Below are 57671 nucleotides of genomic sequence, written 5' to 3'. Positions count from 1 at the left end.
CAACCACTTTCGCGGATGGACGTTGACCATGCGAAAAGGTAAAGCGCTTCCACGTCGAAGATGACGAAGAACATGGCTACCAGATAGAACTTGGCAGACAGGCGTAAGCGAGCGGAACCTACTGAATCAATACCTGATTCGAAAGGTGTGTTTTTGTGCCTTGCACGGGCGCGACCGCCCAGGAACCAGCCGCCGACTAACATCAGGCAGCACAGGCCAATGGCTACAATAAGAAAGATTGCGAATGCCCAGTGATGAGCGATGACTTCTGTGGATGTTGACATACTCATTGCTTACTCATCAAAAGTGATACCAACGACACTGCTCTTGCTGGCAGATGGGCATCACATCGATTCATGGGGAGGAACAAATAACCTTACACTAACTGTCAGAAATGAGACGTAGACAGCAAAATGATGGGGTTTTTTACTCCTTTCTATAACCTATTGTCAACTTTAACAAAGGTTTCTTCACATTAAATTACATCGAGCGATTCTCATTAACATTTGGTGCCCTTTAACCCTGGTGGGTGCATGACTTTCCGTCAAATGTATGTTGTTGAATCGTGTCCGTTTCGGAAGTAAAAAAAATAACCCTCCTATTTTGACAGGATTTGCCAACGATTCCTCCCCCCAAATAGGAGTATTTTCTTGATCTGCGACACGCTTTTGTTAATTCAACATGGAAAACGGCAACATATTTCCTGTTTTTTTAACATGAGAGGGATATGGGCGAAGTTAGAACGGAAAACGGACAAGTTTTAAGCAAAAGTATTCAGCTTATTGATAAATAAGAGAGTATCCTGAAAACCCTTGCGCCATAAGCGGGTATTATTGCGTAAAAAAAGCCACTGCATGTGAAAATCACACGAGTGGCTGTTTTTTACACTTACATTTTGTTACCAGAATATTGAGCTATCGATCACTCAAAATCCCCTTCGACGATCAGGGAGTCATCCCCCCCTTCGGAGGTAACGCGCTCGAATTGCCACGGGTTATGGTAGTTTTCCATCGCCTCGAACACCACTTTGGCCAACTCGTTATGGCTGGACGAATTGTGGCAGAGCAGATACTCCGTATCCGGCAGCGCAGGAAGACCGTCGGATTTCCCCAGAACGCGCAGATCGGGGCTCATCATCTCTACCGGACGGGCCGTTACGCCCAGACCGGCCTTCACGGCGGCACGAACCGCTGGCAGCGTGGAAGCCACATACGCCAGACGCCACGGAATGTTGGCCTCATTCAGCGCCGTGAGCACCATATCGCGGAACGGGCTCGGGTCATCCAGCAAGACCAGCGGAACCGGCTCCCCTTTTTGCAGCACGTACTCGGCTGCGCAATACCAGTGTGTAGGTGATGTGCGCAGCGTCAGGCAATCAAACTGCCCGGGACGATGCGTCGTCACCACAAGGTCGACTTTGTGCTCATTTAACATCTCAACCATAAAGGCATTACGTTTTACGCTAACGTCCAGCGCAAGCTTCGGATAAACCGAACTAATACGGTTGAGAAGAAACGGCAATATAGTATCCGCTGACTCATCAGATGCGCCTAACGTTAGCACCCCTTGAAGGTTGCTAAACATTAATGACATACATGCTTCATCATTAAAGCGAAGAATTTTCCTGGCATAACCCAGTAGCTGAATACCGTGTTCCGTTAAGAGCTTATTACGCCCGTGACGTGCAAAAAGCTCTTTACCAACCAGTTGCTCCAGCCGCTGCATTTGCTGGCTAACGGCGGACTGAGTTCGGCAAACGGCGGCAGCAGCTGCTGCAAAAGTGTTGAGATCGGCGACCGCAACAAACGTTCTCAGCAGATCGAGGTCGAGATTCATTATCGGACGATTTGCATTTATCATATCTATTCACTTTCAGGTTGCTCGTGCGGAGCTGCCCGGGTTGAAGCTGTGTGTAACAGTTAAGCAATTCCCTCTGAAGGTTTTCCCTCGCATCCCGGCCCGGCAGACTGCCTGACAGATAGTTATTGTGCTGCTTTATATCAACAGTCAGAAAGCACGTTTCATGACGTTATTTTTATTCTCTTAAACGTTCAGGATATTTAGATGTTCGCAGGTTTATGTAAATTACATTAAAGGTATAACACCTTTTCTGCCATCTTTATCGCAGCGCTGTCAACGTAGCAGGAGATGTGCGACACATTCCAGCCAGAGATAACTCCAACAATAACAATCAATTAATTCGAAAAGTCAGTGCCAGATATACAAAATTTTTGCATCTGTCCTCTGCTTTCCTGAAAGACATCTTAACCCAAATCCACTTTATTTATAAGTCTTATTGCAATATTGAGGATTAAAGAAGAATGTTAAGCTTCTAAACTAATTTTATTAAAATTAACTAAAGTTGCATTTTATAGGTTAATAATAAATAAATTTTAATTTAGATTAAGACCATTCATTAATGGCACTTAACATTAATTTCACATGAGTAACTTTTAGCCACATTATGCTTTTACAGGAACATGTATCAAGCATTCAGGTTTTACGAAAAGTCACGCAGGGTGATTGCTACCGTTGTCAGGTTCACCACTTATTTTTACCAGCACAATATACAGAATTCTGACAAATGAATAGCACATTTAACCTATCATCGTGCCATGCGCACAACTTTAAGACAGTAAAAAAGCTAACGCACAGCGAAAAAGATTTATCAAAATTTTGCTCCCGGCACAAAATCTTCTACTGCACACCCTTCAAAACGAAGCGAGGGGGGAGTACATTATTCCGTGCTGACTTCCACGGCAGGGAGCGGCAATAATAGCGAAAAGGTTAAAGGTTCATGTCCCCTATCGAAAAATCCAGCAAGCTAGATAACGTCTGTTATGACATCCGCGGCCCGGTTCTGAAAGAGGCAAAACGCCTTGAAGAGGAAGGCAACAAGGTTCTGAAACTCAACATTGGTAACCCTGCGCCATTTGGTTTTGAAGCGCCGGATGAAATTCTGGTTGATGTGATCCGCAACCTTCCAACTGCACAAGGCTATTGCGATTCAAAAGGACTTTACTCCGCACGTAAAGCCATCATGCAGCACTACCAGGCGCGCGGTATGCGTGATGTTACCGTTGAAGATATCTATATCGGCAATGGCGTTTCCGAACTGATCGTGCAGGCGATGCAGGCGCTGCTGAACAGCGGGGACGAAATGCTGGTGCCCGCGCCGGACTATCCGCTGTGGACGGCTGCCGTATCACTGTCGAGCGGGAAAGCCGTGCACTATCTGTGCGACGAGTCCTCCGACTGGTTCCCGGACCTCGATGATATTCGCGCAAAAATCACGCCCCGCACGCGCGGCATCGTGATCATTAACCCGAACAACCCGACGGGTGCAGTGTACTCAAAAGAGTTGCTGATGGAGATCGTCGAGCTCGCCCGCCAGCACAACCTGATCATCTTTGCCGACGAAATTTACGACAAGATCCTGTACGACGCGGCACAGCACCACTCAATCGCTGCGCTGGCACCGGATCTGCTGACCGTCACCTTTAACGGCCTGTCTAAAACCTACCGCGTGGCCGGTTTCCGTCAGGGCTGGATGGTACTGAACGGCCCGAAAAAGCACGCCAAAGGCTATATCGAAGGGCTGGAGATGCTGGCCTCGATGCGTTTATGCGCCAACGTGCCGGCGCAGCACGCAATCCAGACGGCGCTGGGTGGTTATCAGAGCATTAGCGAGTTCATCGTTCCCGGTGGTCGCCTGTATGAACAGCGCAACCGCGCGTGGGAGCTGATCAACGATATCCCGGGCGTCTCCTGCGTGAAGCCGAATGGCGCGCTGTATATGTTCCCGAAAATTGACGCGAAGCGCTTCAATATTCATGACGATCAGAAAATGGTGCTGGATTTCCTGCTTCAGGAAAAAGTGCTGCTGGTTCAGGGGACGGCGTTTAACTGGCCGTGGCCGGATCACGTGCGCATCGTGACGCTGCCGCGCGAAGATGACCTCGAAATGGCCATCAGCCGCTTCGGGCGCTTCCTCTCCGGATACCATCAGTAATCTTAAAATCAGGCTACTTCGGTAGCCTGATTTGCATCTTTCCTCCCCTCCCCGCACAATGAACGCCTGTCGCAGTGAAGACAAAAGGTAACCTATGAGTCAGAGTCATTTCTTCGCCCACCTCTCCCGCCTGAAACTCATCAACCGCTGGCCGCTGATGCGCAACGTGCGCACTGAGAACGTGTCAGAGCACAGTCTGCAGGTTGCCATGGTTGCTCATGCGCTCGCCGCCATTAAAAACCGCAAATTCAACGGCCAGGTTAATCCAGAGCGCATCGCCCTGCTGGCGATGTACCACGATGCGTCAGAAGTGCTGACCGGCGACCTGCCCACGCCGGTGAAATATTTCAACTCGCAAATTGCGCAGGAATATAAGGCCATCGAGAAAATTGCCCAGCAGAAGCTGATTGACATGGTGCCGGATGAGTTGCGCGACATTTTTGAGCCGCTCATCGATGAGCATCAGTACACGGAAGATGAAAAGTCGCTGGTCAAGCAGGCCGACGCGCTCTGCGCCTATCTGAAGTGTCTGGAAGAGCTGTCTGCGGGGAATAACGAATTTTTACTGGCAAAAACGCGTCTGGAAAAAACGCTGGAATCCCGCCGCAGCGAAGAGATGGACTATTTTATGCAGGTGTTTGTGCCGAGCTTCCATCTGTCGCTGGATGAGATTAGCCAGGATTCACCGTTGTAATCTGTTTGCCCAGCGGCGCTGCGCTTGCAGGGCCTTCGGGTAGTAGGCCGGGTAAGGCGCAGCCGCCGCCCGGCAAAATTATCAGAACGGGAACAGGACCGGTATCAATACCACGCACACCACCATCACCAGCACGGTGAACGGCACGCCCAGCTTCACGAAATCACTGAACTTATAATTCCCGGGCCCCAGCACCAGCGTATTCACCGGTGAAGAGACCGGCGTCATAAATGCCGCGGAGGCCGCCATTGCGACCATCATCGCAAAGGGATACGGCGACACGCCCATGGATTTGGCCATCGCCAGCGCAATCGGCGCCATCAGTACCGCCGTCGCGGTATTGGAGATAAACAGACCGATGGTGGCGCACATAATGAACAGACAGACCAGCATCATGTACGGCCCATACCCGCCGCCAACGTCCATTAAGCCTTTAACAATCAGATCCACCCCGCCGGTTTTTTGCAGCGCCAGGGCGAAGGGCATCATCCCGACGATCAGGATAATGCTCGGCCAGTGAATGGCTTTATAGGCGCTTTCGGCGTCAATGCAGCGGAATTTGCCCATCAACAGGCAGGCGATGATTGCCGCGACCGGATTGGGAATTTCATCGGTCAGCATCAGCGCCACCATCAGCACCAGACAAAAAATCGCGTGGGGCGCCTGGCTGTGCGCAGGCGACGCGTCGCTCTCCTCGACAGGCATGTTGAGCACCACAAAATCGCGCCCTTTTTGCCCAAGCTGGCTAATCAGCTTCCAGTTACCGACAACGAGGAAGATATCGCCCAGCAGGATCGGCTCATCCACCACCGCCCCTTCCATCGCTACGCCATCGCGCTTCAGCCCCACGACATTCAGGCCATAGCGGGTTCGGAACCCCATTTCCCGCACGGTTTTGCCCAGCAGTTCCGATTCCGGGATCAGCGATACTTCGGCCATGCCGACATCCAGCGCCTGATCCGAAAAATACTCCCCGCGCAGCACCATCGGTTCCAGCAGCTGTTCGCTGCAAAACTCGCGCAGATCCACGTCCGCGGTGGACATATCAATCAGCAGGACATCCCGCGCGCGGAATTCCGACACCCCGTTGACGTTGACAATCACCCGGCGAAAACGACGCCAGCGCTCAACGCCGATCACGTTCGCGCCATAGCGCTCACGCAGCTTCAGGTCGTCAAGACGCTGTCCCACCATCGGCGAGCCGGGGCGAATAGCCAGACGGCGCGCGCGCCCGGTAAGGCGGTACTCCTTAATCAGATCGCGGAAGGTGCGTCGCTTCCACCCTTCTTTATTTTTGTCCTGTTTTTCACCTTTCAGGGCAAACCGGGTCAGCAGCATGTAGACCACGCCCATCACCAGAATGACCAGCCCAAGCGGGGTGACGCTGAAAAAACTGAAGCCCTGGAATCCTTCCCGGATAAGCTCGCTGTTGACGACCAGGTTCGGCGGCGTTGCCACCAGCGTCATCATGCCGCTGATCAAACCGGCAAAACTCAGGGGCATCATCAGGCGCGACGGCGAGATCTGCATCCGCATGGAGACGCTCAGCACCACCGGGATAAAGATGGCGACCACGCCCGTTGAGCTCATAAACGCCCCCAGCCCGGCGACGGTCACCATCAGGTAGATCAGCATTTTGGTTTCGCTGCTGCCCGCCACCTTCACCAGCCACGACCCCATGATGGTCGCCACGCCGGTACGCACCAGCCCATCACCAATAATAAACAGGGCGGCAATCAGGATAACGTTGGGATCGCTAAACCCGGAAAACGCTTCCGGTAGCGTGAGCGTTCCACTCAGCACAAACGCGACGATGACAAACAAGGCGACGGCGTCCATGCGTACCTTGCCCGTTGCAAAAAGAAGGATGGCGATTAAAAGCAGGCTCAGGACCCAAATCAGTTCACCGTTCACAACATGTCCTTGTCAGTGGGAGATGAGAAATTGTGCCATAAAAAAGCCCCAGCAATGTGGGGCTATATCATGTGATTACATTTTTAGCGAGACGGTTACAACCCCGTCAGAGGCTTTCGAAACAGCCAGCGCCGTCAGGGAATCCAGCACAAAGTCTGCCTCCTCCAGCCGGGAGGATCCCGCCGGAACGTTAACGGCGATAACGTGGCTTCCGGCGTTCAGCCCGGCCAGTACGCCAGCGGCCGCGTCTTCCACCACCACGCACTCTTCAGGGGCGAGGCCCAGCAGTTCAGCGCCCAGTAAAAACGCGTCGGGCTCCGGTTTACCGCGCTTTACGCGCTCCGCCGTGATAAACACTTCTGGCGTCGGCAGACCTGCCGCCTTGTGACGGGCGTGGGCGACGGGAATGGAGCCTGAGGTAACGATAGCCCATGGGATCTGCGCCTCGTTCAGATGCTCAAGCAGCTCGCGCGCGCCCGGTAAGGCTGTGATGCCGTCCGTATCCGTGGCTTCAATATGTTCCAGGTATTTGAACTCCGCCTGAATTTCGTCCTCAGAGCGTCCGGCCAGGAAGTGCCGTAGCGAGGTGATGGCCTGTTTGCCATGGATAAAATTCAGCACGTCCTGATGGTCGATGCCATGTCTGTCAGCCCAATGGCACCAGGAACGCTCCACAACCGGCAGCGAATCCACCAGCGTACCGTCCAGATCAAACAGAAAACCTCTACACTGCACACGCACCTCCGTCAGGCATTAATGATTTGTTGAATTTCGTTGCTGCTTAAATGGTACTGACGCGGGCAGGCGTGCCACGCGCTCAGCATACGCTGATATTTTTCCCACATTGGGGTCTGCGCGTTGAAGCCGTGGGTGCCCGCGTCAAAGTGGGTATAGCGCCCTTCTGTATTCACCATAAAGCGAACATAGCTCAGATAACGCGCTTCCGTTGCGGCATCAAAGCCTAAGAAGGTCACGCGGCGCTCGTCGATGGACTGCTGATCTTTGAGATTCGTCCAGGACACGTGCAGGGCGTGATACATCTCCATAATGTCGATCACGATGCGACAGGTTTCTTCTTTCAGCTCGCCAAACTCGCGGTCCAGTTCACGCATTTGCAAACCAAAACCGCGTTCGACGATGGTTTGCAGGCGGCTGTAGCGCGCAGCGTTATCGGGATCAAGCATAGTCATCATCTTGTACTGGTTGGACAAAATCAGACGTTGAGCATGGGTCATTTCCATCTTTCGACTCCTGTAGCGCATTGCACTTTAAAAAAAAGACACGGTAACTGATTGTTACTGTGCCTTCTTTTCGTCGTCGTTTCGATGATCAATCACAAATCATCGAGAAATGTTTTATCCAGTTGCTTAAAAGCGCGCTTTAACGTGTCCGCCAGCGCCTGGTAGTCCGGCTTGCCTTCGACCGGGGCGAGCGCCTGTCCGGCCTCCTCCAGTTTTCCGCGCACTTCATAAAACCAGTGTAAAATAGAAGGGGGAAGCGGAGTGATGGAGCGTTTACCTAACCACCACAGACCCTGCATCGGCAGGCTTAAGGCGAAGAGCGCCGTCGCGACAGCAGGGCCAAGCTGCCCGCCCAACGCAATCTGCCAGCACAGCGTAAAGACAGCGACTGGCGGCATAAAGCGAATCGCATAGCGCGTGGCGCGGATGGTGCGATTCTCAATGAACATTGGCGCAAGGCGCTTTTCCATCGGCCACGTCTTTGCGTAATGCTGTCCCCGACGAAACAGACTAAAGAAATTTACGGACGGGTTCTCTGGTGTCGACATGGCTGTACCTCAACTTCACATATAAAAATTAAAATTTTCGTGCAAAACCACAACAAGCTATGACAACGTTCAAAATATTTTGTCATCTCTACCCCGTATCGGGTATCCTGTGCCAGCCTGATAGGGCCCTAGACGAGAATCATTAACTCGTCAAATTATTGCACATTATGCCATTGGCTGAAAATTGTGCAAAATGGCATAAAATCATAGTTATTTCTTCCATCATGCCACAATGTTCGTTTGGCATGATGTTAATCATAAATGTCTGAGTCCTCATGCGTTACGCTGTTAGACTCACTGACGTTTTTTTAGCCACGTATCAATAATAGGTACTTCCATGTCGAGTAAGTTAGTACTGGTTCTGAACTGCGGTAGCTCCTCACTGAAATTCGCCATCATCGATGCGCTCAACGGTGACGAATACCTCTCTGGTTTGGCCGAATGTTTCCATCTGCCTGAAGCACGTATCAAGTGGAAGATGGACGGCAGCAAACAAGAAGCGGCTTTAGGTGCAGGCGCCGCTCACAGTGAAGCGCTGAACTTTATCGTTAACACTATTCTGGCACAAAAACCAGAACTGTCTGCTCAGCTGACTGCGATTGGTCACCGTATCGTCCACGGCGGCGAAAAATACACCAGCTCCGTCGTGATCGACGAATCTGTGATCCAGGGCATCAAGGACTCTGCGTCCTTCGCACCGCTGCACAACCCGGCTCACCTGATCGGTATCGCTGAAGCGCTGAAATCCTTCCCGAATCTGAAAGACAAAAACGTGGCCGTATTCGACACCGCGTTCCATCAGACCATGCCGGAAGAGTCTTACCTCTATGCCCTGCCATACAGCCTGTACAAAGAACACGGCGTACGTCGCTACGGCGCGCACGGCACCAGCCACTTCTATGTAACTCAGGAAGCCGCAAAAGTTCTGAACAAGCCGGTTGAAGAACTGAACATCATCACCTGCCACCTGGGCAACGGTGGTTCTGTTTCTGCTATCCGCAACGGTAAATGTGTTGATACTTCCATGGGTCTGACCCCGCTGGAAGGTCTGGTGATGGGTACCCGTTCCGGTGACATCGACCCGGCGATCATCTTCCACCTGCACGACACCCTGGGCATGAGCGTTGACCAGATCAACAAAATGCTGACCAAAGAGTCTGGCCTGCTGGGTCTGACCGAAGTCACCAGCGACTGCCGTTACGTTGAAGACAACTACGCAGAGAAAGAAGACGCTAAACGTGCAATGGACGTTTACTGCCACCGTCTGGCGAAGTACATCGGCTCTTACACTGCGCTGATGGACGGTCGTCTGGACGCGGTTATCTTCACCGGTGGTATCGGTGAGAACGCGGCAATGGTTCGTGAACTGTCCCTGGGCAAACTGGGCGTTCTGGGCTTCGACGTTGATCACGAGCGTAACCTGGCTGCCCGCTTCGGCAAGTCTGGCTTCATCAACAAAGAAGGCACCCGCCCTGCTCTCGTTATCCCAACTAACGAAGAACTGGTCATTGCGCAAGACGCGCACCGCCTGACTGCCTGATTCCACACCGCCAGCAATGCTGGCGGTGCTGTTTTGTAACCCGCCCAATTGCGGCGGTAACGAAAGAGGATAAACCGTGTCCCGTACTATTATGCTGATCCCTACCGGAACCAGCGTCGGCCTGACCAGCGTCAGCCTTGGCGTTATCCGTGCTATGGAACGCAAAGGCGTTCGTCTGAGCGTCTTTAAGCCAATCGCCCAGCCACGTGCTGGTGGCGATGCGCCAGACCAGACCACCACCATCGTTCGCAAGAACTCCAATCTGCCAGCGGCTGAACCGCTGAAGATGAGCCACGTTGAGTCTCTGCTGTCCAGCAACCAGAAAGACGTGCTGATGGAAGAGATCATCGCTAACTACCATGCTAACGCGCAAGACGCGGAGGTGGTGCTGGTTGAAGGCCTGGTCCCGACGCGCAAACACCAGTTTGCCCAGTCTCTTAACTTTGAAATCGCGAAAACCCTGAACGCAGAGATCGTTTTCGTGATGTCTCAGGGCACCGACACCCCAGAGCAGCTGAACGAGCGTATCGAACTGACGCGCAGCAGCTTCGGCGGCGCGAAAAATACCAACATCACCGGCGTGATCGTGAACAAGCTGAACGCACCGGTGGATGAGCAGGGACGTACTCGCCCTGACCTGTCCGAGATTTTCGACGACTCTTCCAAAGCGAAAGTCATCAAAGTTGACCCGGCTAAGCTGCAGGAATCCAGCCCTCTGCCAGTACTGGGCGCGGTGCCATGGAGCTTCGATCTGATTGCAACCCGTGCAATCGATATGGCGCGTCACCTGAACGCTACCATCGTTAACGAAGGCGACATCAACACCCGCCGCGTGAAGTCCGTGACCTTCTGTGCGCGCAGCATTCCGCACATGCTGGAACACTTCCGCGCAGGTTCCCTGCTGGTAACCTCCGCAGACCGTCCTGACGTACTGGTTGCCGCCTGCCTGGCCGCGATGAACGGCGTGGAAATCGGTGCGATCCTGCTGACCGGTGCCTACGAGATGGACCCACGCGTCAGCAAGCTGTGCGAACGCGCGTTTGCGACCGGCCTGCCGGTCTTCATGGTGAATACCAACACCTGGCAGACCTCCCTGAGCCTGCAGAGCTTCAACCTGGAAGTGCCGGTTGATGACCACGAGCGTATCGAGAAAGTTCAGGAATACGTTGCGGGCTACATCAACGCAGACTGGATCGAATCCCTGACTGCAACCTCCGAGCGCAGCCGCCGCCTGTCTCCTCCAGCATTCCGTTATCAGCTGACCGAGCTGGCGCGTAAAGCGGGCAAACGCGTTGTTCTGCCAGAAGGCGACGAACCACGTACCGTTAAAGCGGCTGCTATCTGTGCAGAGCGCGGCATCGCGACCTGTGTGCTGCTGGGTAACCCGGATGAGATCACCCGCGTTGCGGCGTCTCAGGGCGTTGAGCTGGGCGCTGGCATCGAAATCGTTGACCCTGAAGTGGTTCGCGAGAGCTACGTTGCTCGTCTGGTTGAGCTGCGTAAGAGCAAGGGCATGACCGAAGCCGTTGCGCGCGAACAGCTGGAAGACAACGTGGTGCTGGGCACGCTGATGCTTGAGCAGGACGAAGTTGACGGTCTGGTTTCCGGTGCGGTTCACACCACGGCGAACACCATCCGTCCACCGCTGCAGCTGATCAAAACCGCGCCAGGCAGCTCTCTGGTTTCTTCCGTGTTCTTCATGCTGCTGCCTGAACAGGTTTACGTTTACGGCGACTGCGCGATCAACCCGGATCCAACCGCAGAGCAGCTGGCAGAAATCGCTATCCAGTCCGCGGACTCCGCGATTGCCTTCGGTATCGAACCGCGCGTAGCGATGCTCTCCTACTCCACCGGTACTTCTGGTGCAGGTAGCGACGTAGAGAAAGTGCGTGAAGCGACCCGTCTGGCGCAGGAAAAACGTCCTGACCTGATGATCGACGGCCCGCTGCAGTACGACGCCGCCGTAATGGCCGACGTTGCGAAATCCAAAGCGCCGAACTCGCCGGTTGCAGGTCGCGCTACCGTGTTCATCTTCCCGGATCTGAACACCGGTAACACCACCTATAAAGCGGTGCAGCGTTCAGCAGACCTGATCTCCATCGGGCCAATGCTGCAGGGCATGCGCAAACCTGTGAATGACCTGTCTCGTGGCGCGCTGGTTGACGATATCGTCTACACCATCGCGCTGACCGCGATCCAGTCTTCGCAGCAGCAGTAATGTTAAAAAGCCCGGTGGCGCCAGCGCTTACCGGGCAACAAAAAGGCGACCACTTAACGGGTCGCCTTTTTTATTTACAGCAGCTCTCGCGCCGCCGATACAATGTCATGTGCCGTCAGGCCATACTCCTTCTGCAGGAAATCCTGTGTCCCCACCTGGCCGTAACGCTCCTTGACGCCCACCCGCCGCATCGGTACCGGGCAGGTTTCCACCAGGACTTCCGCCACCGCCGATCCCAGGCCGTTGTGAATACTGTGGTTTTCACAGGTGACGATGCGACCGGTTTTCTCGGCGTAGTTTTTCACCAGCATCCGGTCGATGGGCTTCAGGGTAAACATGTCGATGACCGCCGCGCTGACCCCCTCCTGCTCAAGCTGGCGCGCCGCTTCCAGCGCTTCCGCCACCATGATGCCGTTGGCAATCAGGGTTATATCGGTTCCTTCGCGCAGCACGTTGCCTTTACCAATGGTGAAGGTTGACCCCGGCGCATACACGCTCGGCGCCTGCTTACGGATGGTGCGTACCCAGTAGAAGCCTTCGAGGTCGATAAGCTGGCGCAGCACGTCCTCAAACATCACCGCGTCGGTCACCTCCAGCACCACCGAATGCGCCAGACCGCGTACGATGCCCATATCCTCAAACGACATATGCGTTCCGCCGTTGTGGCAGGCCGTCACGCCCGCATCCGAGGCAATCACCTTCACGTTGTTGCGCTGATAGTCCAGGGACATAAACAGCTGGTCGAAGCAGCGACGGCTGGCAAACGCGGTGAAGGTATGAACGAACGGTATACGCCCGGTAAGCGACAGCCCCGCCGCGGTGCCGATGACGTTGGCCTCCATAATGCCGCAGTTAATCACGTGCTGCGGATAATCACGCGCCACGCCGTCCATCGCCATCGAGCTCATCAGATCCGCTTCCAGGGCGATAATCTCGCTTCCCGCCTCAATCTGCTTTGCCACAAAGCCCGCGTAGACCTTACGCATCTCAACGGCGTCTTTCTCTCCTGCCGGTGCAACCTTAATCATGTGAAGCCTCCAGTTGGCGAATCGTCTCGTTGAGGGCCGCTTTGCTCTCCGCGGTCAACCGCAGGTGGTGCGAGTTGCTGAGCTGTTCCAGGTACGGCACCCCCTGCCCTTTGATGCTGTCGAGGATGACGACTATCGGACGCGCGTCGGCAGCCGGGACCCGCGACGTCACCGCCAGCAGTCCCGGGATGTCGTCACCCTTCACCGTCGCCACGTCAAAGCCAAAGGCGCGGAATTTCCCCTCCAGGTCAAACGCGCTGATGATTTCGTCCAGCTCGCCGTCGAGCTGCTGTTTGTTCCAGTCCACGAACACCGTCAGGTTGTTAAGGCGATGATGAGCAATAAACTGGAAGGCTTCCCAGCACTGCCCCTCGTTCAGCTCGCCGTCACCGACAATGCAGAAGACCCGATTCGGTCGCCCCGCCAGCCTGTGTGAGAGCGCCATACCGCCAGCGATGGAGATCCCCTGCCCCAGCGAACCGGTGGTGGCGTCCACGCCGCGCGTTTTCAGACGGTCCGGGTGGCTTGGCAGGCGCGTGCCGTTCTGGTTCAGGGTGCTCAGCTCTTCCACCGGGAAGTAGCCCTTGATCGCCAGCGTGCTGTAGAGCGCCGGGCCCGCATGGCCTTTCGACAGAACAAAATAGTCTCGCTCCGGCCAGTCCGGATCCGCCGGGTCGATTTTCATTACCGCGCCGTACAGCACGGCCAGGGTTTCGACCACCGACATACTGCCGCCATAGTGTCCAAAGCCCAGCTGCGTCAGGGATTTCAGCGTCTCTAGACGGATCTGACGCGCGAGTTCGGTTATCTCTTTCTCATTCATGATTTGGCTCCGGTGTTTTCCTGCGCGTTACCGCCCGCAGGTTTGTTTTTCGCGAAGACGTTGTACGCCACCAGCAGCGCGAACAACGCCACAACCAGTCCGGTGATGGCAAGCGGCGACAGGAAGCGCGCCAGGTTGCCGAGGACAATTCCGACCGCGCCGAAGTCGGCGTCCGAGAAGGTAGTGTTGGCAAAGCCAATGGCGCCCAGCACCGGCAGCAGCAGAACCGGCAGGAAGGTGATCAGCAGGCCGTTAGCAAAGGCGCCAATCATTGCCCCGCGGCGTCCGCCGGTGGCGTTACCGAACACGCCCGCCGTTGCGCCGGTGAAGAAGTGCGGCACGACGCCCGGGAGGATCAGCACCCAGCTAAACTGACCGCAGATGAACAACCCTACAATCCCGCCGAGGAAGCTGAACAGGAAGCCAATCAGCACCGCGTTCGGCGCATACGGATACACCACCGGGCAGTCCAGCGCAGGACGCGCGTTCGGCACCAGTTTCTCCGAGAAGCCGGTAAAGGCCGGAACGATTTCCGCCAGAATCAGGCGCACGCCCTGCAGGATGATGAACACGCCCGCCGCGAAGGTGATCGCCATGATGATGGCGTAGACCAGATAGTTCTGACCGCCGCTGAAGGTGGCCTCGACATACTCACGTCCGGCGCTCACCGCCATGATCAGGTAGATAATCATCATGGTCAGAGAGATGGAGATCGAGCTGTCGCGCAGGAAGCTCAGGTTCTTCGGCAGGTTCATCTCTTCGGTTGAGCGGGAGCCTTTGCCAACCTTGCTGCCAATCCAGCCGGACAGCACGTAGCCCAGCGTGCCGAAGTGCCCGAAGGCAATCTCATCGTTGCCGGTAATGCGCTTCATGTAGCGCTGGGCAATCGCCGGGAAGAAGGCCATGATCAGGCCGAGGATCAGCGAGCCGGTAAAGACCAGACCCACGCCCTCAAAGCCCGCTACCGTCAGGATCACGCCAATCATGCACGCCATATAAAACGTGTGGTGCCCGGTCAGGAAGATGTACTTCAGGCGGGTAAAGCGCGCGACGATAATATTCGCCACCATGCCGAAGGCCATAATAAGCGCGGTCGCTGCACCGTATTTTTCCAGCGCAATTGACACAATCGCTTCATTGTTTGGAATAATGCCCTGAATCGTAAAGGCGTGCTCAAACATACCGCCCAAAGGATTTAATGACCCCACCAGCACCGTGGCACCGCCGCCCAGCACAATAAAGCCGAGAATGGTTTTAATCGTCCCTTTCACCACGTCCGAAAACGCTTTTTTCTGCGCAACCAGACCAATAAGCGCAATTAAGCCGACCAGCACCGAAGGGACTTTTAAAATATCAACAACGAAATTCAGCGTTTCAAGGATAAACATATCCACCTCGCCTTATCAGGGTTATTGTCTTTCGAACCAGGCGCGCAGCTGCGCTTCAAGTTCGTTGATGTCGATGATGTTGTTAATCACCACCAGCTGGCTTTCCGGCACGCTGGCGCTGGCCGCAATGTCTTTTGCCATCACGAACAGATCGGCTGCGCCCGGCGTGGCCGAGGAGAGATCGGAATGTTCAACCTCAGCCTCAATCTCCAGTTTTTTAAGCACCTTTTTAATATTCATTTCGACCATAAAACTGCTGCCCAGGCCGGAGCCGCAAATAGCCATGATTTTCATTGTTGTCCCCTTATATTGAGTAGAGCACGCCCCATCACGCTGTCGCGTAATGTTGTGAATAATCGGATTAAAGAATTAAATCAGAAGCGGTCAATAACCGTTTTAATTTCCTCCAGGGTATTCGCCTGATGCAGTTTCTCCATATCCTCGTCGCTGGAAAATAATTCTGCGAGTGCGGATATCATTTCGATATGGCTATGTTTATCCGGTGCCGCGAGCATAATAATGACATCGACAGGGTCAAACTCACCGGCACCAAACGAGACGCCCTGTTTTAGTTTTAATAAAGACAACCCCAGTCCTTTGGCGCCTTCCTCCGGCCGCGCGTGCGGCATCGCCAGCCCTGGTGCCAGCACATAATAGGGTCCTAACGTGTGGTGCTGCTGGATGATGGCCGTGACGTATTCAGGCTCAATCACCTGCAAATCCAGAAGCGGCTTCGCGCACAGCTCAAGCGCCTGCGGCCAGTTTTCCACGCTGTCCTGTAGCGTGATGGTTGTATCATATATCCATTTTTTGAGCATTTTTCACTCCCGCTACACGCTAAAGATGAGCAAACTTTATTCAACACATCGCTGAATGACTGCGATCGCGATCACAAAGATAGCGCTACCAACCGTTAACATGCAGAAATGTGATAGCGCTATCAAATTGCGATCACGGCGCTAAATCACAGCAAAAAAAGGGATTTAAGGCGTATACTGCCTGTCACGTGAAGCGAAGGAAATGAAGAACGCGTCTGGTCAGCAGGAAGGTGTATGTCTCTAACCCGAAAACGGCGCAGTACCGGTAAAGTGACACTCGCCGATGTCGCACAGCTTGCCGGTGTGGGCACGATGACCGTGTCCCGTGCACTCCGCACGCCCGAACAGGTTTCCGATAAACTACGAGAAAAAATTGAAGCTGCCGTGCAGGAACTGGGTTATATGCCTAATCTTGCCGCCAGCGCGCTGGCCTCGGCGTCGTCGTGGACGATAGCCATGGTGGTGCCAAATCTCTCCGAAGCCGGATGCTCGGAGATGTTCGCCGGGCTGCAGCAGGTGCTACAGCCTGCCGGGTATCAGATCATGCTGGCTGAATCCCAGCATCGCCTGGAGCAGGAGGAGAAATTGCTGGAGACGCTGCTGGCGTCGAATATTGCCGCCGCTATCCTGCTCAGCGTTGAACATACCGATACCGTTCGCCACTGGCTGAAAAACGCCTCTATTCCGGTGATGGAAATGGGTGCCATGCGCGCCGACCCGATTGATATGAATATCGGGATTGATAACGTAGCGGCCATGTATGAACTTACGGAAATGGTGATTAAGCGCGGCTACCAAAATATTGGCCTGCTTTGCGCCAACCAGGAGCAGTGGATTTTCCAGCAGCATCTGCAGGGCTGGTACAAAGCCATGCTTCGCCACCATATGTCGCCGAACCGTGTGATTAACGCGGCGATGCCGCCGAGCTTCTCGACCGGCGCGGCACAGCTGCCAGAATTCCTGCTGGCGTGGCCGGAGCTGGATGCGCTGGTATGCGTCTCTGACGAGCTGGCCTGCGGCGCGCTGTACGAGTGCCAGCGCAGGCGAATCAAGGTGCCGGACGATCTGGCGGTGGTAGGCTTTGGCGATAGCGACGTGAGCCGCGTCTGTCAGCCGCCGCTGACGACGATGGCGGTGCCGCATCGTAAGATTGGCGTTGAAGCCGGGAACGCGCTACTGGAGCGTCTGAATGACGGGGACTGGCGCGATCAAAAGCCCATCGCGTCCAGTCTGTGTCTGAGAGAGAGTTGCTGACGCTTACTCAGCTTCTTCCTCTTTCTCTGATTTGGTCGATTCGTTTTTGGCGTTGCGGGTCATCCACAGCGCCAGCGCTTTTAACGAATCCGGCGTGAACTCGTCGCAGCGCGCGGTGATCTCTTCCGGCGTCATCCAGCTGACTTCACTCACCTCTTCTTCCTGCAGAGCGAACGGGCCGTGGGAGACGCAGCTAAACAGCCCGCCCCAGACGCGGCAGTTTTCGTCTTCGAAATAGAACTGACCGTGCTCGGCAAACGGCACACCGGCGATGCCTAACTCTTCTTCTGCTTCGCGACGTGCGGAATCCAGCAGCACTTCATCTGCCTGAACAACACCGCCAGCGGTGGCATCCAGCATACCCGGGAGAAAATCTTTGGTGTCCGTGCGGCGCTGGACCAGAATTTTGCCCATACCGTCGTGCACAACGATGTATGTTGCGCGGTGGCGCAGACGCTCCGCACGCATTTGTTCGCGGCTGGCCTGCGCGATCACTTCATTCTCTTCGCTGACAATGTCAACCCACTCTGTACTTGCCAAATGACTCTGCTCCACCATCGGGAAACCTTCTCTTCTAAGCGCTCTTTCGGCGCGTTTGCAGTTGAGGTGTAACTTACGGATTAATCGCTACCTGCGCAATAACTTGCTGATCATTAAGTGCGATAACGCTCAGGGTATTTCCATCCAGCATGCCATAGCTCGCAGGATAACCGCCTTTCGGTATGCTGACCGAACCCGGATTGAAGTGATAAATCTCACCGCGTTTTTCAGCAACCGGAATATGAGTATGACCGTAAACCAGGACATCGCCAGCCGCGAGCGCCGGGAGATTATCCGGGCTAAAAAGATGCCCGTGCGTCAGGAACAGGCGGCGTTGTTCCAGCAGCACCTGTTGCCATGGCGCGGTAAGGGGAAAATGCAGCAGCATCTGGTCCACCTCGCTGTCGCAGTTGCCGCGAACGGCAATGATGCGCGAGGCGTACGGGTTGAGCTTTTCCGCGACCTGCGCCGGAGCGTAGCCCTCCGGCAGTGCGTTGCGCGGGCCGTGGTTGAGGACATCCCCCAGAATAATCAGCCACTGCGCGCCGCTTTGTGCAAACAGGGAAAGGACACGCTCGGTAGCGGGCAGCGATCCATGGATATCCGACGCAAACATCAGTTTCATCAGTCACTCCTCGGGAAAACAGACTGCCCCCATCATACCTGAAGCGTCAGGGCTTATCAGCCCGCGCGCTTAGCCGAGAGTGCCACATAGCGCTGCACGGAGGCGCGCTGCCACTGAAACGCGGCATAATCCACCAGCAGCTGCGGCACCTCATCGCCGTTGAGGATCAGGCGGTTTAGCATCAACGCCAGATCGGCGTCGGCGATGCACCACTCGCCGAACAGGTTCGGGTTGCCGTGTGCGAGGAGCGAGGTGGCGGTTTCAATCAGTTTTTGCGCGCTTTCACGGCCTTCTGGGCTGAGCGCTGGCTTTTTGACCCCGGCAAACACGACGTCCGTTGAGCGTTCCACGCGAATTGGCACCAGATCGCTACGCAGCCACGCCTGGATCTGCCGCGCCCGCGCGCGTTTTTGCAGGTCGTGAGGATAAATGCGCTCCCACTCAGGCGGCGCGAACCGATCTTCCAGATATTCATCAATCGCCGACGATTCGCTCAGTGCAAAACCGTCGATCTCCAGCACCGGCACGCGTCGGGTCAGGTCGTAGCCCTGCCACTGCGGTTTGAGATGTTCACCGCCGTCAAGATCGACGGTCTTCAGCGTAAAAGTGAGCCCTTTTTCGGCCAGCGCAACGTATACGCTCATGACATAGGGAGAAAAGAAATTCGCATCGGACCACAACGTGATTACGGGCTGGTTCATAACATCCTCATCGGCTGATCGGTTTTTTACTCAACATATAATCTCTTTGCCCCGCTGTCACTTGATGAAAACTCACGATTTACAACAACCACCTATACTCATTTGTCATGGCACCACTATTCGCATGGACAGGAGTTGAGAATGATCGACCTTTATTACGCCCCTACCCCAAACGGCCATAAGATCACCCTTTTTCTTGAAGAAGCCGAGCTGGATTACAGGATCATTCGCGTGGATATCAGCAAAGGCGATCAGTTCAGCCCTCTCTTTCTGGCTATCTCGCCGAATAATAAAATCCCGGCCATTATTGATAACCACCCGGCGGACGGAGGCAGGCCGCTGAGCCTGTTTGAGTCCGGTGAGATTTTGCTCTACCTGGCGGAGAAAACCGGCAAACTGCTGAGCGGCGAACTGCGCGAGCGTCACCATACCCTGCAATGGCTCTTCTGGCAGGCGAGCGGGCTGGGGCCCATGCTGGGGCAAAATCATCATTTTACCGCTTACGCCCCGCAGCCCATTCCCTACGCGATCGAACGCTATCAGGTTGAGACTCAACGGCTCTATGACGTTCTGAACCGTCGGCTGGAGAAAACGCCGTGGCTCGGGGGCGATCATTACAGTATTGCCGACATCGCCTGCTGGCCGTGGGTGAATACGCATGAAAAACACCGAATTGACCTGGCCGCTTACCCGGCGGTGAACAACTGGTTTGAGCGCATACGAACCCGCCCGGCCACCGAGCGAGCGATGCAAAAAATCCAGCAGATTTAACCCTCTATGAGGCTGGGTGCCCGCGAGCCTCTCATGTATGATGAGCAGGAAATACTGACACGGAGAAGACCTGCAATGTCACAGCCAGACGCTATTATTCGCATAAAAAATTTACGCTTGCGCACCTTCATCGGCATCAAAGAGGAAGAGATCGCCAACCGTCAGGATATTGTCATTAACGTGGTAATTCACTATCCCGCAGACAAAGCGCGGGCCAGCGAAGACATCAACGACGCGCTGAACTACCGCACAATAACCAAAAACATCATTCAGTACGTGGAGAATAACCGCTTCTCTCTGCTGGAAAAATTAACTCAGGATGTGCTCGATATCGCACGCGAACATCACTGGGTCACTTATGCTGAAGTTGAGATCGATAAACTTCACGCCCTGCGCTACGCCGATTCCGTCTCCATGACGCTAAGCTGGCGACGCCAGGCGTAATCCTGGAGGTTGTATGAAGATTTTGCTGACCGGCGGCACGGGCCTTATTGGTCGTCACCTCATTGCGCGTCTGCAGGCCTTGCATCACGACATTACCGTGGTCACGCGCAGCCCGGAGAAAGCGCGCCAGGTGCTCGGGGCGGGTATCGATATCTGGAAAAATCTGGCCGAGCAGCAAAATCTGGACGGCTTCGACGCCGTCATTAACCTCGCGGGGGAACCCATCGCCGATAAGCGCTGGACGGAAGAGCAAAAACAGCTGTTATGCAGCAGCCGGTGGAACATCACCGAAAAGCTGGTCGAGCTGATCCGCAATAGCCACACGCCGCCTTCGGTGCTGATTTCAGGTTCAGCCGTGGGCTATTACGGCGATCTCGGCGAGGTGGTGGTGACCGAGGAAGAGCCGCCGCATAACGAGTTTACCCATAAGCTCTGCGCCCAGTGGGAGCGTATCGCCTGCGCGGCGCAGAGCGATCGTACCCGCGTCTGCCTGCTGCGGACCGGCGTCGTGCTTGCGCCGAAGGGCGGCATTCTGGCGAAGATGCTTCCCCCTTTCCGGCTTGGACTCGGTGGGCCGATCGGTAATGGCCGTCAGTATCTGGCCTGGATCCATATCGACGATATGGTCAACGGTATTCTCTGGCTGCTGGATAACGATCTGCGCGGGCCGTTTAACATGGTTGCGCCGTATCCGGTGCGTAACGAACAGTTCGCCCACGCGCTGGGTCATGCCCTGCACCGCCCGGCGATATTGCGCGTGCCAGCCACGGTGATTCGCCTGATGATGGGTGAAGCGTCTGTGCTGGTATTAGGCGGGCAGCGGGCGCTGCCAAAACGGCTGGAAGCGGCCGGGTTTGCGTTTCGCTGGTATGAATTAGAAGAGGCTCTGGGGGATGTGGTGCGGTGAATATGTTACAGTGACAGGCCATGTTCCGAAGATATGGCGTAACAATGGCAACGATCACCACTCCCCGGCTTCACCTCACCCCTTTCGAACCCACTGACTGGGCCTTCTTCCGCTCGCTGCGTGAAGATCGCCGCATCATGCGCTACATGGCCGCCATCGCGCCGGAAAAAGAGACCCGCCGCGTGTTTGCCGCGCGCCTGATGGCGGAGCATGTCTTCGTGATCCGCTCTCTGGAGGATGATACGCCGCTGGGCGATATTGGCCTGCAAATCAGCCCTGAGAATCGTGAAGAGGCCGATATCGGCTACACGGTTGTGCCTGCCGCGCAGGGAAAAGGGATTGCCAGCGAGGCGCTGCGCGCGGTGTGCGAGTACGCGTTTAACCAGACCAGCGTGAAAGCGATTAACGCGTACGTGCTGGCGGATAACGGCGGTTCGGTGCGTGTGCTGGAGAAAGCCGGGTTTGTGCGCACGCAGGTGCTGGAAAAGGCGTATGAAATTGACGGCGTGCGCTATGACGACTGGGTGTATCGGCTGGAGTGCAGTGCGGCCTGATGCCCTCACCCCAACCCTCTCCCACAGGGAGAGGGAGAACACCCAGTCCGTAGGCCCGGTAAGCGAAGCGCCACCGGGCGATTGGGCTGCACTGCGGTCTGATGCCCTCACCCCGCCCCTCTCCCACAGGGAGAGGGGGAAAGGCAAAACCTACTTCAACGACCCTTTCAGGAACTGCTGCAGGCGCGGGCTTTGCGGGTTCGCCAGCACCTCGTCCGGGTGGCCCTGCTCTTCAATTTTCCCCTGATGCAGGAAGATAACGTGGTTCGAGACGTTACGGGCGAAGCCCATCTCGTGCGTCACCACCACCATCGTTTTGCCCTCTTCGGCCAGCTTCTGCATGATGCGCAGCACTTCGCCAACGAGTTCCGGGTCCAGCGCGGAGGTCGGTTCGTCGAACAGCAGCACCTCCGGTTCCATCGCCAGCGCGCGGGCGATGGAGACGCGCTGCTGCTGACCGCCGGAGAGATGCACCGGGTATTTCATCTGCTGGCGCTCGTCGATACCCACTTTCGCCAGGTATTTCACCGCACGCTCGCGGGCTTCCTGCTTGCTCAGGCCCAGCACCTGAATCGGCGCTTCCATCACGTTCTCCAGCACCGTCATGTGGCTCCAGAGGTTGAAGTGCTGGAACACCATCGTCAGGCGCGTACGCAGCAGTCGCAGCTGGTGTTTATCCGCGACCTTCAGCTGGCCGTCTTTGTCACGGACCAGGTTAATATTCTGCCCGCTCACCACAATCGAGCCTTCGCTCGGCTTTTCGAGGAAGTTAATGCAGCGCAGGAAGGTACTTTTACCCGAGCCGGATGAGCCGATAATACTGATCACGTCGCCCGCATTCGCCTGCAGCGACACCCCTTTCAGCACTTCATGTTCGCCGTAGCGTTTGTGCAAATCAATAACGTTTAATTTGTTCTCAGCCATCATCTTTCTCAGTGCGTCGAAGAAGGTTTTATATGCTGCAACCAGCGTTTTTCAGCCTTACGGAACAGGCTAATCAGAACATAAGAGATAATTAAATAGAGCACCGCCGCAATGCCAAACGCGGTAAACGGCTGATAGGTCGCGGAGTTAATATCGCGCGCGATTTTGAGCAGATCCGGCACCGTCGCGGTAAAGGCGAGCGCGGTGGAGTGCAGCATCAAAATCACTTCGTTACTGTACGCCGGTAACGCGATACGCAGTGCCGACGGCAGAATAATGCAGCGATAAAGTTTCACCGAGGAAAAGCCGTACGCGCGCGCCGCTTCAATCTCACCGTAAGGGACAGAGCGAATTGCCCCGGCGAAAATCTCGGTGGTGTAGGCGCAGGTGTTGAGCGTCAACGCCAGCACCGTACAGTTCAGGCCGCTGCGGAAGAACGCATTCAGCATCTCAGTGCCTTTTACGATCTCAAGCGTATACATTCCCGAATAGAACACCAGCAGCTGCACGTACAGCGGCGTACCGCGGAACACGTAGGTAAACAGCCAGATCGGGAACTGGATAAATTTATTGTTCGACACGCGGCCAATGGCAAGAAACACCGCCAGAATGCCGCCCATCACCACGGAGGAGATCAGCAGCCAGAGCGTAATCGCCACGCCGGTAAAGCGGTAGCCGTCCGTCCACAGCAGCGATTTCCAGTATTCCTGAATAATCTCAATCACAGGTCAGCCCTCTTCACACCCACGGAGTAGCGACGCTCGAGCAGAAGCAGCACACCATTGGAGGCGGTCGTAAAGACCAGATAAATCACGCCGCAGACCACCGCAAAGTAGAACGGCTCCCAGGTGCTCTTGCCCGCCAGCTGAGTCGCTTTCACGACGTCTTCCAGACCGAGCAGCGAGACCAGCGCTGTCGCTTTGAGGATAACCTGCCAGTTGTTGCCGATGCCCGGGAGCGCATAACGCATCATGGCCGGGAACATAATCCGACGAAACGTTTGTGAAGAGGTAAAACCAAATGCGGTTGCCGCCTCAATGTGGCCTTTCGGCACGGCCATGTAAGCGCCGCGGAAGGTTTCGGTGAAGTAGGCACCGTAGATAAAACCGAGGGTAATAATACCGGCCACCATCGGGTCGATATCAATTTGTCCCATGCCCATCGCGTCCGTCACGCTGTTCAACGCAATCTGCAGACCGTAAAAGATCAGCAGCATCAGCACCAGATCGGGAACGCCGCGAATAAGCGTGGTGTAGCCTTCAAAAATAAGCGCCAGCGGTTTGTTAGCCGAAAGCTTCGCCCCTGCGCCTGCCAGACCTATCAGCACCGCCAGCACCACGGAGCTGATAGCCAGCTCAAGGGTGACAAGCGCGCCCTGTAAAATAACGCCAGAAAATCCGTACAGCATACCGCGAGCCCTGTCGTATCGTGAGTGGTGGAACCGTGTCTTTTCCCCTCCCGCATCGGGAGGGGCCGCACGTTATTTGACGGGGCGATTAGCCGCCGTAAACATTAAAATCAAAGTACTTTTTCGCCAGCTTGTCATAGGTGCCGTCAGCGCGCATTTCAGCAAACGCTTTGTTCAGCGCCTCACGCAGCTCGTTGTCTTCTTTGCGAAGGCCCATGCCGGTGCCCACACCAAACAACTTCACGTCCTTAATGGACGGGCCGCCAAACTTGTAATCTTTACCCACCGGCGTTTTCAGGAAGCCTTCGCTTGCCGCGACTTCATCCTGGAATGCCGCATCAATTCGGCCTGCCGTCAGGTCAGCGTAGATATTTTCCTGGCCCTGATAGGAGACGATTTCAATCCCCTTCGGCGCCCAGTGTTCGTTGCCGTAGGTTTCCTGCGTGGTGCCCTGCAGCACGCCGACGCGTTTGCCTTTCAGGGACTCCAGCGTTGGCTGAATGTCAGAAGCTTTAGCCACCACCAGACGAGAATCGGCCGCGTAGAGTTTGTCGGTGAAGGCAATCTCCTGCTGGCGTTTTTCGGTGATGGAGAGCGAGGACATAATCACGTCGATTTTTTTCGCTTTCAGGGACGGGATCAGCGCATCCAGCGGGTTCTCAACGTAGGTACACTGTGCTTTGATGCGTTTGCACAGCTCATTGGCCAGATCGATGTCAAAACCGACCAGTTCACCCTTTGAATTCTTCGATTCGAACGGCGCATAGGTTGGATCGGTACCAATCCGAATTTTCTGCGGAATGGCTGCGAATGCCGCGGTGGCGCTGGAAAAGGCCAGCACCAGAGATAGTGACAACACGAGTTTTTTCATATTTGTCCTCAACAAACTGTCTTCATACGGGATTTTTACGACGACGGGGTGGTGCTAATGTGCCATTAATCCCCTCTTTCAGGCAAAGACTAATGCCCTTAAGGCGGGAATTTTTGCATTATAAATGCGTAAGTATGCACAAAGCGATCCAATACGGTGCAACAAATGCACCGCATTGGGTCAACCGCTCCCGCAACGCACCTTTGCGGTGCGTTAGCGTCAGGCATTATTCACCGTATACGTTGAAGTCGAAGTATTTCTTCGCCAGTTTGTCGTAAGTACCGTCTTTACGCAGCTCTGCAAAGGCTTTGTCGAAGGCGGCTTTCAGCTCGGTATCATCCTTACGCAGGCCAATACCGGTGCCGTCACCAAAGTATTTTTTGTCTTTTACCGACGGGCCCGCAAACGCATAGTCTTTACCCGCAGGCTGTTTCAGGAAGCCTTCGCTCGCGGCGACTTCATCCTGGAATGCCGCATCCAGACGGCCTGCGGCCAGGTCAGAGTAAATCAGATCCTGGTTCTGGTAAGCCACCACGTCTACGCCCTTCTCACGCCAGGTCGCGTTGGCATAACCTTCCTGCGTCGACCCCTGAAGCACGCCAACATGCTTGCCTTTCAGCGAGTCGATGGTTGGCTTAATCGGGGAGCCTTTCGGCGCAATCAGGCGAGAATCCGCGGCGTAGAGCTTGTCAGAGAAGGCAATCTCCTGCTGGCGTTTTTCGGTGATGGAAAGAGAAGAGATAATGGCGTCGATTTTCTTGGCTTTCAGCGACGGGATTAACGCGTCAAAGTCGCTGCCCACCCATGTGCATTTCACCGCAATGCGTTTGCACATTTCATTTCCCAGATCGATATCAAACCCCACGAAATCGCCTTTCGCATCCTTGGAAGAGAATGGCGCATAGGTTGCGTCTGTACCGATACGAACCGTCTGTGGAAGCGCTGCGTAGCTACCTGCTGCCGCACTTAACCCCACGAGCAAAGACAGAGCCAGAACCGTCTTCTTCATACATTTACCCTCAAGTACCGTGATTTTATTATGTATTGTGTTGTGTGTTGTGTTGCAGGCTTCATCTTGCAGGTCTTATGCCACATTGCCGTCTGGTCAAAACTTCGACGTTAAATATGTTAATAAAACGTTGCGATATTGCCTTAATGGTGAAAGATAGCAGGTCTGCCGAACGAACCGGAAAGAGAAAAAGGGAAAAAACGAATTAAATGTCGAGGATATGATCGCCGTTGCATAATTGCCCTGAAACAGGGCAACGTCTCTTTTCATGCACTCTGTTTGTGCACAGAATCAGGCCCCTTGCCAGCGGGTGAAGAGATCTTCAGGCAGGTCGATGTCAAACTGATCCAGCACGCGGTTAACGGTCTGATTAATCACGTCGTCCAGCGAGGTCGGGCGATGATAAAACGCCGGAACCGGCGGCATGATGATGGCCCCAAGCTCGGCGGCCTGGGTCATTAAACGCAGATGGCCGAGATGCAGCGGCGTTTCCCGCACGCAGAGCACCAGAGGACGACGCTCCTTCAGCACCACATCCGCCGCGCGCGTCACCAGGGTGTCGGTATAGCTGTTCACAATGCCGGAGAGCGTTTTAATCGAACAGGGCAGGATAACCATGCCGGCCGTTTTAAACGAGCCTGAGGAGATGCTGGCGGCAATATCACGGGCATCGTGAACCACGTCCGCCAGTGCCTGAACATCGCGCAGGGAGAGATCGGTTTCCAGAGAGAGGGTCTGCCGCGCCGCCTGGCTCATCACCAGATGGGTCTCGACTTCCGCCACGTTACGCAGAACCTGTAACAGACGTACGCCGTAAATCGCGCCGCTGGCGCCGCTGAGCCCAACAATGAGTCGTTTCATGATTTTCGCCCTTACTGATTTCAGGGCAGACTGTGCAGGATTTTGCGGGGAGTTGCAAGTGAGGGCATTCGCCCTCACCTGCCGGAGCATCAACCTTCGTTGTGCATCTCTAAGCTTTCAAGATCGTTCTGCATCTGAACGGCTTTCGCATCGTCGTTGCGCAGAGAATCAAGATAGTCGAGGTACTGCTGGTCAACGTCTTTGGTCACGTAAATACCGTTGAACACGGAGCATTCAAACTGCTGAATTTCCGGGTTCTCGGCACGCACCGCGTCGATGAGATCGTTTAGATCCTGGAAAATCAGGCCGTCGGCACCGATGATCTGGCGAATTTCATCCACTTCACGGCCGTGAGCGATCAGCTCGTTGGCGGTTGGCATATCGATGCCGTACACGTTCGGGAAGCGAATCTCTGGCGCAGCAGAGGCCAGGTAGACTTTCTTCGCACCCGCTTCGCGCGCCATCTCGATAATCTGCTCAGAGGTGGTGCCGCGAACGATGGAGTCATCCACCAGCAGAACGTTCTTGTCGCGGAATTCCGCGCGGTTGGCGTTCAGCTTGCGGCGCACGGACTTACGGCGCAGGTGCTGGCCCGGCATGATAAAGGTGCGGCCAACGTAGCGGTTCTTCACGAAGCCCTGACGGTATGGCTTGTCCAGAATGCGGGCGATCTCCAGCGCGATATCGCAGGAGGTTTCCGGGATAGGAATAACCACGTCGATGTCGAGATCGTCCCACTCGCGGGCAATCTTCTCGCCCAGCTTGGTGCCCATGTTGACGCGCGCGCTGTAGACGGAAATCTTGTCGATGAAGGAATCCGGGCGGGCAAAGTAAACGTATTCAAACAGGCACGGGTTGCTGACTGGGTTATCGGCACACTGGCGGGTAAACAGCTGGCCCTTCTCGGTGATATAGACCGCTTCGCCCGGCGCAACGTCACGCAGGAACTCAAAGCCTAGGGTATCCAGCGCCACGCTCTCAGAGGCAACCATATATTCGGTACGGCCATCGCCAAGGTCGCGCTTGCCGAGCACCAGGGGACGAATGCCGTTTGGATCGCGGAAGGCCACCATGCCGTGACCAATGATCATCGCCACGCAGGCGTACGCGCCGCGGATCTGGCGGTTTGTCGCGGCAATGGCAGCAAAGATGTTGTCTGCTTCCAGCGGGTAGTGACGGAAGTTATCCAGCTCGCTGGCGAACACATTGAGCAGGATTTCAGAATCAGAGGTGGTGTTAATGTGGCGACGTTTCTCTTCGAACAGCTTTTTACGCAGCTCATGCGCGTTGGTCAGGTTGCCGTTATGAGCAAGGGTGATGCCATACGGTGAGTTGACGTAGAAAGGCTGTGCCTCGGAGGCGCTGGAACTGCCAGCAGTAGGATAACGAACGTGACCGATCCCCATATTACCTTGCAGACGCTGCATATGGCGGGCTTCAAACACATCGTTTACCAGGCCATTCGCCTTGCGTAAACGGAAGCAGTTGTTTGCATCAATGGTGATGATACCCGCAGCATCCTGCCCACGGTGCTGAAGCACCGTTAACGCGTCATAAATCGACTGGTTTACCGGCATGAAACCGGCGATACCGACAATACCGCACATTCGTCTTTTCCTCGTTAAGCCACATCTCAGGGTTTATGCCCTGGGCAAAAAACTCGACGAGCTTTGCAGATAGTCAAAGAACCATCTGATGATGAAGCTGAACTCTGGAATGAGCTGCGATTTCTGCCAGTCTTCGCTTTTGGAGAACCCGGTGAAGGTATCCAGGAAGAACAGGATCGCGGCCACAATCAGCACGCCTCGTAACGCCCCGAAACAGATCCCGAGCACCCTGTCCGTTCCTGACAGACCGGTTTTCTCGACCAGCTGACCTATCACGTAATTCACGATAGCGCCGACAATCAGCGTTGCGATAAACAGCACCGCGATGGCAATTCCGTTTCGGACCAGTTCATCTTCAAAGCCCGTGAACCAGACAGACAGGTAAGTGTAGTAATGACTGGCAACAAAGAAAGCACAACCCCAGGTTACCAGCGATAACGCTTCACGAACAAAGCCACGGATCAGGCTAACCAGACAGGAAAAACCAATCACCGCAATGATGGCGTAATCAATCCAGACCATATGTGTCCCACGATTTAACGCCCTGTCATCCAGTTCGGGGCGAATTCTAACAGAAAAAGAAAACGTTTGCGTAGGGATTTCCTTCCCGCGCGTAAATAAAAAAGGCGCTGAAAAAATGTTCAACGCCACGGTCCATTTGACGTCTCTGTGGACGTCTGCTCCCCCTCACCCCGGCCCTCTCCCTCAAGGGAGAGGGAGCAAACCACTCCGAGGTTGGGTAAGATCTTATCAGTTCGCGCTGTAGCCCATCACCACACCGCTCAGGCCGGAGATCTGCTTCAGCTCGCCGAGCGAACCTTTAAGCTTATCTTTGGACGCTTCTGGCCCCACGAGGATACGGGTAATTTTACCCTGCACCGGCGTGGAAGGTGAAGTGTAAACACGATATCCCGCACTGCGCAGTTTGCTCACGACCTCGTTAACTTTGTCGGCGTTTTTCAGCGCGCCGAGCTGCACAACGTACGCTTTTCCGGTCGGTGCCGCGTCTTGTTTTGTCGGCGGTGGGGTTTCTGATGCGGCAGCCAGCTGCTCTGCGGCTTTATCTCGCTGCGGTTTCGGCTGCGGCTTCTCAACCGGCTTCGGTTTTTCAACGGGTTTAGGCTGCTCTACCGGCACCGGATCGATATCGCTGCTGCTCGCTGCCGCCAGACGAGACGGATCGAGCGACGGTGCGGCGGCATCGCCTGCACGCACCTCTTCCGCCGCGCCTTCCGGCGGCTGAGCAGGCAGCGCCTGCGTCGCCGCTGGCAGCATATCCGGCTCATCGCGGTCACCCGGTTTCGGCACCAGCGGAATAGCGGCAAACTCGTCCTGATAATGCTTTTTCTGCCCGTCGAGCAGACCCGGGAGAATAATCACCCCGAGCGCGACCAGCACAATGGTTCCTGTTAAACGGTTCTGAAACTTACTCGCCACCGGTTCTCCCCGCGTCCATCACTTCCATGACATGTGCCACCGTGTGGAATGAACCACACACCAGCACGGTATCTTCTGGTTTAGCATCCGCCATCGCGGCATGCCAGGCCTGAGCCACGCTACTATAGATTGCGCCTTTGCCGAGATGTTCCATCAGCTGCTCAGCCGTCGCGCCGCGCGGCCCCTCCAGTGGAGCACAATACCAGCTATCGACCACAGTCTCCATGCAGGCCAGCGTACCGCCGATATCTTTATCATGAAGCATACCGATAACCGCCAGCACGCGCCCGGTTTTTGGTAACGATTTGAGACGTCCCGCGAGATACGCCGCCGCATGCGGGTTATGCGCCACGTCCAGAATCAGGCGCGGTGACTCGCTGACAATCTGGAAACGCCCGGGCAGAATTGCGCTCTGAATGCCGTCACGAATTGCCTGCTCGCTGACCGCTAATCCGCTGGCGCGCAGTGCCGCCAGCGCGGTGGCTGCGTTCGGCTGCGGCACCTGCGGCAGCGGCAGGTTGTCCAGCGCGCCCTGGGCATCGCTGAAGCGCCAGCCGTTATCCTGAACCTCATACTGCCAGTCAACGCCGCGGCGCAGCAGACGCGCGCCCTTCTCGTTTGCCACGTCAGCAATGGTGTGCGGCATGTCCGGCTCGCCGACCACGGCGGGTTTATTCGCCCGGAAAATACCGGCCTTCTCGCGGCCAATGCTTTCACGATCCGGTCCCAGCCAGTCGATATGGTCCAGCGCGATGCTGGTGACCACCGCCACGTCCGCATCAACCATATTGGTCGCATCAAGACGTCCGCCGAGGCCAACCTCAAGGATCACCACATCCAGCTGCGCCTGTTTGAACAGCCACAGCGCCGACAGGGTGCCGTATTCAAAATAGGTTAATGAGATCTCACCGCGTGCGGCTTCAATTTTCGCGAACGACGCCGTATGCGCCGATTCCGGCAGCTCGCTGTTCTGCACGCGAACCCGCTCGGTGTAGCGGACCAGGTGTGGAGAGCTGTACACGCCAACTTTGTAACCTGCGGCCATCAGGACAGATTCCAGCGTGCGGCAGGTAGTGCCTTTACCGTTGGTGCCCGCGACGGTGAACACGAAAGGTGCCGGTTTGAGCACATCAAGACGCGCGGCGACCTGGCTTACGCGCTCAAGCCCCATATCGATGGTTTTACTGTGCAGGTTTTCCAGATAAGAAAGCCACGCGGCCAGGGGCGACGTGGCTTGGGGAATGCTTTTATTTTCCATAATGCCCGGTTGTCATTAACAGATTAGAAAGCAAAAGGGCAGCGCCAACCGGCCCTGCCCTTTTCAGTTATCAGGCCTCGGGTTCCTGATCCGGTACCACCACACCTTCGCGCGGCTCATCCGGGTTCGGCGCTGGCAGATTCATCAGCTTCGCCAGAATGCTCGCCAGCTTCAGGCGCATTTCCGGACGGCGGACGATCATATCGATAGCGCCTTTCTCAATGAGGAACTCACTGCGCTGGAAGCCCGGCGGCAGTTTTTCACGAACGGTTTGCTCGATAACGCGAGGACCCGCAAAGCCGATCAGCGCTTTTGGCTCAGCGATGTTCAGGTCGCCCAGCATCGCGAAGCTCGCGGAGACGCCGCCCATGGTTGGGTCGGTCAGCACGGAGATGTACGGAAGACCGCGCTCCTGCATTTTCGCCAGCGCAGCAGAGGTTTTCGCCATCTGCATCAGCGACATCAGCGCTTCCTGCATACGCGCGCCGCCGGAGGCAGAGAAGCAGATCAGCGGACAGTTGTCTTCCAGCGCCTGCTCAACGGCACGCACGAAGCGCGCACCGACCACGGAGCCCATTGAGCCGCCCATAAAGGAGAACTCAAAGGCAGCGGCGACAACCGGCATCTCATGCAGGGTGCCTTTCATGACGATCAGCGCGTCTTTCTCGCCGGTCTCTTTCTGTGCAGAGGCCAGACGATCTTTGTATTTTTTGGAATCGCGGAACTTCAGCACGTCTTTTGGCTCAAGTTCGCTACCCAGCTCTACCAGAGAGCCTTCGTCCAGCAGGCTATGCAGGCGGTTGCGCGCCGACATACGCATATGGTGGTCACACTTCGGACACACCTCAAGGTTGCGCTCCAGCTCTGCACGATACAGAACCTGACCGCAGCTATCACACTTCGTCCATACCCCTTCAGGAATGCTCGCTTTGCGCGTTGGGGTAATGTTGCTTTTAATTCGTTCAATCCAGCTCATTGATAACCTTTCTGCCTGAACCTGGTCGTATGCCAGTTTTGCTATAAGAGGCGAATAATGCCATTTTTGCCTCCAACAGACCATGAATGTTGCACATTAAAACATAACAGCCCGAAACTTTGGATAAAAAAGTGGTCGAACCGCCAGTGTGCATTTACTTCGCTTGTTTTGCCGCCGCACGTTTGTGGCGAATGATTTCGATAACGCCAGGCAGTACGGAAAGCACAATAATCGCTACAATCAGTAACTTAAGGTTTTCCTGCACCACCGGAAGATCGCCAAACAGATAGCCTGCGTAGGTAAACAGCAGTACCCACAGCAGCGCGCCAACCACGTTGTATGCCGCAAAATGACGATAGGACATATGCCCCATTCCCGCCACAAACGGTGCAAATGTGCGCACAATAGGCACAAAACGCGCAAGGATAATGGTTTTCCCGCCATGGCGTTCATAAAACGCATGGGTTTTGTCTAAATAGCTGCGACGGAAAATTTTCGAATCAGGATTGCTGAAAAGCCGCTCACCGAACACGCGTCCAATCGTATAGTTGACCGCATCACCGACAATGGCGGCAATCACCATCAGCACAACCATAAGATGCACGTTCAGATCGTTAGTGGGTAACGCCGATAGCGCCCCGGCAACGAACAGCAGTGAATCCCCTGGCAGGAATGGGGTAACGACCAGACCGGTTTCAAAAAACAGAATGAGGAACAGAATGGCGTAAACCCAGACGCCATACTGCGCGACCAGCTCCGCCAGGTGAACATCAATATGCAGAATGAAATCAATCAGAAAACGTATTACGTCCATATTGTCTAAGCCCTAATTGCACCTTTGTTTAGTCCGCTAAAAACAGCGGGCCCATTGGCGGTTTCGGCAGGTCAAATCGATCCGGATAGTCTACTGAGACCAGATACAATCCTTCCGCTTTCGCCGTGGCTGCCGCAAGCGTTCTGTCCTTCGCTGCCAGCAGGTCTGCAATCCAGCTCTCCGGCTGGTGTCCGGCACCCACTTCCATCAGGCTGCCCACAATATTCCGAACCATATGATGTACAAAGGCATTGGCTTTGATATCCACCACCACATACGCGCCAAAACGGCTGACTTTTATGTGCATGACGTTGCGCCACGGCGTGCGGGACTGACACTGCACCGCACGAAACGACGTAAAGTCATTTTCACCAATCAGACACTGCGCCGCGCGATGCATACGTTCTGCATCAAGCGGTTCATAAAAATGCGTGACGCCCTGGCTTAACACCGCCGGACGCAGGCGCTGGTTGTAGATGACATAACGGTAGCGACGCGCCGTGGCGCTGAAGCGCGCGTGAAAATCATCCGGCACAGCTTTTACCCAACGCACCGCAATGTCACCAGGCAAATTCGCATTTACACCCAGCGTCCAGGCGGCATCCTTACGCACGGCGGTGGTTTCAAAGTGCACCACCTGTCCCGTGCCGTGAACTCCCGCGTCCGTACGCCCCGCGCACAGGACGTTAATCGGCTCGTTTGCCACCTGAGAGAGCGCTTTCTCCAGCTTCTCCTGGACGCTGCGCACCTCGTTCTGACGCTGCCAGCCATAATATTTACTGCCGTCGTACTCAATTCCGAGGGCAATTCTATGGACCGGCTTTTGTTCCACGTCTGACATCAGTACAGGTACTCCTGCACCAGTTTTTCAGCGATTTTGACCGCCATCAGCGCGCCGCCGAAGCGAACGTTATCGGCAACGGACCAGAACTGAACCTGTTCCGGCATGCCGTAATCGTTACGCACGCAGCCAACGGAAAGATGCGCGCTGCCGGTGGCATCGCCAACCTGGGTCGGGAACTCGCTCTCTTCGGAGAGCACGATGTCTTCACCGCGGCCAAACGCGTCGCGCGCCTCTTCTGCCGCCAGCGGACGCAGGGCTTCAAAGCCAACCATCTGCGCGTGGCCGTAGAAGACTGGAGACTGCACGACGTTCGCGGAAATCATCAGACCATCGTCCTGCAGAATTTTACGCACTTCATCGACGATACGACGCTCTTCGCGTACAGACCCTTCGCGATCCGGCAGCAGCGGCAGCATATTGAACGCCAGCTGGCGGCCAAAGAAATCGTCTTCGTCAATCGGGATACCGTTCAGCAGCTTCGCGCTCTGCCCGGCCAGCGCGTCAACGGCCTTTTTGCCGTTCGCGGACGCGGACAGCAGGCTGGTGACGGTAATGCGCGACAGGCCGCCGTCGTCGATCAGCGGTTTCAGGGCGGTCAGCAGCTGGCTGGTGAGGCTGTTCGGGACCGAAATGACGTTACGGTTGCGGTAGTCAGCCAGCACAAACGGGTTCACGTCCGGCACCACCAGCGGCACATCCGGCTCCATTGAGAACAGACCGCTCAGGTCGATCACCAGGCAGCCAGCGTTAGTCGCCTCTTCAACGTACGCAGCCGTCGCTTCAGCGCCCGCGGCGAAAAACGCCAGCTGCGCCTGCGTCCAGTCGAACGCGGCCGCGTCCTGAACCATGACGGATTTACCGTTAAAACGCAGATGCTCACCTGCGCTGTCGGTACGGGCCAGCGCATAGATATCGCCCACCGGGAACTGACGCTCAGCAAGGGTTTCGAGCAGGGCTTCGCCCACGGCACCCGTGGCACCTAAAATGGCAATGTTCCAGCCTTCAGACATGGTGGTTTACTCCAGAAATAAAAAAGCGTCCCTGCCGGAGTATCCGACAGGGAGCATTAAGAAGACATTAATGCGCCGGGTGATGAACGGCGTTAAATCCCAGCTTATGCAGCAGCGTCGCCGCCGGGGCGTCGTCGCATATTACATACAGGGAAGACCACTCGCGGCGCTCAACGTAGTTCTTGCGCAGCTTATCAAACTCACCCGGGATCCCCGCCACTTTACGCAGCAGCGCATCATCGCGGCGCACATCATACACCAAATGCACCAGCCTTTTCAGCGTTGCCTGATCGAGCGGACCATGCAGGGTAATGCGGCCAAATTCAGGCGCGGGGAGTAAGGTATCCAGCGCCACCTGCTGCGGATGGCCAATAAAGGCGCTGTAGGCTTCGAAAACTTGCGTCGTGCCGCGCGCTTTCCCCTCGAGGGTGTAACCAGCGATATGCGCCGTGCCCACATCTACCTTGTTAAGCAGCTCAACGTTGAGATCCGGCTCCTGCTCCCAGACGTCCAGCACCACACTGAGGTCTTGTCCTTCGTTCAGGCATGTCAGCAGCGCGGCATTATCTACCACCGGACCACGGCAGGCATTTATCAGAATAGTGCCAGCCTTCAGACGACGGATCAGCGCCTCGTCAGCAAGATGCAGCGACTTATACGGCCCCTCTTTAAACAGCGGCGTGTGGAACGTCAGCACGTCACACTGTTCAACCAGCTCATCCAGCGAGCGGAAATCCCCGTCATCGCCGTTATCTTTACGCGGCGGATCGCACAGCAGCGTGCGGATCCCTAACGCTTCAAGGCGCTTTTGCAGGCGCCCGCCGACGTTACCCACGCCGACAATCCCCACGGTGCGGTCCTTCAGCGCAAACCCGTCGCGCTCGGCCAGCATCAGCAGGGAGGAGAAAACGTATTCCACAACGGCAATGGCGTTACAGCCCGGCGCGGCGGAAAAACCGATTCCGGCCTGCTTCAGCCATTTATCATCCACATGATCGGTCCCTGCCGTTGCGGTTCCGACAAACTTAATCGCTTTACCGGCGAGCAACGCCTCATTTACTTTAGTCACCGAGCGCACCATCAGCGCGTCTGCGTCATCCAGTTCGTTGACCGGGATCGGGCGACCAGGGACAGCCTTAACGTTACCCAGGCGGCTAAACAGCTCACGGGCGTAAGGCATATTTTCATCAACGAGGATTTTCACGTCTGAGTACCTGTTTGAGAGGAAGAAAACCTGCCAAGTGTGCCATAATCTCGCCGCCAGGCATATATGTATGCCTGGTTTACGCTGAGTTTTGACTTTAAGGATTTTTGACGATGCAGCCCATTTCAGGTACGCCGCCACGCCCTCCGGGTGAAGGCCCCGTCACGCCAAACGTTGCCGGTGAACAACCGCTATCCACGCAACAGCGCACCGTGCTGGAGCGACTGATCACGCGCCTGATTGCGCTGACTTCACAGCAAAACGCGGAAGTCTGGGCCGGGGTAAAGCATGATTTAGGCGTGAGGAACGACGCACCGCTGCAGTCGCGCCATTTCCCTGCGGCCGAGCAAAACCTGAACCAGCGTATTAATACCGCGCAGCAGAACCACACCACGCGCCAGATTGTCGCTCAGCTGACAGAGCTGCTGGGCCAGGGTAATAACCGGCAGGCGGTGAGCGATTTTATTCGCCAGCAGTATGGTCAGACCGCGCTGGGCCAGCTGACGCCCGACCAGCTCAAAACCGTGCTGACCCTGCTGCAGAACAACGAGCTGTCTATTCCGCAGCCTCAGGTGCGCCCGGCGACCGAGCGTCCGCTGCTGCCTGCCGAGCACAACACGCTCAAGCAGATGGTGACGAAGCTGGCTGCGGCCACCGGCGAACCGACGAAGCTTATCTGGCAATCCATGCTGGAGCTGTCCGGCGTGAAGGCGGGTGAGTTAATCCCGGCCAGACAGTTTACGCATCTGGTGACCTGGCTCCAGGCGCGCCAGACGCTCAGCACCCAGAATGCCCCTACCCTGCATACCGTCCAGGCGGCACTGAAGCAGCCGCTTGAGCCGCACGAGTTTGAAGTCATTCGGGATTACGCCCAGCAAAACTGGCAGGCCACGCCGCAAACGGTTCTGACCACCGCGCAGGTGCAGGATCTGCTCAATCAAATCTTCGTTCGCCGCGCCGAGCGCGAGGGCGGCGTGCCGGAGGTGAGAAACATTCAGCCGATCTACAGCCCGCTGTTTGCGCCAGTCGTGGAGACGTTCAGAACGCTCTCTGCGCGTCCGGGGTTGATGTTTATTGCGTTACTGATTGCGCTGGCGATTTTCTGGCTGGTTGCTTAACACTGCCGGGTGGCGGCTTCACCTTACCCGGCCTACGGCTAGTGCGATTGTAGGCCCGGTAAGCGAAGCGCCACCGGGCAAAAACTACGATCTGCGAAACGCCACCAGCGTCACCACGATCCCAACCACTGCAGAAACCGCACCGGCCAGAAAGACGGACGGATAACCAAACGAGGTGGCTAACACCCCGGCCAGCGGCCCGGTTACCCCGTATGAGATATCCTGAAAGGCCGCATAGCCGCCCAGCGCCGTACCGCGCACCTGTGGGGCCACGCGCTTCACCACTTCAACGCCCAGGGCCGGGAAGATCAGTGAACAGCCGCACCCGGTCAGCGCCGCACCAAGCAGCGCAACGGAGGCCACGGGTGCATTCCACAGCAGCAGCAGACCGATGGTTTCAATCACCAGCGACGCCACCGCTACCTTCACGCCGCCAAAGCGATCCGGCATCCAGCCGAAGAAAACGCGCATCAGCACAAACGCGCCGCCAAACGCGGTGAGCGTAAAACCGGCCATCGCCCAGCCACGGCTCATAAAATAGAGCGAGACGAAGGTACCAATCACCGCAAAACCCACGCCCTGCAGCGCCAGGCCAAGTCCCGGCTGCCAGATTTGGCCGACCACGCTCCACAGGGAAGGACGCTCGCCTTTGTGCGCGGGCACCTTACGCACCGAGCCGTTAAACGCCCACGCCAGCAGGGGTAAAACCATGGTGGTGGCAGCCAGCGCCGCAAATCCAAACTGGCTATTGATCAGCAGCCCAAGCGGTGCGCCTGCGGCCAGCGCGCCATAGATGGCCATACCGTTCCAGGACATCACCTTGCCGGAGCGTGCCGGCCCCACCAGACCCATTCCCCAGGTCAGGGTGCCGGTCAGCAGCTGGCTTTCACCAAAGCCCAGGATTAAGCGGCCCAGCACCAGCAGCGCAAACTTATACGCGGCGTCTACCGGCAGGAGAGAAGCCAGCAGCCATGCGCCGCCCGCCAGCCCACAGGCAAACATCCCCTGTAGCGCCGAGCGTTTTGCACCGTGCTGATCCGCCAGCCGTCCGGCGTAACCGCGGGTCAATACCGTGGCTAAAAACTGAATGCCCACGGCAATGCCGACCATGGTGTTGCCATAGCCCAGCTCCTGATGAACGAACAGCGGGATCACCGGCAGCGGCAGGCCGACGGTCATATAGGTCAGAAATACCGCGAAAGCGATACGGAACAGCGAGACGTTCGCTGAAGGGGTTGTTTCTGTTTGAGTTACTGCAGTCATGCTTTACTCCGAAATGAAGAGTAAGGCGGGGAAATGCCACGCCCCCTCTACCTGATTATCAGGATTAAGGTGCGTTGGTTGACGTTGAACGCTTACGCATTATCGCGAGGATAATGTTGAGGGGTGAAGTTTGCCTGTGAGATCAGCCGCTTGTCAATGCATAAAAAAAGGGAGCCTTATGGCTCCCTTCCGGAATCAAACGTAAAACTTATGCTTTCAGCTTACGCATAACCAGCGTGGCGTTGGTGCCACCGAAGCCGAAGCTGTTTGACATGACGGTGGTCAGCGTCGCTTCCGTTGGTTTGGTCACGATGTTCAGGCCAGCAGCCTGCTCGTCCATCTCATCGATGTTGATGCTTGGCGCGATAAAGCCGTTTTCCAGCATCAGCAGAGAGTAGATCGCTTCCTGCACGCCAGCCGCACCCAGAGAGTGACCGGTCATGGCTTTGGTCGCGGAGATTGCCGGGCTGTTGTCGCCGAAGACTTCACGGATCGCACCCAGCTCTTTCACGTCGCCTACCGGAGTAGAGGTACCGTGGGAGTTCAGGTAGTCGATTGGGGTGTCAACGCCGTGCATCGCCATCTTCATGCAGCGCACCGCGCCTTCGCCGGATGGCGCAACCATGTCGGCGCCGTCAGACGTTGCACCGTAGCCCACGATTTCAGCGTAGATGTGCGCGCCACGTGCCAGGGCATGCTCCAGCTCTTCAACCACAACCATACCGCCGCCGCCAGCGATAACGAAACCGTCACGGTGCGCATCATAGGTACGGGAGGCTTTATCCGGGGTTTCATTGTACTTGGTGGACAGTGCGCCCATCGCGTCGAATTCACAGGCCATTTCCCAGCCCAGCTCTTCGCCGCCGCCAGCAAATACGATGTCCTGTTTACCCAGCTGGATCTGCTCAACAGCATTACCGATGCAGTGCGCGGAAGTCGCACACGCGGAGCTGATGGAGTAGTTCACACCGTGGATTTTGAATGGGGTCGCCAGGCACGCGGAAACCGCAGAACCCATAGCTTTGGTGACCACGTACGGACCTACAGCTTTCAGACCACGCGGGCTACGCATTGCGTCAGCGCCGAATACCTGCGCTTTTGATGAGCCGCCGGAACCGGCGATCAGACCCACGCGCGGGTTGTTCTGATAAACCTCTTCACTCAGGCCGGAATCTTTGATCGCTTCCTGCATGGAGAGATAAGCATAAATAGAGGCATCGTTCATGAAACGAACCACTTTGCGGTCAATCAAACCGGTGGTGTCCAGTTTGACGTTACCCCATACGTGGCTACGCATACCTGAATCTTTAAACTCTTCAGAGAAAGTGATCCCGGAGCGTCCTTCACGCAGAGATGCCAGGACTTCCTGCTGGTTATTACCGATGCTGGAAACAATGCCCAGGCCAGTAATCACTGCACGTTTCATTCAATACCTCTGTAAGTCGCACTATAGTAAGTTTCGAGTCGCACAATAGCGTACACTTGTACGCCGAACAAGTCCGATCAGACATTTTCTGCGGAAATTTGCACCGATGGACTCACATCGTTAAGATCGTGCCACTGCCTGTCAGACGAGTAACTTACGTGAAACAAAACGCTATACAACCCGCCAACCTCGAATTCAACGCTGAGGGTACACCTGTTTCCCGAGATTTTGATGACGTCTATTTTTCTAATGATAACGGACTCGAAGAAACTCGCTATGTTTTCCTCGACGGAAACCAGCTCAGCACCCGCTTCCCGGAGCATCCGCGGAGCCTGTTTGTGGTCGCGGAAAGCGGATTCGGTACCGGGCTCAATTTTCTGACCCTTTGGCAGGCGTTTGACCAGTTTCACGCTGCCCACCCTGAGGCTACGCTACAAAGATTACATTTCATCAGTTTCGAAAAATTCCCGCTCACCGCGCACGATCTGCGGCTCGCTCATCAGCGCTGGCCAGAGCTAGCAGCCTGGGCGGAGCAGCTTCAGGCGCAGTGGCCACCCCACATTGGCGGCTGTCACCGTCTGATTCTGGACGGCGGACGCGTGACGCTGGATTTATGGCTTGGCGACATCAATGACCTGACCGATACGCTCGATGACTCGATGAATCAGACGGTGGACGCGTGGTTCCTTGACGGCTTTGCCCCCGCCAAAAACCCGGACATGTGGAGCCAGCATCTGTTTAGCGCGATGGCGCGGCTGGCGCGCCCGGGCGCAACGCTTGCCACCTTCACCTCGGCAGGCTTTGTCCGCCGCGGGCTGCAGGAGGCGGGCTTTACCATGCAGAAAACCAAAGGTTTTGGCCGCAAGCGCGACATGCTGGTCGGCAGAATGGAGCAGACGCTGGACATCCCCGCAAGTGCCCCCTGGTTTGCACGCAGCGCCAGCGCATCCCGTGAGGTGGCGATAGTCGGCGGGGGGATCGCCAGCGCTCTGCTGTCTCTCGCGCTTCTCCACCGCGGCTGGCAGGTCACGCTCTACTGTGCCGACGACGCGCCAGCAAGCGGCGCATCCGGCAACCGTCAGGGTGCGCTCTATCCGCTTTTAAGCGCGCACGACCCGGCCCTGTTCCGGTTTTTCCCGGCGGCGTTTACCTTCGCTCGTCGCCTGTATGACGCCCTGCCGGTGGCGTTCGAGCATGACTGGTGCGGCGTGACGCAGCTCGGCTGGGATGAAAAGAGCCAGCAAAAAATCACGCAGATGCTGTCGCTGGGCCTGCCTGACGAGATTGCACGCGCGGTAAGTGCGCAAGAGGTGGCAGACACCGCTGGCGCGGAAACCGGGTGTGGGGGCATTCAGTATCCGCTCGGCGGCTGGCTGTGCCCGGCTAAACTGACCGCGGCGGTCATTGCCCTGGCGCAGTCGCGCGGGCTGACGGCGCATTATGCCCACAAGGTTGAATCGTTGAGCCGGACAGAACGCTGGAATCTGCGTTTTGCTGATGGCAAAGAGGCGAGCCATGCCAGCGTTGTGCTGGCAAACGGACATAACATCAGCCAGTTTATCCAGACAGAGACGTTGCCGGTTTATCCGGTCGGCGGCCAGGTAAGCCATATTCCTTCCGCGCCCGAACTGAGCAAACTGCGTCAGGTGCTGTGCTATGACGGCTATCTGACGCCGCAAAATCCGTCTAACGGCCACCACTGCATCGGGGCCAGCTATCATCGTGGCGAAACGGATATGCGCTACAGCGAAGCGGATCAGGCCCAAAACCGCCAGCGCCTGATTGACTGTTTCCCGGATGCGGCGTGGGCGAAAGAGGTTGACGTCAGCGAGGGTGACGCGCGCTGCGGCGTGCGCTGCGCCACCCGCGACCATTTGCCGATGGCGGGAAATGTGCCGGACTACGACGCGACGCTTGAGGCCTATCAGGATCTTGCTGATAACCGGGATAACGCGGTAAGCGCGCCGGTTTATCCGGAGCTGTTTATGCTGGGTGGATTAGGGTCTCGCGGGCTCTGTTCCGCGCCGCTGCTGGCAGAAGTTTTAGCTGCGCAAATGAGCGGCGAGCCGATTCCGCTGGACAGGGTTACGCTTGCGGGGCTGAATCCGAATCGATTGTGGGTACGGAAACTGCTGAAGGGGAAGAAGGTTAAGTAGGGTGCGGTCTGGTGCCCTCACCCTAACCCTCTCCCACAGGGAGAGGGGATATTCACAGGCCCGGTAAGCGCAGCGCCACCGGGTGAAATACGATGACTTAGCGTTTAGCCTGCTGGAACAAAGTGTCCCACATGCCTAACACCAGAGACTGGTCGCGCGGCGAGAGCTCCCCGGCCAGAATGGCTTTTTCCAGGCTGCGAGTGACTTCAGCGTGAACGGCGTCGGCAGAGTGATCGTCCCCCGCTTCCAGCTCGGCTACCGCGAGCGTCAGGTGACCACGCAGATAACCGCTGGCGAACAGCTCATCATCACTGGCGTGTTCCACCATGTCATCAATTAACGCCAGAATGCGTGATTCAAATTCTGCGATCATCTTCTTTCCTCTGTTAAAGATCTTCCGGCCAAGGGAAGCATTCCGCCGTGATAACCGGCGTGTGGTAATAATTCTGTAAGGCCTCGATCAGGCGTGCCGGACGTTCCGGGATGCCTTTCTCAAGATATTCCATCACCTGCGCGTGAACGCGGCGCTGGAAGACGATACGGTCTGGCTCGAAGTCGCCTTCGAGGTTGTCACAGCTGACGTTGAACGGGAAACCCGCCGCGACGCAGAATAGCCATTCCAGCGCCTGCGGCTTCACTTCCACATCTTCAAACTGGCCCTGAGTGGCGGCATCACGTCCGTCCGGGCAGTACCAGTAACCGAAGTCCACCAGCTCGCGCCGTGCTTTACCCGCAATGCACCAGTGCGAAATCTCGTGCAAGCCGCTGGCATAAAAGCCGTGGGCAAAGACGATGCGGTTATACGGAACCTCCGCATCAGCAGGAAGATAGATCGGTTCGTCGTCGCCTTTAATCAGACGGGTATTAAAATCGTCGGCAAAACAGCCGTCGAAAATCTCAATCAGCTGTTCGTATTTATGCGTACTGTTCATTAGTGCATCCCCAACCAGGTGAGGATCTCCTGTCCATGGCTGTCATAAAGAAGTTTGGCGCTCATTACGGCCGAGACGATGACGATCATCGGGCGAATAAGTTTTTGTCCTTTGCTTAATACCAGACGCGAGCCCGCGCGCGCGCCCAGGAACTGCCCTGCCATCATCACAAATCCGGTTGCCCAGATAACCTTGCCGCCGATGATAAACAGCAGCAGGCCGCCGACGTTTGAGGTCGCGTTGAGCACTTTGGCATGGGCGGTGGATTTGGCGAGGTTAAACCCGGCCAGCGTCACGAACGCCAGCGCATAAAATGAACCCGCCCCCGGCCCGAAGAAACCGTCGTAAAAACCCACGCTGCCCCCGGCAATCAGGGCAAACGGCAGGCCGAACAGGCGACGCTGGCGATCTTCTTCACCGAGCTTTGGCATCAGCAGGAAGTAAAGCCCGATGCAGATGACCAGAATCGGCAGGATCTGGCGCAAAATATCGGACTGCACGTGCTGAACCAGCAGCGCGCCCGACGTGGAGCCGATAAAGGTCATCAGGATATTGAGCTTCTGATCGGCCAGGCTCACCACCTTGCGGCGGATAAAATAGAGCGACGCCGAGAGCGAACCGCCGCAGGCCTGCAGCTTGTTGGTGGCAAGCGCCTGCGCCGGGCTCATGCCCGCCGCCAGCAGCGCGGGCACGGTTAACAACCCGCCGCCGCCCGCGAGCGCGTCGATAAAACCGGCCAGCATGGCCACAAAGAACAACACCACCAGCAGCAGCGGCGACACCATAAACAGATCGACGAAATTATCCATTAAAGTACATGCTCATCCAGTAGCGCCTGGCAGGAAGGCGGCAACGGAGGCGGTGTCTTCTTCTCAGGCTTAGAGGTTCCAGGTTTTGCCGGCTCAAACCAGCTTTGCAGTTCCGCACCGCAGCCATCGCCTGGCGGTGGTAGCGGCTGATCTTCACATTCCAGGCTATTCGCCGGGCAGCGCAGACGAACGTGCATGTGCGCACGATGCTGGAACCACGGGCGCACTTTGCGCAGCCAGTCGCGATCGGTTCCTGCATCCAGGCAGAGCTGCTGCTTGATGGCCGGGTTAACGAAAATCCGCGTGACGTCGTTATCTTCTGCCGCCAGCTTGATCATGCTGGATACATCCCGCGTCCACAGGGACGGCACAACGCGCTTACCGTCGCTCGCCACCAGGTCCAGCGCCTGCGGTTTCAGCAGTTGGGCGGAGGTCCAGCGCGTTTTCGGCAGCTGCAGGAAGATATCGACATCCAGTCCGGTCTGGTGGCTGGCGTGTCCACCGTTAAAACGCCCGCCGGCAGGCATCCCCATATCGCCAATCAGCATCGTGCCCAGCCCCAGATTATGTACCTGATTGCCCAGACGCTGGATGAACAGCACCAGGTCCGGGTGGCCGAAATAACGCCGCTGATCGGTGCGCATCACCTGATAGGTATCAGACTGGAGAGGAAGCTCCTGGGCACCGACGATACAGCCGTTGGAAAAGGCGCCAATGGACTGCGCGCTCCCCGCCACCGGGTGGGTGATTTTTTGCCATGGCGTCGCGGCCAGACTGGCTCCACTGGCAAGCAGCGCCAGCAGAGCAATTGCGGTTTTTTTCATGTTTACCAGCGTGGAATGGTGGTCGTCACATCCGCATTCTGCGCGCGCTGGCGCAGGAAGTGATCCATCAGCACGATCGCCAGCATCGCTTCTGCGATCGGCACCGCGCGGATCCCCACGCACGGATCGTGACGTCCTTTGGTGATCATCTCAACTTCTTCGCCATCGCGGTTAATCGTGTGGCCCGGCACGGTGATGCTGGAAGTTGGCTTCAGCGCGATGTTGGCAACAATCTGTTGCCCGCTGCTGATACCGCCCAGGATGCCGCCCGCATGGTTGCTCTGGAAGCCCGCTTTCGTAATCTCATCGCGGTTTTGGCTGCCGCGAAGCTGAACCACGTCAAAGCCGTCGCCAATCTCTACGCCCTTCACCGCGTTGATGCTCATCAGCGCGTGGGCAATGTCGGCGTCGAGACGGTCGAATACCGGCTCGCCCCAGCCAGCCGGGACGCCGTCGGCCACCACGGTCACTTTCGCGCCAATGGAGTCGCCCTCTTTTTTCAGGCCACGCATCAGTTCGTCCAGCGCCTCAAGCTTGTCGGCATCGGCGCAGAAGAACGGGTTTTGTTCAACCTGATCCCAGTCTTTGATCGCCAGCGGAATGTCGCCCATCTGGGTCAGACAGCCGCGGATAGCGATGCCAAATTTCTGCTGCAGGTATTTCTTAGCAATCGCCCCTGCCGCCACGCGCATCGCGGTTTCACGCGCGGAAGAACGTCCGCCGCCGCGATAGTCGCGGAAGCCGTACTTTTGTTCGTAGGTGTAGTCGGCGTGGCCCGGACGGAAGACGTCTTTGATGGCGCCGTAGTCCTGGGAGCGCTGATCGGTGTTTTCGATCAGCAGGCCAATGCTGGTCCCGGTGGTGCGACCTTCAAAGACGCCGGAGAGAATTTTGACCTGATCCGGCTCGCGACGCTGCGTGGTGTAGCGAGAGGTGCCCGGGCGACGACGGTCGAGGTCGTGCTGTAAATCGGCTTCGGTCAGTTCGATGCCTGGCGGTACGCCATCAACGATACAGCCCAGCGCCAGCCCATGTGATTCCCCAAAGGTGGTCACGCGGAATACCTGTCCAATACTGTTTCCTGCCATCACGGCTCCGATGTTGTAGTTTGTGTTTGAGCGATGTGAAACGGGCCGAAGCCCGCTGGATTAATCTTTATAGATGCTGAAGTATTCGCGCGCGTCGAGCAGCTGCGCTTTGGTCAGCATAAAGACGCCGTCACCACCGTTGTCGAACTCAAGCCAGGTGAACGGCACATCCGGGTACTGCTCTATCAGATGTACCATGCTGTTGCCCACTTCACAAATCAGAACGCCGTCGTCGGTCAGGTAATCCGGCGCGCAGGCCAGAATGCGGCGGGTCAGCTTCAGGCCATCAGAGCCTGACGCCAGACCCAGCTCCGGCTCGTGACGGTATTCGTTCGGCAGATCGGACATGTCTTCCGCATCAACGTACGGCGGGTTGGTGACGATAAGATCGTACTGCAGCGTCGGCAGATCGCGGAACAAGTCGGAGCGAATTGGCGTAACGTGATGGATCAGGCCGTGCTCTTCGATGTTGTGCTCGGTCACGGCCAGCGCGTCGGTGGAGATATCTACCGCGTCCACTTCCGCTTCCGGGAAGGCGTACGCGCAGGCAATCGCGATGCAGCCGCTGCCGGTACACATATCCAGAATGTGCTGCGGCTGATGGCCGATCAGGCCTTCAAAGTGGTTGTTGATCAGCTCGCCAATCGGCGAGCGCGGCACCAGCACGCGTTCATCGACATAGAACTCGTGGCCGCAGAACCAGGCTTTGTTGGTCAGGTAGGCGACCGGAATGCGCTCGTTCACGCGGCGGATCACGCGCTCAACGATGCGGTGTTTTTCGCTGGAAGTCAGGCGCGCGGTGCGCATGTCTTCCGGAATGTCCAGCGGCAGGTAGAGAGACGGCAGCACCAGCTGTACGGCTTCATCCCACGGATTATCGGTACCGTGACCGTACCAGATATTGGCGGCGCTGAAGCGGCTAACCGACCAGCGCAACATGTCCTGTATGGTATGCAGCTCGTTTACTGCTTCATCGACAAATATTTTATCCACTCTTTCCTCCAGGGCATGCTCGCATAATTTTCGGCGGCTAGTTTGCCATGAAGACGGTGATAAATCAGCAATGACGCGTCGTGCTTGAGGTTAAAAAATGCGTTTAGTCGGGTACACTGTCGGAAATACGAGATGAGAATGACGAATGAAAAAGAAAACATCGCTCAGCGAGGAGGATCAGGCGCTCTTCCGTCAGCTGATGACCGGGACGCGTAAAATCACGCAGGACACCATCGTCCATCGCCCGCTGCGTAAAAAAATCAGCGAAGTACCGGTCAAGCGTCTTCTGCAGGAGCAGGCCGATAACAGCCACTATTTTTCAGATGAATTTCAGCCGCTGCTCAACACGCAAGGGGCTGTGAAGTACGTACGCGAAGACGTCAGCCATTTTGAGCTGAAAAAATTACGCCGCGGGGATTATTCGCCGGAGCTGTTTCTCGATCTGCACGGTTTAACGCAGATGCAGGCGAAACAGGAGCTGGGGGCGTTGATCGCCGCCTGTCGCCGTGAACATGTTTTTTGCGCCTGCGTGATGCACGGCCACGGTAAACATATCCTCAAGCAACAGACGCCGCTGTGGCTGGCTCAGCACCCACACGTCATGGCTTTTCATCAGGCACCTAAAGAGTACGGCGGAGATGCCGCGTTGCTGGTGTTGATTGAAGTGGAAGAGTGGCAGCCGCCAGAGTTGCCCTGACAGAATGGCGGGAAGCACATTGCACCCCGCCATATCGCACGTCACGTCAGATCGCTTTTGCCATCTTCAGGTTGCACGGACTCATTTGCCAGTTGAAGACACCTTTGCCCGTTTCGTCGAGAGAAACATTGGCAATGGCGGATGTCGTGAACATCGGCGGGGTTTCGCCCGGGCACAGCTCAGATACCAGATAGCCAACCAGTGGCAGGTGGGAAATGACCAGCGCGGAAGCGACACCTTCATTGCACAGCGCCTGAAGATAAGCGCTGACAAGGCCTACATCGCCACACGGGGTGAGTTCAGGGAGAACATCTACACTGGTCGGCAGGTTCATACACTCCCCTACCACATCCAGCGTCTGTTCTGCACGCAGGAACGGACTCACCAGAACGCGTTCGATGTCCACTTTTTGACCGTTAAGCCAGTTCGCCATCAGACGAGATTCGTCGCAGCCACAGACGGTCAAAGGACGTACTGAGTCACTGGCGGCATCGAGTGCCGCGTCGCCGTGACGCATGATAAAAACTTGCATATTGCACCGCTTTTGTTAACCAGAATCACCGGCGTTAACTACCCGCGATAAATGCTAAGAGGTAGAAAACCCGATGGCCGGGCATTGTGCCTGATCCATTCGGTGAATGAAACGCTGTTTTTTACCTCAATGGCGTAAGTATAGTCAATCTCTGTTTACAAAATCGCCAGAACAGGTCCATTCACTTCAGGATTTACCCTTCTTTGACCTCAGCTTACGAGGACAGTTTCCCTTGCAGGCCAAAATGTCTGGCCGCGTTCCGCCATCTGCAATAATTCGTCACACGGTGTAAAACGCGGACCATATTGCGAAGCCAGACGTTGCAGGATAGCAACCACTTCACCCGCGCCGAGCGTATCCATGTAACGGAACGGGCCGCCAAGGAACGGCGGGAAACCAATGCCAAATACCGCGCCGATGTCGCCATCGCGTGCACTCTTGATCACCTGCTCATCAAAGCAGCGCGCCGCTTCATTGAGCATCATCATCACGCAGCGCTCAGCGCACTGAACGGCGGACAGTTTTCCCTGACCTGTGGTCGAAATGAGTCCATATACCGAAGGGTCGACCTGTTTCCTGCTTTTACGCCCTTTCGCGCCGTAAAGATAGAAACCGCGTTCATTTTTTCTGCCTTTGCGATCGTCCTTCAAAATCGCAGAAACAATGTTTGCAGGTGGGCTAAAACGATCGCCATATGCAGCTTCCAGCACTGGTATAATTTTAGTGCCGGTGTCTATTCCCACCTCATCCAAAAGTTGGATTGGGCCAACGGGGAAACCAAACTTTACCAGCGCCTCGTCGACGTGCTCAATCTTCTCCCCTTCCGTCAGCAACCGCATTGCTTCATTAATGTAGGGAGCCAGAATGCGGTTGACGTAGAAGCCAGCTTTGTCCGCTACCACAATCGGGGTTTTGCCCTGTTTTTTCGCCAGCTTCACCACGGTGGCAACAGTTTGCGGGCTGGTAGTCGCGTGTGGAATAACTTCCACCAGCGGCATTTTTTCGACCGGGCTAAAGAAATGCAGCCCAATCACCTGCTCCGGGCGGGCGGCTTTCGCAGCGATATCGCCAATCGGTAATGACGACGTATTGGAGGCAAAAATGGTATGCGGGGCGCAATGTTGCTCAACGTCTGCCACCATCTGCTGCTTAAGCGCCAGATCTTCAAACACGGCTTCAATCACCAGATCGCGGTGCGCAAAACCGCTGTAATCCGTCGTACCGGATATCATCGCCAGGGTTTTATCGCGCTCGCTTGCCTTGATATGGCGGCGCTTGACCTTTTGATCAAGATTCTGCCAGCTGTACTGCAGCGCGTGGTTGATCCCCTTAGGATTAATGTCTTTGATTCGTACAGGCAATTTGCCTTTGCTGGCGGTAACAAAAGAGATTCCGCCACCCATGAGCCCCCCACCCAGTACGCCAATCGCACGCAGCGGCGCAGGCTGCGCCTCGCTGCCCGGATCTTTTTTCACTTCCGTGCTGGCGAAGAAGATGCTGCGCAGCGCCTGCGACTGCGGCGTCATCGCCAGTTCGCCAAAGGCTTTGGCCTCCGCGGCATAGCCGCTGCTGCTTCCCTGCGACAGCCCGGTCTCGATCACTTCGAGGATCCGCTTTGCCGCCGGGTAATTGCCTTTGGTTTTTTGTTCGGTCTTTTTGCCCACCATGTTGAACAGGAGCGTTCTTCCCAGCGGGCCGGCCAGCACGCGCTCACGTACCGGCAGGGGACGTTTTGCCTGACGCCCTTTCAGCGCAAGCTCAACGGCGGCCTCCAGCAAAATGGACTGCGGCACGACGTCATCGACCAGACTGGCTTTCAGCGCCTGACGGGCGCGCAGCTGTTTACCGGTTAATATCATCTCCAGCGCCGTGCTGACGCCGACCAGGCGCGGCAGCCTTTGCGTTCCGCCGGAGCCAGGCAGCAGGCCCAGCTGCACTTCCGGCAGACCCAGAATCGTTTTCGCATCGTCGGTGCAAATCCGGCTGTGACAGGCCAGCGCCAGCTCAAGCCCGCCGCCCAGACAGGCACCGTGGATCGCGGCAATGACCGGGATCGGCAGACCGTTGATCTCCGCCATCACCTGCTGGCCCTGACGCGCCAGCTCTTCGGCTTCCAGAGCGCTTTGCGCCCGGGCGATCATGTTGATATCCGCGCCGGCGATAAAGTTATCCGGCTTGGCAGAGATAAAGACCAGACCACGAATCGCTTTGTTGTCGCGGATCTGCTTTAGCATCGCGCGCACCTGAACACCAAATTCGGCCTTCAGGGTATTCATCTTTTCATCAGGCACATCGATCGTGATAACGGCCACGTTATCGAGGCGAACCGTCAGATTAAATGCAGATGGCATATCCATTATTCAGCCTCCAGAACCATTGCTGCGCCAAGGCCACCCGCCGCACAGGCGGTAACGAGGCCAAACCCGCCGCCACGGCGACGGAGTTCATGTAATGTTTGCGTGATCATCCTCGCCCCTGTGGCGGCAAATGGATGACCGTAGGCGATAGAGCCGCCCAGCACGTTGAATTTACTTTGATCCACTTCGCCTGTGGCATGGGCGCGGCCCAGCACATCGCGCGCGAAACGCTCGCTTGCCAGCAGCTGTACGTTTGCCAGGGTTTGCGCGGCAAACGCTTCATGCATATCAATCAGGGTTAAATCAGCCAGCGTCAGCCCCGCACGCTCCAGCGCCAGCGGCGTGGACCACGCCGGACCTAACAGCATGTCCTGCCAGACATCAATGGCGGTGAAGGCATAGCTGCGTAGATAGCCCAGGGGAGTGATGCCCAGCTCCTTCGCGCGGGATTCGGTCATCAGGATCACGGCGGCGGCGCCATCCGTCAGCGGCGTACTGTTCGCCGCCGTCACCGAGCCGTGTTTGCGGTCAAACGCCGGGCGCAGTTTGGCGTAATCCGCCAGCGTTGAGGTGCCGCGAATATTGTTATCTTCCACAAGCGGTTCACGGTAGGGGGGAATATAGGCGGTCATGACCTCGTCGGTCAGCTTGCCTTCCGACCAGGCTTTTGCCGCAAGCTGATGCGAGCGATGCGCCAGAGCATCCTGCTGTTCACGCGTAATGCCGTACGTTTTCGCCATCTGCTCGGCGGTATCGCCCATGCGCAGGCCGGTGGAGTATTCCGCGACGGCAGGTGGTACAGGCATGAGGTCGCGCAGGCGTAAACGCGAGAAGAGTTTGAGTTTCTGCCCCGTCGTGCGGGCTTTATTGGCATCCACCAGGATGCGCGCCAGCTTTTTACTGACCCCAATTGGCAGCACCGAAGAGGAGTCCGCTCCACCCGCAATCCCGGCGCGTATAGTGCCCGCCATCAGGCTTTCAGCGACGTTAGCCACAGCCTGAAAGCTGGTTGCGCAGGCGCGGCTGACGCTGTAGGCATCGGTATGCACGTTCATCCCGGTACCGAGGACGATTTCACGCGCAATATTGGGGGCTTCAGGCATCTGCACGACCTGACCGAATACCAGCTGTTCGATGACCTCAGGCGGAATTTCGCTGCGAGCCAGCATCTCCCCCACTACCATTTTCCCCAGGTCGACGGCCGGTATGCCATGAAACGCCGTTGCCTGACGCGCAAATGGCGTGCGCAATCCACTGACTATGGCAATGCGATCGCCCTGACGGGTAATAAGCGGTAATGCCTGACTCATAACACTCCCCTGTAAAAAATTTTCGCAAACATAAAGTGGTCTGACCTGATAATAGTCTTAACCATTTTTTTACATTCAGCCAATCGGGGAAACGAAAAAGTGCGAGCTAAAACACAGAGAAGAAAAAGAAAATGCCCCCAAGGAAAAAGCAAAACGGTAACCCACTGGTTACCGTTTTTAGTGTTTGCACCCTCTCCCGTGGGAGAGGGCTGGGGGTGAGGGCATCAGGCCGCAGAGATTAACGCAGGCCCAGCTGGAAAATCAGCGTTTCTGCTTCGCAGGCGAAGACAAAGTCGATGTCCAGCTTCACGCCGCCTTCCACTTCGGTAAAGGTAGACTTGATTTCACACGGATCGGATTCAACGTCACGCGCACGCTTGCTCAGCGCGGTTAGAGTCTCTTCCGCTTCGGCACGGTTGGTGAATACACGGCTGTAAGAGGCGGTGCAATCGGTGTTGTCCATGATGGTCCCAACATCCATACAGCAGCAAACCGGGGTTTCATCAGCACTGCATTTACTCATAGCTCAATTTCCTCTGTATTCGCGCAGCGCGCGAGATAGACACGATGCTGATATTTTACGCCCCGGAGCGGGCGCTCTCCAGCCGTTAATGGCGCAAAATCGGATAAGTGACCAATATCACACTAAAAAATGATCTAAAACAAAAACCACCCTTTTGGGTGAGTCGTGATGGTCACAATTTTGCCAACCAGATCTCGTTTCACGAAACATGTTTGAAAATATTAATAAACAAACTTGCAACATTCCGGCTGGTCAGACCTATACTCTGGCCACTGGTCTGATTTGTCTGTCATACCTCAGACCCTACACTTCGCGCTCCTGTTACGGTATGTAACAATTATTGAATAAAAATAACTCAATGAGGTTATGGTCATGAGCCAGAAAACCCTGTTCAACAAGACTGCGCTGGCAGTCGCAGTGGCACTCGTCTCCACTTCCGCCTGGTCAGCGGGCTTTCAGTTAAACGAATTTTCTTCCTCTGGCCTTGGCCGTGCGTATTCCGGGGAAGGCGCTATCGCTGATGATGCGGGTAACGCGAGTCGTAACCCCGCGTTGATCATGATGTTCGATCGTCCGACTTTTTCTGCCGGTGCGGTTTATATCGATCCTGATGTCAACGTTTCTGGTAAGTCGCCTTACACGGGTGCGAGCCTTAAAGCAGACAATATTGCCCCAACAGCATGGATCCCAAACCTGCACTTCGTTGCGCCTATCAACGAACAGTTTGGCTGGGGTGCATCCGTAACGTCTAACTACGGCCTGGCTACCGAGTTCAATAACAACTACCCGGCTGGTGAATACGGCGGTAAAACCGATCTTACTACGCTGAACCTCAACCTGAGCGGTGCGTATCGCCTGAACGATAACTGGAGTTTTGGCCTGGGCTTTGATGCCGTCTACGCCGACGCCAAGATTGAACGTTATTCCGGGGAACAGACTGCTCGCCTGCCTAAAAACAGCAATAAAATTGCCAGTCTTGAAGGTGATGAGTGGGGCTATGGCTGGAACGCCGGTATCCTGTACGAGCTGGACAAAAACAACCGTTGGGGCCTGACCTATCGTTCCGAAGTGAAAATTGACTTCGACGGCGATTACAAGAGCGGCATCCTGAAGCCTGTGAACAATCTGGTTCCAGGTGCGGGCACTACCATTCCTTGGGGAACGTCCAACCAGACCGTTCCGGGTTCACTGTCGCTGCATTTGCCAGAAATGTGGGAAGTCTCCGGTTACAACCGCGTTGCACCACAATGGGCTATTCACTATAGCCTGGCCTATACCAGCTGGAGCCAGTTCCAGGAGCTGAAAGCGACCGGAACCAATGGTCAAACGCTGTTCTATAAGGACGAAAGCTTCCACGATGCCTATCGTATAGCGTTGGGTACCACCTACTACTACGATAAAAACTGGACTTTCCGCTCCGGTATCGCATTTGACGACAGCCCGGTTCCGGCAGACAAACGTTCCATTTCCATTCCGGATCAGGACCGCTTCTGGTTAAGTGCTGGTGCGACCTATGCGTTGAACGAGAATGCATCCATCGATGCGGGCGTATCTTATATGCACGGTCAGAAAGTAACGTTCAAGGAAGGTCCGTACGAGTTTACCTCTGAAGGTAAAGCCTGGCTGTTCGGTACGAACTTCAACTACGCGTTCTAATCGCGCTGGAATCAAAAAAGGTGAGCATTGCTCACCTTTTTTATTTACTCCGAATCGATATCTTTTAGTTCGTTTTCGATCGCCTTCGCGTTTGGATTCTCTTCCGGCTTCAGCTTGCCGCCGTTGGCAATAAAGTCATGATTCTGGAAGTACGCTTCACGCACCATAATGTACGGGTCAGAAGACTGGCGCAGCAGACCATCAGAGTCGAGCAGTTGCGCGCGGGTTTCAATCCCTTCCACCGTCCATTTACCCACCGACAGCGGCCAGGTCAGCCACGACAGAACCGGATACAGCGTATCCACCATATCGCCGCCATCATCACGGAGGGTGAAACTACCGTAGAACGGTAAATGCACGTACGGACCATACCCGACGCCATAGTGTCCCATCGTGCTGCCGAAACGGTGCGGCTGTTCACGCTGCAGTTTCTGGTTAGCCATACCTGCAACATCAATAAAGCCACCCATCCCCAGAATGGAGTTCAGGAAGAAGCGGGTAAAGTGGACCATCCCCTGATACGGGTCGCCCTGCAGGAAGTAGTTCACCATTACCGCAGGCTCTTCGAGGTTGCTGGTAAAGTTACTTAACCCGTTACGCGCGGGTTGTGGAACATAATCGCGCCATGCTACTGCCACCGGACGAACCACATACGGGTCCAGTACGTTGTAGTTGAAGCTATACATTGAGCGGTTAAATCCTTCGAGAGGATCGGAGCGTCCCGTTTGCTCACCGGAGCTGGCGCAGCCCACAAGCATCGTCGCGCCAAGCGCAAGCGCCGACAGCCGAAGTTTCATAAATATCTCCCTGTTCAGTATGGCTATCGTTGATTGCCATCCGTAACGGAGCCGTTGACGCTCCGTCTGTAAACGTGCAAGCGATTGTAACAGCACGTTTACCGATGTCTATGAGCACAATTACGGGCAGTAACCACCGTGACTCTGATCTCAGCATAGCCTGGCTTTTGGAATTCGTTTCGCTGGCAATTTTATAATGACTTTGAAAGAGATGTATCACCTTTGTTGTCATTGCCGCCAATTTAAGAGCATCCCCACAGGCATCCCAATAAAAGCCGCTACGCTTAACAGAAAGATCAACCTCCGGGAGCAGATATGAAAGATGTAGGCGAAGAAAAAATTGGCGAGAGCACTGAGGAGCTTGAAATTGAAAGCGAGGAGAAAGCGCGCGGCGAGAAGATAGAAATTGATGAAGATCGCCTCCCCTCCCGCGCAATGGCCATCCACGAGCATATACGCCAGGATGGTGAAAAAGAGATGGAGCGCGACGCGATGGCCCTCTTCTGGTCAGCCATCGCTGCCGGGCTATCAATGGGCGCATCTCTGCTTGCAAAAGGGATATTTCATGTGCAGCTGGAAGGCGTACCCGGTGGATTTTTACTGGAAAACCTCGGCTATACCTTCGGCTTTATTATTGTCATCATGGCCCGCCAGCAGCTGTTTACCGAGAACACGGTGACCGCCGTTCTGCCGGTGATGCAAAACCCCACACTCGGTAATTTCGGTTTATTGATGCGGCTCTGGAGCGTGGTCCTGCTGGGTAATATCATCGGCACGGGCATCGCGGCATGGGCGTTTGAATATATGCCGATCTTTGATGAACCCACCCGGGATGCGTTTGTGAAAATCGGCATGGACGTAATGAAAAACACGCCGGTCGAGATGTTCTCGAATGCCATCATCTCCGGCTGGATTATCGCCACAATGGTCTGGATGTTTCCTTCAGCGGGAAGCGCCAAAATTGTGGTGATCATATTGATGACCTGGCTGATTGCGCTGGCGGACACCACGCATATTGTGGTCGGTACCGTTGAAATCCTGTATCTGGTCTTTAACGGTACGCTTCACTGGAGCGATTTCTTCTGGCCGTTTGCCCTTCCGACGCTGGCAGGAAACATTTGCGGCGGAACGTTTATCTTCGCGCTTTTAAGCCATGCCCAAATTCGTAACGACATGTCGAACAAACGCAAAGCTGAGCTTAAGGCACGGGAAAATGATGATAAATCGACAAAAAAATCGACCTGAATGGTGACTCTTTGAGCAGTCAGGCGGCGATGTGCTTAACGCAAAGTGTAAATAAGGCTATACTCGTGCCGCCTCGTCCCCTTAGTTAAATGGATATAACGAGCCCCTCCTAAGGGCTAGTTGCAGGTTCGATTCCTGCAGGGGACACCATGACTGCCTCTCAGTAAGTCTAAGACATTCCATAACTCACTGATTTAAATCCTAATCACTAATATTACTCGTCTAATAAGGTGCCATTATTTCTAATGGAATCTATACATCTTTGCGTATAAGATTGTGTATAACTGAGTTCGATCTTTTTTCTATACACATGCTGCTATCTGACATCCAAATAAAACGAGCAAAACCAAAGGATAAGCCCTACACGTTGAACGATGGCATGGGGTTATCACTACTTATTGACGCAGCAGGCAGTAAAGGCTGGCGCTATCGCTACCGTTTTGCAGGAAAGCCCAAGATGATTTCCTTTGGCGTATACGGTGATGTATCGCTTGCACAGGCACGTGCTAAACGTGACGAAGCTCGTTCGATGTTGGCCAAAGGGATCAATCCCAGCGAGGCCAGAAAGGCTGAAAAAATTGCGTTGCAGTTTGCACATGAGAACAGCTTTGAATCTGTAGCAAGAGAATGGCATGGTTCAAAAAAAGCCACTTGGTCAGAAGGGTACGCAAAAGAAGTTCTCAACTGCATGGAAAAGGACATTTTCCCTTTTATCGGCCAACGCCCAATCGAACAGATTGAACCGCTGGAGCTGCTTACCGTTCTGCAAAAGATTGAGAAAAGGGGTGCTTTGGAGCAAACCAGTAAGATCCGCCGCCGTTGTGGTGAAGTTTTACGTTATGCCGTCGCCACCGGACGAGCTAAATATAACTTTGCGCCTGACTTGGCTATTGCACTCAACAAGCCTAAAACTCAGCACTTCCCTTTCCTGACTGAAAGCGAATTGCCTGCTTTTGTCAGCGCTCTGGAGAACTATCAAGGCAGTTTAGTAACCAAGTACGCCACACAGCTGCTGATGCTCACAGGTGTGAGAACAATAGAGTTACGTGCCGCGGCATGGGTCGAGTTTGATTTAGAAAATGCATTATGGGAAATACCCAAAGAGCGCATGAAGAAACGCCGCCCTCATCTGGTTCCATTATCTACTCAGGCGATTAGCATCCTGAAAAAGCTGCAAGAAATAACAGGGAATTACAGCCTAGTTTTCCCTGGCAGAAATGACGTAAGGAAGCCAATGAGTGAAGCCAGTATCAACAAAGTGATAAAACTACTGGGCTATCACGGTCGGTTAACGGGTCACGGGTTCAGGCATACCATGAGTACTATTTTGCATGAACATGGTTTTGAAAGCGCCTGGATTGAAATACAGCTTGCGCATGTTGATAAGAACTCTATACGAGGAATTTACAATCATGCGCAATATCTTTTAGGTCGCAAGTCTATGCTGCAATGGTATAGTGATAATTTAATTCATATCAGGGGAAAGAGTTAATCAATCTATTAATAAGTGCATCTATCATTTCATGCTCCATTATAAATAATCGTTCTATAGCACTATCAGAATAAAATTCCTTTTTGCCCTTAAATTTTTTTGCTACAAAAGCAATCATAGAGGTAAAATCATGGCCACGAATACTCATTCGTGCATTTGCATTTAGTTCAGATTCAATCTGTAACAATACTTTATTAAATTCTGTAATGT

58 protein-coding genes and 1 tRNA gene (1 of these 59 running past the window's edge) are annotated in these 57671 nt (G+C 55.5%); 16 read left to right on the top strand and 43 right to left on the bottom strand.

From position 1 onward, the window contains the following. Both nuoA and lrhA read right to left on the bottom strand, forming a co-directional pair. Positions 1-290, bottom strand: the 5' portion of a protein-coding gene (nuoA, locus tag IM317_RS14360) for an NADH-quinone oxidoreductase subunit NuoA (protein WP_014171000.1). The gene continues 151 nt to the left of window position 1, outside the view; only the first 290 of its 441 coding nucleotides appear in the window; it begins with the start codon at positions 288-290; its stop codon lies off the left edge, out of view. 631 nt (positions 291-921) lie between these two features. Then, positions 922-1860: a transcriptional regulator LrhA gene (lrhA, locus tag IM317_RS14355; protein WP_029741933.1), complete on the bottom strand. Its 939-nt coding sequence runs from the start codon at positions 1858-1860 to the stop codon at positions 922-924. Between the two features lie 937 nt (positions 1861-2797). On the opposite strand from lrhA, the gene alaA reads away from it, so the two are divergent. Together alaA and yfbR are read left to right on the top strand one after the other, a co-directional pair. After that, positions 2798-4012, top strand: a complete 1215-nt coding sequence (gene alaA, locus IM317_RS14350; protein WP_008500204.1) for an alanine transaminase AlaA — start codon at positions 2798-2800, stop codon at positions 4010-4012. 94 nt (positions 4013-4106) lie between these two features. Further along, the gene (gene yfbR / locus IM317_RS14345; protein ID WP_023312539.1) at positions 4107-4706 is read left to right on the top strand and encodes a 5'-deoxynucleotidase; all 600 of its coding nucleotides are present in this window, start codon (positions 4107-4109) and stop codon (positions 4704-4706) included. Between the two features lie 81 nt (positions 4707-4787). Here the strand turns inward: yfbR and IM317_RS14340 are convergent, their stop codons facing one another. From IM317_RS14340 to yfbV, 4 genes are all read right to left on the bottom strand, one after another. Further along, positions 4788-6620: an SLC13 family permease gene (locus IM317_RS14340; RefSeq protein ID WP_033146079.1), complete on the bottom strand. Its 1833-nt coding sequence runs from the start codon at positions 6618-6620 to the stop codon at positions 4788-4790. 75 nt (positions 6621-6695) lie between these two features. Beyond that, positions 6696-7355, bottom strand: coding sequence for a sugar phosphatase (locus IM317_RS14335; protein WP_033146080.1), 660 nt, complete (start codon positions 7353-7355; stop codon positions 6696-6698). Between the two features lie 11 nt (positions 7356-7366). Further along, positions 7367-7861, bottom strand: coding sequence for a YfbU family protein (locus IM317_RS14330; protein ID WP_023312542.1), 495 nt, complete (start codon positions 7859-7861; stop codon positions 7367-7369). Positions 7862-7953: 92 nt separating this feature from the next. After that, positions 7954-8409, bottom strand: a complete 456-nt coding sequence (gene yfbV, locus IM317_RS14325; RefSeq protein WP_023312543.1) for a terminus macrodomain insulation protein YfbV — start codon at positions 8407-8409, stop codon at positions 7954-7956. A 337-nt stretch (positions 8410-8746) separates the two neighbouring features. Here yfbV and ackA point away from each other — a divergent pair, with 337 nt between their 5' ends. Both ackA and pta read left to right on the top strand, forming a co-directional pair. After that, positions 8747-9949, top strand: a complete 1203-nt coding sequence (ackA, locus tag IM317_RS14320) for an acetate kinase (RefSeq protein ID WP_033146081.1) — start codon at positions 8747-8749, stop codon at positions 9947-9949. A gap of 76 nt (positions 9950-10025) precedes the next feature. Next, on the top strand, positions 10026-12167 hold the full coding sequence (gene pta, locus IM317_RS14315; RefSeq protein WP_023312545.1) for a phosphate acetyltransferase: 2142 nt from the start codon (positions 10026-10028) through the stop codon (positions 12165-12167). A gap of 74 nt (positions 12168-12241) precedes the next feature. Here the strand turns inward: pta and IM317_RS14310 are convergent, their stop codons facing one another. The 5 genes from IM317_RS14310 to IM317_RS14290 all read right to left on the bottom strand — a co-directional run bounded on the left by IM317_RS14310 (position 12242) and on the right by IM317_RS14290 (position 16224). Continuing rightward, on the bottom strand, positions 12242-13195 hold the full coding sequence (locus tag IM317_RS14310; RefSeq protein ID WP_033146082.1) for a transketolase family protein: 954 nt from the start codon (positions 13193-13195) through the stop codon (positions 12242-12244). Beyond that, a complete protein-coding gene (locus tag IM317_RS14305; RefSeq protein WP_033146083.1) occupies positions 13188-14018 on the bottom strand; it encodes a transketolase in 831 nt (276 codons plus the stop codon). Before IM317_RS14305 ends, IM317_RS14310 begins: the two co-directional genes overlap by 8 nt. Beyond that, positions 14015-15406, bottom strand: coding sequence for a PTS ascorbate transporter subunit IIC (locus tag IM317_RS14300; RefSeq protein WP_023312548.1), 1392 nt, complete (start codon positions 15404-15406; stop codon positions 14015-14017). Before IM317_RS14300 ends, IM317_RS14305 begins: the two co-directional genes overlap by 4 nt. Before the next feature lie 21 nt (positions 15407-15427). Further along, complete coding sequence (locus IM317_RS14295; RefSeq protein WP_003861447.1) at positions 15428-15700, bottom strand: PTS sugar transporter subunit IIB; 273 nt, start codon at positions 15698-15700, stop codon at positions 15428-15430. Between the two features lie 80 nt (positions 15701-15780). Further along, on the bottom strand, positions 15781-16224 hold the full coding sequence (locus IM317_RS14290) for a PTS sugar transporter subunit IIA (RefSeq protein ID WP_033146084.1): 444 nt from the start codon (positions 16222-16224) through the stop codon (positions 15781-15783). A gap of 234 nt (positions 16225-16458) precedes the next feature. Between IM317_RS14290 and IM317_RS14285 the strand changes: the two genes are divergently transcribed. Continuing rightward, the gene (locus tag IM317_RS14285; RefSeq protein ID WP_033146085.1) at positions 16459-17478 is read left to right on the top strand and encodes a LacI family DNA-binding transcriptional regulator; all 1020 of its coding nucleotides are present in this window, start codon (positions 16459-16461) and stop codon (positions 17476-17478) included. 3 nt (positions 17479-17481) lie between these two features. Here IM317_RS14285 and yfcD read toward each other — a convergent pair whose 3' ends face one another. The 3 genes from yfcD to yfcF are packed head-to-tail and all read right to left on the bottom strand — an operon-like array spanning position 17482 to position 19344. Beyond that, positions 17482-18036, bottom strand: coding sequence for an NUDIX hydrolase YfcD (gene yfcD / locus IM317_RS14280; protein ID WP_023312551.1), 555 nt, complete (start codon positions 18034-18036; stop codon positions 17482-17484). A 55-nt stretch (positions 18037-18091) separates the two neighbouring features. Beyond that, the gene (gene yfcE / locus IM317_RS14275; protein WP_033146086.1) at positions 18092-18643 is read right to left on the bottom strand and encodes a phosphodiesterase; all 552 of its coding nucleotides are present in this window, start codon (positions 18641-18643) and stop codon (positions 18092-18094) included. A 56-nt stretch (positions 18644-18699) separates the two neighbouring features. Then, complete coding sequence (gene yfcF / locus IM317_RS14270; protein WP_033146087.1) at positions 18700-19344, bottom strand: glutathione transferase; 645 nt, start codon at positions 19342-19344, stop codon at positions 18700-18702. Positions 19345-19485: 141 nt separating this feature from the next. Here yfcF and yfcG point away from each other — a divergent pair, with 141 nt between their 5' ends. From yfcG to IM317_RS14250, 4 genes are all read left to right on the top strand, one after another. Further along, positions 19486-20115, top strand: a complete 630-nt coding sequence (gene yfcG / locus IM317_RS14265; protein WP_033146088.1) for a GSH-dependent disulfide bond oxidoreductase — start codon at positions 19486-19488, stop codon at positions 20113-20115. 75 nt (positions 20116-20190) lie between these two features. After that, entirely contained in the window at positions 20191-20559 is a 369-nt protein-coding gene (gene folX / locus IM317_RS14260) for a dihydroneopterin triphosphate 2'-epimerase (RefSeq protein WP_023312555.1), read from the top strand. A gap of 13 nt (positions 20560-20572) precedes the next feature. Continuing rightward, a complete protein-coding gene (locus IM317_RS14255) occupies positions 20573-21466 on the top strand; it encodes a TIGR01777 family oxidoreductase (protein ID WP_033146089.1) in 894 nt (297 codons plus the stop codon). A gap of 44 nt (positions 21467-21510) precedes the next feature. Then, positions 21511-22020 (top strand): GNAT family N-acetyltransferase, encoded by a 510-nt coding sequence (locus IM317_RS14250; RefSeq protein ID WP_033146090.1) that lies wholly within the window; start codon positions 21511-21513, stop codon positions 22018-22020. Between the two features lie 150 nt (positions 22021-22170). Here the strand turns inward: IM317_RS14250 and hisP are convergent, their stop codons facing one another. The 15 genes from hisP to pdxB form a co-directional block, all read right to left on the bottom strand. Continuing rightward, positions 22171-22944 carry a histidine ABC transporter ATP-binding protein HisP gene (gene hisP / locus IM317_RS14245; protein WP_023312558.1) on the bottom strand — a complete coding sequence of 258 codons (774 nt, stop codon included), beginning with the start codon at positions 22942-22944 and terminating at the stop codon, positions 22171-22173. Between the two features lie 8 nt (positions 22945-22952). Continuing rightward, the gene (locus IM317_RS14240) at positions 22953-23669 is read right to left on the bottom strand and encodes an ABC transporter permease (protein ID WP_008502590.1); all 717 of its coding nucleotides are present in this window, start codon (positions 23667-23669) and stop codon (positions 22953-22955) included. Next, entirely contained in the window at positions 23666-24352 is a 687-nt protein-coding gene (locus IM317_RS14235; RefSeq protein WP_023336422.1) for a histidine ABC transporter permease HisQ, read from the bottom strand. The genes IM317_RS14240 and IM317_RS14235 overlap by 4 nt, the downstream gene beginning before the upstream one ends. Positions 24353-24440: 88 nt before the next feature. After that, the gene (gene hisJ / locus IM317_RS14230) at positions 24441-25223 is read right to left on the bottom strand and encodes a histidine ABC transporter substrate-binding protein HisJ (protein WP_023336423.1); all 783 of its coding nucleotides are present in this window, start codon (positions 25221-25223) and stop codon (positions 24441-24443) included. A 226-nt stretch (positions 25224-25449) separates the two neighbouring features. Continuing rightward, the gene (argT, locus tag IM317_RS14225) at positions 25450-26232 is read right to left on the bottom strand and encodes a lysine/arginine/ornithine ABC transporter substrate-binding protein ArgT (RefSeq protein WP_023312560.1); all 783 of its coding nucleotides are present in this window, start codon (positions 26230-26232) and stop codon (positions 25450-25452) included. A 291-nt stretch (positions 26233-26523) separates the two neighbouring features. Next, positions 26524-27093: a UbiX family flavin prenyltransferase gene (locus IM317_RS14220; RefSeq protein WP_029740194.1), complete on the bottom strand. Its 570-nt coding sequence runs from the start codon at positions 27091-27093 to the stop codon at positions 26524-26526. A gap of 89 nt (positions 27094-27182) precedes the next feature. Next, a complete protein-coding gene (purF, locus tag IM317_RS14215) occupies positions 27183-28700 on the bottom strand; it encodes an amidophosphoribosyltransferase (RefSeq protein WP_024908947.1) in 1518 nt (505 codons plus the stop codon). Positions 28701-28733: 33 nt separating this feature from the next. Then, the gene (cvpA, locus tag IM317_RS14210; protein WP_000262116.1) at positions 28734-29222 is read right to left on the bottom strand and encodes a colicin V production protein; all 489 of its coding nucleotides are present in this window, start codon (positions 29220-29222) and stop codon (positions 28734-28736) included. Between the two features lie 228 nt (positions 29223-29450). Further along, on the bottom strand, positions 29451-30137 hold the full coding sequence (gene dedD / locus IM317_RS14205) for a cell division protein DedD (RefSeq protein WP_033146091.1): 687 nt from the start codon (positions 30135-30137) through the stop codon (positions 29451-29453). Then, a complete protein-coding gene (folC, locus tag IM317_RS14200; protein ID WP_033146092.1) occupies positions 30127-31395 on the bottom strand; it encodes a bifunctional tetrahydrofolate synthase/dihydrofolate synthase in 1269 nt (422 codons plus the stop codon). Before folC ends, dedD begins: the two co-directional genes overlap by 11 nt. A 70-nt stretch (positions 31396-31465) precedes the next feature. Next, positions 31466-32371: an acetyl-CoA carboxylase, carboxyltransferase subunit beta gene (gene accD / locus IM317_RS14195; RefSeq protein WP_003861408.1), complete on the bottom strand. Its 906-nt coding sequence runs from the start codon at positions 32369-32371 to the stop codon at positions 31466-31468. Between the two features lie 154 nt (positions 32372-32525). Continuing rightward, a complete protein-coding gene (locus tag IM317_RS14190; protein ID WP_033146093.1) occupies positions 32526-33185 on the bottom strand; it encodes a DedA family protein in 660 nt (219 codons plus the stop codon). Positions 33186-33213: 28 nt separating this feature from the next. Next, positions 33214-34026 carry a tRNA pseudouridine(38-40) synthase TruA gene (gene truA / locus IM317_RS14185; protein ID WP_033146094.1) on the bottom strand — a complete coding sequence of 271 codons (813 nt, stop codon included), beginning with the start codon at positions 34024-34026 and terminating at the stop codon, positions 33214-33216. After that, the gene (locus IM317_RS14180; protein WP_033146095.1) at positions 34026-35039 is read right to left on the bottom strand and encodes an aspartate-semialdehyde dehydrogenase; all 1014 of its coding nucleotides are present in this window, start codon (positions 35037-35039) and stop codon (positions 34026-34028) included. The genes truA and IM317_RS14180 overlap by 1 nt, the downstream gene beginning before the upstream one ends. Before the next feature lie 67 nt (positions 35040-35106). After that, a complete protein-coding gene (pdxB, locus tag IM317_RS14175; protein WP_033146096.1) occupies positions 35107-36243 on the bottom strand; it encodes a 4-phosphoerythronate dehydrogenase PdxB in 1137 nt (378 codons plus the stop codon). Between the two features lie 113 nt (positions 36244-36356). Here pdxB and flk point away from each other — a divergent pair, with 113 nt between their 5' ends. Continuing rightward, entirely contained in the window at positions 36357-37361 is a 1005-nt protein-coding gene (gene flk, locus IM317_RS14170; protein WP_033146097.1) for a flagella biosynthesis regulator Flk, read from the top strand. Between the two features lie 84 nt (positions 37362-37445). On the opposite strand, the gene IM317_RS14165 is transcribed toward flk, so the two are convergent. Together IM317_RS14165 and fabB are read right to left on the bottom strand one after the other, a co-directional pair. Next, complete coding sequence (locus IM317_RS14165; protein ID WP_033146098.1) at positions 37446-38624, bottom strand: MFS transporter; 1179 nt, start codon at positions 38622-38624, stop codon at positions 37446-37448. 208 nt (positions 38625-38832) lie between these two features. Continuing rightward, the gene (gene fabB, locus IM317_RS14160; protein WP_023336433.1) at positions 38833-40050 is read right to left on the bottom strand and encodes a beta-ketoacyl-ACP synthase I; all 1218 of its coding nucleotides are present in this window, start codon (positions 40048-40050) and stop codon (positions 38833-38835) included. A gap of 158 nt (positions 40051-40208) precedes the next feature. On the opposite strand from fabB, the gene mnmC reads away from it, so the two are divergent. Next, complete coding sequence (mnmC, locus tag IM317_RS14155; protein ID WP_033146099.1) at positions 40209-42206, top strand: bifunctional tRNA (5-methylaminomethyl-2-thiouridine)(34)-methyltransferase MnmD/FAD-dependent 5-carboxymethylaminomethyl-2-thiouridine(34) oxidoreductase MnmC; 1998 nt, start codon at positions 40209-40211, stop codon at positions 42204-42206. Between the two features lie 97 nt (positions 42207-42303). Here mnmC and IM317_RS14150 read toward each other — a convergent pair whose 3' ends face one another. The 6 genes from IM317_RS14150 to prmB are packed head-to-tail and all read right to left on the bottom strand — an operon-like array spanning position 42304 to position 46852. After that, positions 42304-42579 carry a YfcL family protein gene (locus IM317_RS14150; RefSeq protein WP_033146100.1) on the bottom strand — a complete coding sequence of 92 codons (276 nt, stop codon included), beginning with the start codon at positions 42577-42579 and terminating at the stop codon, positions 42304-42306. A 13-nt stretch (positions 42580-42592) separates the two neighbouring features. Further along, entirely contained in the window at positions 42593-43138 is a 546-nt protein-coding gene (locus IM317_RS14145; protein ID WP_033146101.1) for an elongation factor P hydroxylase, read from the bottom strand. Next, entirely contained in the window at positions 43138-43947 is an 810-nt protein-coding gene (locus IM317_RS14140; protein ID WP_033146102.1) for a sulfite exporter TauE/SafE family protein, read from the bottom strand. Before IM317_RS14140 ends, IM317_RS14145 begins: the two co-directional genes overlap by 1 nt. Further along, positions 43947-44771 carry a penicillin-insensitive murein endopeptidase gene (gene mepA, locus IM317_RS14135; RefSeq protein WP_024908935.1) on the bottom strand — a complete coding sequence of 275 codons (825 nt, stop codon included), beginning with the start codon at positions 44769-44771 and terminating at the stop codon, positions 43947-43949. The genes IM317_RS14140 and mepA overlap by 1 nt, the downstream gene beginning before the upstream one ends. Positions 44772-44773: 2 nt before the next feature. Next, entirely contained in the window at positions 44774-45859 is a 1086-nt protein-coding gene (aroC, locus tag IM317_RS14130; protein ID WP_033146103.1) for a chorismate synthase, read from the bottom strand. Positions 45860-45919: 60 nt separating this feature from the next. Continuing rightward, complete coding sequence (prmB, locus tag IM317_RS14125) at positions 45920-46852, bottom strand: 50S ribosomal protein L3 N(5)-glutamine methyltransferase (protein ID WP_033146104.1); 933 nt, start codon at positions 46850-46852, stop codon at positions 45920-45922. 145 nt (positions 46853-46997) lie between these two features. Here prmB and smrB point away from each other — a divergent pair, with 145 nt between their 5' ends. After that, on the top strand, positions 46998-47549 hold the full coding sequence (smrB, locus tag IM317_RS14120; protein ID WP_033146105.1) for an endonuclease SmrB: 552 nt from the start codon (positions 46998-47000) through the stop codon (positions 47547-47549). A 46-nt stretch (positions 47550-47595) separates the two neighbouring features. On the opposite strand, the gene sixA is transcribed toward smrB, so the two are convergent. From sixA to IM317_RS14100, 4 genes are all read right to left on the bottom strand, one after another. Continuing rightward, positions 47596-48081, bottom strand: coding sequence for a phosphohistidine phosphatase SixA (sixA, locus tag IM317_RS14115; protein WP_033146106.1), 486 nt, complete (start codon positions 48079-48081; stop codon positions 47596-47598). A 209-nt stretch (positions 48082-48290) separates the two neighbouring features. Then, entirely contained in the window at positions 48291-50438 is a 2148-nt protein-coding gene (gene fadJ, locus IM317_RS14110) for a fatty acid oxidation complex subunit alpha FadJ (RefSeq protein ID WP_033146107.1), read from the bottom strand. Then, positions 50438-51748: an acetyl-CoA C-acyltransferase FadI gene (gene fadI / locus IM317_RS14105; protein ID WP_033146108.1), complete on the bottom strand. Its 1311-nt coding sequence runs from the start codon at positions 51746-51748 to the stop codon at positions 50438-50440. The genes fadJ and fadI overlap by 1 nt, the downstream gene beginning before the upstream one ends. A 238-nt stretch (positions 51749-51986) precedes the next feature. After that, positions 51987-52271, bottom strand: a complete 285-nt coding sequence (locus IM317_RS14100; protein WP_024907659.1) for a YfcZ/YiiS family protein — start codon at positions 52269-52271, stop codon at positions 51987-51989. 372 nt (positions 52272-52643) lie between these two features. Between IM317_RS14100 and fadL the strand changes: the two genes are divergently transcribed. Further along, positions 52644-53927 carry a long-chain fatty acid transporter FadL gene (fadL, locus tag IM317_RS14095; protein ID WP_033146109.1) on the top strand — a complete coding sequence of 428 codons (1284 nt, stop codon included), beginning with the start codon at positions 52644-52646 and terminating at the stop codon, positions 53925-53927. 44 nt (positions 53928-53971) lie between these two features. Here the strand turns inward: fadL and mlaA are convergent, their stop codons facing one another. Then, positions 53972-54724 (bottom strand): phospholipid-binding lipoprotein MlaA, encoded by a 753-nt coding sequence (gene mlaA / locus IM317_RS14090; RefSeq protein ID WP_023312585.1) that lies wholly within the window; start codon positions 54722-54724, stop codon positions 53972-53974. 315 nt (positions 54725-55039) lie between these two features. Here mlaA and IM317_RS14085 point away from each other — a divergent pair, with 315 nt between their 5' ends. From IM317_RS14085 to IM317_RS14075, 3 genes are all read left to right on the top strand, one after another. After that, on the top strand, positions 55040-55969 hold the full coding sequence (locus tag IM317_RS14085) for a formate/nitrite transporter family protein (protein ID WP_029740160.1): 930 nt from the start codon (positions 55040-55042) through the stop codon (positions 55967-55969). Between the two features lie 75 nt (positions 55970-56044). Further along, positions 56045-56119 (top strand) — tRNA-Arg (locus IM317_RS14080). A 160-nt stretch (positions 56120-56279) separates the two neighbouring features. After that, on the top strand, positions 56280-57461 hold the full coding sequence (locus IM317_RS14075; protein WP_033146565.1) for an integrase arm-type DNA-binding domain-containing protein: 1182 nt from the start codon (positions 56280-56282) through the stop codon (positions 57459-57461). On the opposite strand, the gene IM317_RS14070 is transcribed toward IM317_RS14075, so the two are convergent. Then, positions 57445-57671, bottom strand: a 227-nt coding sequence (locus IM317_RS14070) for a hypothetical protein (protein WP_193362477.1), incomplete at its 5' end; no start/stop codon positions are given. The two genes, IM317_RS14075 and IM317_RS14070, sit on opposite strands and share 17 nt — an antisense overlap.

The sequence above is a fragment of the Enterobacter cloacae complex sp. S3 genome (assembly GCF_014930495.1).
Classification (GTDB): Bacteria; Pseudomonadota; Gammaproteobacteria; order Enterobacterales; family Enterobacteriaceae; genus Enterobacter; species Enterobacter asburiae_B.
This window is presented reverse-complemented; position numbering and strand designations above follow the sequence as displayed.

Bases quoted from the DNA above. Each gene is read 5' to 3' on its own strand.
- IM317_RS14300 (WP_023312548.1), bottom strand. From the start codon at position 15,406: ATGTTTATCCTTGAAACGCTGAATTTCGTTGTTGATATTTTAAAAGTC.
- argT (WP_023312560.1), bottom strand. From the start codon at position 26,232: ATGAAGAAGACGGTTCTGGCTCTGTCTTTGCTCGTGGGGTTAAGTGCG.
- hisJ (WP_023336423.1), bottom strand. From the start codon at position 25,223: ATGAAAAAACTCGTGTTGTCACTATCTCTGGTGCTGGCCTTTTCCAGC.
- accD (WP_003861408.1), bottom strand. From the start codon at position 32,371: ATGAGCTGGATTGAACGAATTAAAAGCAACATTACCCCAACGCGCAAA.
- IM317_RS14140 (WP_033146102.1), bottom strand. From the start codon at position 43,947: ATGGATAATTTCGTCGATCTGTTTATGGTGTCGCCGCTGCTGCTGGTG.
- IM317_RS14295 (WP_003861447.1), bottom strand. From the start codon at position 15,700: ATGAAAATCATGGCTATTTGCGGCTCCGGCCTGGGCAGCAGTTTTATG.
- yfbV (WP_023312543.1), bottom strand. From the start codon at position 8,409: ATGTCGACACCAGAGAACCCGTCCGTAAATTTCTTTAGTCTGTTTCGT.
- IM317_RS14310 (WP_033146082.1), bottom strand. From the start codon at position 13,195: ATGATTAAGGTTGCACCGGCAGGAGAGAAAGACGCCGTTGAGATGCGT.
- fabB (WP_023336433.1), bottom strand. From the start codon at position 40,050: ATGAAACGTGCAGTGATTACTGGCCTGGGCATTGTTTCCAGCATCGGT.
- IM317_RS14220 (WP_029740194.1), bottom strand. From the start codon at position 27,093: ATGAAACGACTCATTGTTGGGCTCAGCGGCGCCAGCGGCGCGATTTAC.
- sixA (WP_033146106.1), bottom strand. From the start codon at position 48,081: ATGCAAGTTTTTATCATGCGTCACGGCGACGCGGCACTCGATGCCGCC.
- IM317_RS14165 (WP_033146098.1), bottom strand. From the start codon at position 38,624: ATGACTGCAGTAACTCAAACAGAAACAACCCCTTCAGCGAACGTCTCG.
- yfcD (WP_023312551.1), bottom strand. From the start codon at position 18,036: ATGGTGGAGCAGAGTCATTTGGCAAGTACAGAGTGGGTTGACATTGTC.
- truA (WP_033146094.1), bottom strand. From the start codon at position 34,026: ATGTCAGACGTGGAACAAAAGCCGGTCCATAGAATTGCCCTCGGAATT.
- folX (WP_023312555.1), top strand. From the start codon at position 20,191: ATGTCACAGCCAGACGCTATTATTCGCATAAAAAATTTACGCTTGCGC.
- IM317_RS14100 (WP_024907659.1), bottom strand. From the start codon at position 52,271: ATGAGTAAATGCAGTGCTGATGAAACCCCGGTTTGCTGCTGTATGGAT.
- yfbR (WP_023312539.1), top strand. From the start codon at position 4,107: ATGAGTCAGAGTCATTTCTTCGCCCACCTCTCCCGCCTGAAACTCATC.
- folC (WP_033146092.1), bottom strand. From the start codon at position 31,395: ATGGAAAATAAAAGCATTCCCCAAGCCACGTCGCCCCTGGCCGCGTGG.
- purF (WP_024908947.1), bottom strand. From the start codon at position 28,700: ATGTGCGGTATTGTCGGTATCGCCGGTTTCATGCCGGTAAACCAGTCG.
- yfcG (WP_033146088.1), top strand. From the start codon at position 19,486: ATGATCGACCTTTATTACGCCCCTACCCCAAACGGCCATAAGATCACC.
- yfcF (WP_033146087.1), bottom strand. From the start codon at position 19,344: ATGAACCAGCCCGTAATCACGTTGTGGTCCGATGCGAATTTCTTTTCT.
- IM317_RS14290 (WP_033146084.1), bottom strand. From the start codon at position 16,224: ATGCTCAAAAAATGGATATATGATACAACCATCACGCTACAGGACAGC.
- flk (WP_033146097.1), top strand. From the start codon at position 36,357: ATGCAGCCCATTTCAGGTACGCCGCCACGCCCTCCGGGTGAAGGCCCC.
- cvpA (WP_000262116.1), bottom strand. From the start codon at position 29,222: ATGGTCTGGATTGATTACGCCATCATTGCGGTGATTGGTTTTTCCTGT.
- yfcE (WP_033146086.1), bottom strand. From the start codon at position 18,643: ATGAAACTGATGTTTGCGTCGGATATCCATGGATCGCTGCCCGCTACC.
- hisP (WP_023312558.1), bottom strand. From the start codon at position 22,944: ATGGCTGAGAACAAATTAAACGTTATTGATTTGCACAAACGCTACGGC.
- lrhA (WP_029741933.1), bottom strand. From the start codon at position 1,860: ATGATAAATGCAAATCGTCCGATAATGAATCTCGACCTCGATCTGCTG.
- IM317_RS14305 (WP_033146083.1), bottom strand. From the start codon at position 14,018: ATGAATGAGAAAGAGATAACCGAACTCGCGCGTCAGATCCGTCTAGAG.
- fadJ (WP_033146107.1), bottom strand. From the start codon at position 50,438: ATGGATATGCCATCTGCATTTAATCTGACGGTTCGCCTCGATAACGTG.
- IM317_RS14075 (WP_033146565.1), top strand. From the start codon at position 56,280: ATGCTGCTATCTGACATCCAAATAAAACGAGCAAAACCAAAGGATAAG.
- smrB (WP_033146105.1), top strand. From the start codon at position 46,998: ATGAAAAAGAAAACATCGCTCAGCGAGGAGGATCAGGCGCTCTTCCGT.
- IM317_RS14285 (WP_033146085.1), top strand. From the start codon at position 16,459: ATGTCTCTAACCCGAAAACGGCGCAGTACCGGTAAAGTGACACTCGCC.
- IM317_RS14190 (WP_033146093.1), bottom strand. From the start codon at position 33,185: ATGGACGTAATACGTTTTCTGATTGATTTCATTCTGCATATTGATGTT.
- fadI (WP_033146108.1), bottom strand. From the start codon at position 51,748: ATGAGTCAGGCATTACCGCTTATTACCCGTCAGGGCGATCGCATTGCC.
- mepA (WP_024908935.1), bottom strand. From the start codon at position 44,771: ATGAAAAAAACCGCAATTGCTCTGCTGGCGCTGCTTGCCAGTGGAGCC.
- IM317_RS14235 (WP_023336422.1), bottom strand. From the start codon at position 24,352: ATGCTGTACGGATTTTCTGGCGTTATTTTACAGGGCGCGCTTGTCACC.
- ackA (WP_033146081.1), top strand. From the start codon at position 8,747: ATGTCGAGTAAGTTAGTACTGGTTCTGAACTGCGGTAGCTCCTCACTG.
- IM317_RS14150 (WP_033146100.1), bottom strand. From the start codon at position 42,579: ATGATCGCAGAATTTGAATCACGCATTCTGGCGTTAATTGATGACATG.
- fadL (WP_033146109.1), top strand. From the start codon at position 52,644: ATGAGCCAGAAAACCCTGTTCAACAAGACTGCGCTGGCAGTCGCAGTG.
- IM317_RS14085 (WP_029740160.1), top strand. From the start codon at position 55,040: ATGAAAGATGTAGGCGAAGAAAAAATTGGCGAGAGCACTGAGGAGCTT.
- IM317_RS14180 (WP_033146095.1), bottom strand. From the start codon at position 35,039: ATGTCTGAAGGCTGGAACATTGCCATTTTAGGTGCCACGGGTGCCGTG.
- mlaA (WP_023312585.1), bottom strand. From the start codon at position 54,724: ATGAAACTTCGGCTGTCGGCGCTTGCGCTTGGCGCGACGATGCTTGTG.
- alaA (WP_008500204.1), top strand. From the start codon at position 2,798: ATGTCCCCTATCGAAAAATCCAGCAAGCTAGATAACGTCTGTTATGAC.
- IM317_RS14145 (WP_033146101.1), bottom strand. From the start codon at position 43,138: ATGAACAGTACGCATAAATACGAACAGCTGATTGAGATTTTCGACGGC.
- aroC (WP_033146103.1), bottom strand. From the start codon at position 45,859: ATGGCAGGAAACAGTATTGGACAGGTATTCCGCGTGACCACCTTTGGG.
- IM317_RS14330 (WP_023312542.1), bottom strand. From the start codon at position 7,861: ATGGAAATGACCCATGCTCAACGTCTGATTTTGTCCAACCAGTACAAG.
- IM317_RS14250 (WP_033146090.1), top strand. From the start codon at position 21,511: ATGGCAACGATCACCACTCCCCGGCTTCACCTCACCCCTTTCGAACCC.
- IM317_RS14255 (WP_033146089.1), top strand. From the start codon at position 20,573: ATGAAGATTTTGCTGACCGGCGGCACGGGCCTTATTGGTCGTCACCTC.